A 57,671-nucleotide genomic window follows, 5' to 3' on the forward strand; every position below is an offset into this window, starting at 1 on the left:
TGCGTAGGTTCTTCTCTGAGAAATCCAATTCTCGCATGGGCATATCCTCCTTGGAAAGCTGTTAAGTGGATATGCCCTATTTCTTTGTCAAAAATCCACCAATTTACACAAGAAAATTTACGCTAACGGCAACTCATGTCATGCTGAGCGCAGTCGAAGCATGAGCGACTTCAGAAGAATTCACCCTTCGACTGCGCTCAGGGTGACAGGGCCAGAAACCCGAAGCTGACTTCCACTAACACCACCGCGCGAATCGCACGAGCCCAACCTGTTGGTTTATCGCCCCTCCGCGGCCATCACCTTCTGCACCCTCGCGATGTGGCGGCCACCGTCGAAGGGAGTCGAAAGAAAAGTCTTGATGATCTCTTCGAGTTGATCCTCTGAAATGTATTTCTGCGCCAAAGTGAGCATGTTGGCGTCGTTGTGCGAACGTGTCAGAAAAGCCATGTCGGGATTCAAGGCCATTCCGGCCCGGATGCCCTTGACCTTGTTGCAAGCCATGTTCATCCCGTTGCCGGTGAAGCAAACAGTGATGCCATAGTCAACCTCTCCGGCCGCCACAGCACGCGCTGCGGCCAGGCCAAAGTCCGGATAGTCAACAGAGTCTTTCGAATTAGTGCCGCAGTCAACAGCTTCGTGCCCCAGGGCTTGGAGAATATTCTTAACCTTTTCCTTGAACTCCAGCCCGGCGTGATCACAGGCCACGGCGATTCTCATCAGGCCGTTACCTTCTCATACTTGGGTACGTGAGTCAACCAGCCGTACTGATCCTCAACCTCACCTTTGACAATTCCAAAGAACGCTTTCTGGAGGGCACGCGTCATCGGACCGGCGACCCCATCGCCGATGGTGATATTATCTACTCTGGAAATCGGCGTGATCTCAGCCGCCGAGCCGGTGAAGAAGACTTCCTCGGCCAGATAGAGAGCTTCGCGGGGGACATTTTGCTCGATCACTTTGATGCCCATATCCTCGGCCAGTCTGATAACCGAACGTCGGGTGATTCCCGGCAGGATCGAGGCCGCGAAGGTCGGCGTTACCAAGGCCCCTTTGCGCACGAGAAACAAATTCTCCCCGGAGCCTTCCGAAACATGGCCATACACATCGAGAGCTATCCCCTCGGAGTAGCCATGCGACAATGCTTCCTGTTTAATGAGCTGGCTGTTCATGTAGTTGGCGCCCGCCTTGGCCATGGCCGGCATGGTGTTGGGGGCGATTCTGTTCCACGACGAAACGCAAACCGAGACACCTTTCTCAAGCGCTTCGGCGCCGAGATACTTACCCCACGGCCAGGTGGCAATAGTCAAATCAACCGGACAGGGTGTCGGATCGACACCCAGCGATTCGTAACCGCGATAGGCGACCGGACGGACATAGCACTCTTCGAGACTGTTAATACCGATAGTATCGAGAATGGCCTGATCGATTTCCTCGGCTGTCCAGGACATCGGCATGCGATAAATCTTGGCCGAGTTCAAAAGCCGTTCGCTGTGGTCGCGCAGCCGAAAACAAGCCGCTCCCTGGGGGGTTTTGTAGACGCGCATACCCTCGAACACCGATGAACCATAGTGGACGACATGCGACAGAACGTGGATCTTGGCCTCGTCCCATTTGATCATCTTTCCGTTCATCCAGATGTATTCAGTTTTGTCAAATGCCATGATTCCTCCGTTTATCTAAAGGTAGCGGTCTTTCTCTGACGAGAAAATACAGCCGCGCTGCGTGAGAATCAACGAAAATCGGCATCCCATAAATGGGTCACATCTGTGTCGCACGCGGTCGCATTCACGAGAGTTTCTCGTGGTGGGCGAGTCTTCAGACTCGGTCACTCGCTTTCGCAAACGGAATCCCGCCGCGTCTGAAGACTCTGCGGGCACCACACGATCAAGCCGTGGTTTTCGCGCTTCGCGGCTCGTGATGCCGGCAAGCAGTGCACTGGGCAGGGCGCGTAGGGCGAGAACCAGGCTTGCCTGCCGTCCCAACAACGTTTCATACGGCCGACCGCGGAACCCGTCACGGTTGGCAGCCTGCCGTAGCGGACTATCCAACAGAACAGCGCGCTCTATGGTAACTCGAAATTGTGTTGCCACCGGGATTGGTGTGGGTTAGGTTTTAACCATGACTTCATTTCAAAGAGCAATGCTGGTTTTTTGTGGTGCTGTTCTGGTACGACTGGCCTTTCATCTTTTCACAGGTTTCACGGGCGATGATGCATTCATAACCTTTCGGTATGCAGAGAATCTCGCCGCCGGAAGTGGGTTCGTGTACAATTCTGGGCAACAAGTGCTTGGGACTTCCTCGCCGATGTTCGCTCTCTTGTTAGCAGCGTTTTCCCTGGCGGGTCTCAAGCCACCGTTTGCAGCGTTGATGGTATCTCTGGCATCATCGGGCGTCACGGCGGTTGTTGTTTATCAGCTCGCGCTCCACATTGGCTTTAAGCAGTTCGCATGGACGCCGACTCTTCTCTACATTCTGTTCCCGCGCTCAGTCTCGGCAGAGAGCTGCGGAATGGAAACGGCGCTTTTTACTACATTGGTAATATCAGCAATCTACTTGTTCAGAACATCACGCTACACCTGGTCACTGGTGCTTGCTTCCCTGGCTATAGTAACACGTCCCGAAGGCTGCTTTGCACTTCTCATTATCATAGTAGCAATTACGTACAAAGAGCGCGGCGTATCGTGGCGAAGGCTCCTACCGCCGGTCCTGATAGTCTCCCCCTGGTTGATATTCTCCGAGCTTTATTTCGGTTCTGTAGTGCCCCATTCCATCCCGGCCAAACTTGCTCTGTACAACCGGATCGGCGTCGACTCGGGTTGGGAGCGGGTGGTCTTTCTCATGGCCTGGCACAATCCGTTTGGATGGGTACTTACCGGGCTGGTCGTGGCCGGTTGTATTTATCTCATGCGTAAACATCAAACCGGACTTTTGGAGATCGCCTGGAGCTTTGGCCTGATACTATTCTATGCGCTATCTCCCACGCACTTGTTCTTCTGGTATGTGGCTCCGATCTATCCCGTGTATCTTATCCTGGCGTCATGCCCACTTCTCAGTCCCAGGCTCCAAGGCTCCGGCACAGATTCGAGCACGGGAAAGGTCGTGATCTACGCCTGTACCTGCCTTGCTCTCTTGATGTTGTTTGCTTCCTGCCGAACTGCTGTTTCCTACAAGGCTCAACAAGAGGTGCTTGACAGTGTTCACAGGGCTATAGGTGGATACTTGCGCAAAAACGCCGACGCAGCCGACCTGGTGGCGGCTGAGGATATCGGTTACATCGGATACTATTCCCGGCTGCGGATACTTGATCGCGATGGGCTGGTGTCACCTGAGGCGGTGGCATATAATAGACGAGGTGAATACGGGGAGTTGATAAGTAGTGTCCGTCCAGAGTGGGTAGTTGCAGGCTTGGAAAGCCCCATATCTGCTTTCACAGCCGATTCCTCATTCCTGCGCAACTACGTTTTGAGCGCGTCATTCTCAGAACGAAGTATAGAGTACTCGGTTTTTCGCTTGGTGGAGTAGCAGGGTAAACCCATTGCTGGTTCTGCCGTTTTTCATCGACGGAACCACTAATCCGCCGCCGCGGACGCCCTACTCAATGTCGTTTGGCTAATCGCCTTTTCGGCACAATCTGTCAGTTACTTTTCTTCCCTGCCCACAAACCGGCAAATCGTCGGGAGCACAATGGCCGCCACGGTGACTTTAATCAAAGCACCGGGCAGGAACGGATAGAGACCCATCTCAAGCATGGCACCGTCCGGAACCATCACACCGAGCCAAGCCAGACCACAAATAAATATGGTGGCCGTACCCACCGTCATGGCGGCTACCGATTTCAAGTAGCCTGAATACCAACCCTTGTCGGAAAGATACCCAACGATATACGCCGCGCCCAGGAATCCGAACAAATACCCACCGGTTGGACCCATCAGTGCAGCCATACCGCTTCGTCCCCCGGCGAAGACCGGCAGACCAGCCATTCCCTCAAGCAAGTAGGCCAGAACAATGGCCGTGCCGCGCACGCGACCCAGCGCCATGGCGATCAACAAGACGCCTAACGTTTGGCCGGTGATCGGCACAGGTGAGAATGGTAAGTTAATCGAAAGATAGGCCGAGGCCACCAGGATCAAATTGAAACTCAATAGTATTGGGACTTCCAACCAGCGTTGGGCCGGTCTGAAAAGGTAGTCGTAACAGGCGATGGTGGCTTGGTTCATGTCGTTTTCTCCGGTTTCTACGGCAGTCTCTTATTATCGGCCTGCAATGTATGCGAGCACCGATCGATTGACAAGAGTTTTACACCCCCGGCGCCACTGAACCGGGGGTGGTATCTCGTATCGAAGGCAATCCGTCTAACATGAATCCCCTATGTCTCTTCCTCACCGATCATTTCACTGGATGTGGTGATCCACTTTCTCCCGCTGCCCGCCGTGCTCACAACATAGAAAATCGGTTTCTCGTTGCGCAATGTATCCGCCAGGTAGACTGCATCTTCCTTCGGCGGAAACCAATTCACGTTCTTCGTTGCCGTTCCGTCCTTGTAATGGAAAATCACCCAAGGCCGATTCTGGTCGAGATCGTACCGAAGCACGTAGTTTAGAATTCTGTAAACCGGCATTTTGACCTCCTGTTCGTGTTTGATTCCACTTACTTCGAGACTTCGCTGTCCGATCAATGATGTAATGAATACCTACGCCAAAGTAGTCCCCGCTTGAACAGCAGTCAACAACTTTGTCTTCGGGAAAGCGAGAGATACCAGATCGAGTCCGGTGCCTGCATATTTCCCTTGCAAGAATCAGATTCATCGTTTTCTTGAGAGTATCAAGGATTCGGGATACCGCCACGGAGGATATCAAAATGAGAATAAGAACAGTTTTCTCTTGTCTGTCAATGACCGCGCTTGTGGCGTTGTCATTATCGAGCGTTGTCGAAGGTCGCACGGACTACGACATAGCCGGGTCGGCAACTGCCCTGATCGCGGTCGACCTTGACGGTGACAGCGCGCTGGACATCGCCGCCGCCGATGGGTCTTCCGGTGCGGTTGCGATCCTGTTCAACAACGGCGATGGTAGTTTTCAGACGCCCGTCTACATCGCAACTGCGCCCGGCACCAATTCGATAGCCGCCGGGTATCTCAACCCGGATAGCTTTGTCGACCTGGCTGTCACCAACTCAAGTGATGGTTCAGTTTCGATCCTCTATGGAAACGGCGATGGCAGTTTTCAACCGGTCCAGACAATCGTCACGTTGGAAAGCCCACACTCGATCGTAATAGCCGATTTCTACCTGGATGGCCGTCCCGACCTCGCCTTTGCCGCGGGTAACGTAGCGACATCCTGTTTGTGTTTGCGCTTCAACGACAACCTGGGCAGTTTTGAGGCAAATGCGCAGTACGCACTTGATACCGATGCGTTGGAGGTCCTGGCCGGTGACTTCAATGGTGACGACACGGTCGATGTGGCCGTACTCCACCGCCATTACTGGGGTGGGATTCCATCGCACGACCCGGTATGGATCAGATTGGGCAATGGCAACGGCTCCTTCCAGGATGCAACCTACCCGCCCGGCTTGATGATGGCCAGCACTATGGCCGTGGCCGACATAGATTCGGACACCGATCAGGATCTGGTAGTCGGCGTCGATGACTGGGATGTCTGCATGGGAGCGATGTTGACGCTCGAAAACGACGGCAGCGCTAGTTTCTCAACCGGTGTGATTGGCGCCTTCTTCTGGGATCAAGCCAGATCATTGACACCGGTCGACTTCAACAACGACGGTGGCATGGATTACCTCGTTGCCCTGACCTGCGATACGATTGGACGCATTAATCTCTACATGAACTACTTTGACACAACGTTGTACGAGCCGATCAAACTGGTCGACGCCAACTACGCCTCCTACGATGTCATCGCCGCCGACCTGGACAACGACGGTGATTTCGACATAGCATCGGCCAACGGTGACATTGCCGTGTTTGAAACCCAGAAAACCGGCGACCCCTGCTGTCGCGGTATCCGTGGCAATATCGACTACGATGCGAACGATCAGATCAACATCGCCGATATCGTGGCTTTGGTCGACTACATGTTTACAGGTGGACCCAACCCGCCATGCACCGGGGAAGCCAATGTCAATGGCGACGGCGTCGGTGAGAGTGAGCCGTGGGACATCAACGACCTTATCTACCTAATAGACTATATGTTCGGCGGGGGTCCACCCCCACCGCATTGTGTGATCTTTGACGAATAGGTTGCGGCTGTTTAGATCGTCCGGAACGTCATCTTGAAGGGCGCCGCAGGGTTTCCGTTTTTGTCTTTGAAGTTCTTGAAGTTTGAAGAGTTGATCCAAACCACATATTCCCGACCACTCTCCAGGCTGACCGGCAGGATGTTCCTGGTGAGGTCTTCATTGTAGTAAGGCTGGCCGGTCATCGTGGGGAAACTGTTTTTGTCTTCATAGACCCACGACCAGTTTTGGTCCATCATTTCCTCGTTGAATACAACAGCGATTTCCGTCAGAGTGGGATCAACCTCCATACTGCCGTTCTGGGGAAAAGTACTGACCACGCGCGGTGGATCTGTGTCACTCTGGGCGCACATCATGCAAGAGAACAAAAGTAACACCGTAAGTATGAACAAAGTTGCTTTTTTCATCCGTATCTCCTCGACGTTTGGGGATAGCTTGAGTTCTGCATCTTCCCTCTTTGGTATATGTATCTGTATCGGCATGCTTCTGCTCGGAATGCAGTATGGCAGAACCGCCTCTGGTTCTGCCATACTTCGGTGGGTGGCACCCCTCAAGCCTCGCTTGGGAGTGGTGATGAATCAATTACTTGCGCTTCGCGGCTTGTGACGCCATCAAGCCGTGCACTGGGCAGGGTGCTTAGCGCGAGAAACAGGCTTGCCTGCCGCCCCAAACAAGCAGGCTGGGTCGCAATGGCACGTTCCTCCGGTTCCTGCGTTCGCCGAAGGCGAGCGTGTGAACCGGAGGTTTCAAAGGCTGCTCTTACACAACGCCTTGGTAAGAGTCGCAGGGTCACATTTCCGACTTCGTCGAGATCGGGACCCTGCGAAACCACATTATGACACAGCCTCAAGGTTTGAGACAGCCACCCATAATCGTCCTGGCGAAGACGGGCCCACCCTACCTCATTGGTAGTAAAGGCCGGGCAAGTATAAACTTGCCCGGCCTGGGTTGTTTAAGGATTGAGGTTCGGAACCTGAAGCCGGCCTACAACCCGAACATCGTTTCGACCAGTAGAATCAGATCCGCTATATCGACAACCTGATTCCTGTCCATGTCGATTACTTCCAAAACCAGCGGCGGCGGACCACCGGCGAAGAAGTACTCAACCACATAGACCAAGTCTGAAATGTCGAGCGTTCCGTCAAGATTCGCATCTCCCGGAATGTGGCCAATCATCACTACCGAACCATCGACACTGAAGGAATCGGCATCGTTAAATTGACCCGAAACCGTGTACGTCTGGACAGTAGTGTCGAACAACGGCCCGTAGCCTAGAATCAGCTCTTTCATCGGAACAGTCAGGTGTAATGGTGGACCAAAGAATTCAGGATGCACAGGTAGTATCGAGTTGGATACGGCAGCTATTGTGGTGTTCACCAGAACTGTCGCTGTATCGATCATATCTGTGGTGTGACCGTCGATAAAATCGCCCACGTACACCGAGGCTGCTAACGGATCAACAGCATAGGCCCAGTAAACGTAGATAGTATCCGGTTGTATCGTCGTTCTTGCCGCAAGATCGTCCGATATCCGGTTGCGTGTAGTGTTGGTTATGACCGGTGCGTTGAAATCGAAGTAGATAGCGGCCCGGTTCTCTATAACGGTGCCGTCGGGAACACCGTCTCGCGGCGCCGCATCGTAAGTCAGAAAACCGTGACTGCCTGGTTCGCTGGTGTTGCTGTCGGGCAGCAGAATGTTATCGAAAGTCCACACCAGTTCCGTTCCAACCAGGTTGAACGTATACGGGTGACTGCCGGCGCCGATTTTCAGCGACGCAGGATCGATATCACTATCCAGGCTGTCGCGGACGATGACGGTGAAGGCAGTATCGGTGCCCACATTCTGGAAGTTCACCTGGTAGCGAAGGGTATCGATCCGACGGATCAGGCTATCGGGCCCAAAACCCGCTGGCGTCACCAGTTTTTCATTGGGATCGTAGGAGCCACGAACCGTCTGTGCCTCGGAGTCGGTGTTGTCGTCCTGATTATCGTCGCCGATAAGCGGATGGACCTCGGCCGTTGATATCAGTATGGTTCCCAAATCGATATTGACCGGTATCTGGGCCTTGGTCCACATCCACCTGGTCTCACCCGGCGCCATTGTTCCCAAAGGCCAGCTTACGGTGTGTGTGCCCGCAGCATAAGCGCTGTCCGGGCTGCTTTCCAGATGAGTCAATTGCGATGGTAGCTTCAACTGTACCGTTGCGTTGGCGACGGGCACGGTGCCGTGGTTCTTGCAGGTGATTCCGTAGAACTTCTGAAAACCCGGCCTGGCCGGTCCGCCGGCGACATCAACGGTCAAATCCTGGATATTGGCCAAGGCACGACCGCCGAAGTCCTTATCCAGGAATGTTTGCCCCGCGGTCAGCGCGATCACATGGGTTCCCGGAGATAGTGGGCATGTCTGAACCCAGTTCGGTGGCGGGACAACACTAACGGTGTATGTGTTGGGCTGAAGGAAGCTGAAGAAGTATTCTCCGTTGGCATCTGAAGTGGTGGCCAAGCCGCCCGGTTCCAGGGTAACTGTCCAACCAGCCAAACTGTCCTCGGTGGCATCCCAGGTACAGTCATCGTCAACGTCGTCAAACACGCTCCCGGCTATGGTTCCCAGACCTTCGCAGACATTGAAGCGGCGCGCCGTATTGTCCAGGTAACTTATTCCGTCGGCGTTACCACCGGCGCCGTCATAGTCGATTCCTTCGTGGTCGAACCGCCCCACCAGAGCGTAGCTTATCCCGTCTCCTTTGTTGGCTCCCGCCGTGGCCGGTGCGCCGCCAAAACCATTGGAACCGCCCGACGCGTCGCCAGTTGTCCATTGCATGTCACCATAGCTGAAAGCCACGTTTTTGTCGAGGCCGACTATGGTATCGGTTCCATCTGTAATGATAACCTCGAAGGTGGACAGTTTCTCGGCATGGCTTCCAAAGTAACCCACACGATCCCAGATAACTGTGAGACGATGGGGTTCGGAGCGATAGTACACCACACCGCCGCTGTCGTTTCGGGTGTCGACATCACCCCAGAACGGTGCAATCATACCGAATCCCGAAATAGGGAAACCTGATGGACTGTACTCGAAATATGGGCCTTCAAAGGACAGGTTGCCATTGTTGTTTATGTAGAGTTCATTGAGCTCCGTCCCATAGAAACAGAAGGGAAATGACAACGGTATGAGAGGACTTGAGCCGTCGTCGTTACGATAGAGTGGCGGTGTGCCGTTGGTGAACGGCACAGCTGAGAACCTGGGCCACTGGAGCCAGGTAATGGCATAGTCTTGTGTGGTTCCACTTGCTCCCGCAACGGTGGGGGCGGATACCCGGATTTTCCATTTACCCGCGACAGGGTCCTTGACCACCACTTGTTCGACATTGTCGCGGTCGTTAACCCCCTGTGCGGCGTTGTTGGACGGATTGGCCGGATCGAGAGTCAACGGCAAATACTCGGTTCCGTTCGGATCGATCAACTTTAGATTGAGATTGTTGACAAGCGTCGGATTCGCATTGACGGCCGCTTCTTCATCGGAATAGGCCAACATAACCCGAAGGGTGTCGGTGTGGACCAATACATCGAGATTCCATTCATCGGTGGAGTCCTGAGCAATCTGGTATTCCCGCCAGGCCATTCCTTCCAGGGTTTTCACTGCCTGAAGCCCGTCAGCTTTGCCGTAACCATATTTATAGTCGGGGCCGGGATTGCCAAGTTCTTTGGCCGTGTTGAGTATGATGGACTTAATCAATTCCGGAGAGGGATTGGTACTGTCCTTCAGCTCACGGTAGCGATCGATCAGCAACGCGCTCAGGCCAGAGATGGCCGGTGCGGCCATTGACGTACCGTTTTTGCTGCCATATAAGTTGTTGGGTAAAGTCGAGACCACACTCTGACCGACGGCTGTGATTTCCGGTTTCAAGCGCCCGTCATCAGTGGGTCCCCAGTCGCTGAATTGGGTCATGCCGTCGGACTTATTAATGGCCCCGACGGTAATGATGTTTTTAGCGCCCGCCGGTGGGGAAATTGAGGAATACCCCCCGGGTATAGTGATACCACAGATTCCGTCGTTTCGGTAATTACCTGCTGCGAATACAATCAAAAGGTCTTGATCTCGGGCCAACTGGTCATAGTCATCTGATCCTGAATCATAGTCGCCGAAGTCTCCGCAGTTTGCAGCAGTTATCGTAATGGCCCATGAATTCTGGGAGATCAGAATGTTATCGTTAGTCACACCGGCGAGCATCTCGGCGGGTATATCTCCCTGGAAGTCCCAAGAGAATATGTTGGTAGAGTCGGCCATGCCTCTAAGCGAGTCGTTCGATGACAAGGCTCCGTCACCGGCCATGGTGCCAGCGACATGGGTGGCATGATCCAGGAGGTTTTGCGAGTAACCGCCGGCGTTGTCCCTTATCGTCAATCTCCCGGCAAATCCATTATGAGCCTGGACCGGACCGCCGTCCCAGATTCCGGTATTGAACCCGGTGCCGTGAAGGAGGTAGGGCGACGCCTGGATTGCCGTGACATTGATACTATCACGCGAAACATCATTCTCAATTGTGGGTGGAGGAGCGATCGGAGCGACCCACATGACCCACGGAAAAGCTGAAACCTCATTGACCCGGGCTTCATTGAGGCGAATGGTAACGCGATTGAAGTAACTCGAACCGCCGATGATCTCGGCGCCCCGGTCCCGCATGATTCGCTCGACTTCAGCTATCGGGACGTCCGGCATATAGCGCACGATGAGGTCGAATTTGCCTTCGACGGGTTTCGCCCACTCGCCCACTGTCTTGTTGCGAATGGAAGCTGCCTGTTTGTCGGCGATTTCCAGTTGAAACAGCGCCCGGACCTGAAAGTCCGTTAGTTGTTGTTCCGACAGGCGAGTGTCTACAGAGGCGAAGTAGGCGTTTTCCGGAAGGTACTTGTGCAGGGTTATACCGCCGTCGCTCAGGCGTTCCCGTTCGTCACCGGACGGAATACTTTCGAACTGTATCACGCAATGAAGTACGTCGGCCAGCACCTTATCCCCCGGCTGGCCGCTATCGTTTACCAGTCTGGTGAACGCGGTGATGTCCGCCTGTGGTACAAAGTTTCTGCTCTTCAGTTTGATTTCGAACGAGTTGCTTTTCTTGGATCCCGACATGGCACTCGTAACCGGTCGCATCTGGGGCGGCTCAAGCCTCGTAAACGAAGCATCCAAAGGAATGAGTAAGCCGGCCGTCCGCTCAAAGGCATCCGGATCGATTGTGTTGTTCTCGAGTTGCCGGGGTGTGAGCGGTTTAACCTGATCGGGCTGAGGGAGCTTACCCTGCGCCTTCAGTTTTTGATAGGTTTCCTCACTCATGGCGGAACGATCGATCTTGTCCGCGGACTTCTGTGGGTCCGGGCCTGCCGAAGTGACGACAGCAACGGCCAGCCCCAGTACCAGGACAGCCACGATCATGAAAGTGAACTTAGCGTTGAGCATGTTGAACATGCCTCCTTCGTGAATAGGTTTACGCGTCCATGTAATCTCTAACCACGCAGTCCCCACCGGATATAAGACATTGGGAGGTCCCACCCTTGGGCAAAACTCAGAACCTCTGTCGAACCGGAACAGACCTGCCGATATAACCCGGAGCACATCGATCTACGGCAACCGAATCCTTCGCGGACTGGTCCAACGGGACCAGTCTTCCCATAAGGCTTAGTCGCGGATGTTCGAGGGCATTGCCGTACATGACTGCGCTACTCGCCAAACACGGGAGCAGCGAATTGCTCTTGCTGCAATTCTCAGCACGTGATACGTGGAGAACATGGAGCGTGTTGGTGATTGTTTTGAGCTAATCGCAGGAAAGAGTAGATCGCATCGGGCGCCGACAGATTTCACATGCAAGACTCAACAGCGGCCCCAGCCTGGTGTCCCTCCACAACAACGATCGAAACCGAGTAGTCTCGTGCAAAAAGATATCAAAAAAAAGCGGAGAAGGTGTAACACCTTCTCCGCGTACAGAACTTCAAATAACGCCCGAGCGACGCTTGTTACAGACAGGTCGGCGGTGGCCCTCCGGTAAACATGTAGTCGACCAAGAACACCAGATCGGAAATATCTATCCCACCCGATCCGTCAAAGTCGGCCGCCGCGATTACCGGCGGCTCAGGTCCATCGTTGAACATGTAGTCAACCAGGTAGACGAGGTCGGCAATGTCAATGACCGGACTGCCGTTGCCGTCGACGTCACCACAAATCCAGCCCGCCGTGATCGCAAAAGTAAACGGTTGCTCATCGGAGCTACCGACGGCATCGACGACCGCCGCCGTAAAGTTGATCGTCTGGACCGATGCCACCGTGCCCGAAAGGAGTCCGCCGGACGACAGGCTCAAGCCGGTGCCGCTGAGCCCGGCATCACCCTCCGACCAGGTTCTGCTGCCGGTACCGTCGGACGCTTCAAGCTGGACGGAATAGGGCACACCTTCCATACCGTTGGGCAGTGAACCGGTGGTGATAGAGACGACATCGTTAATGGTGAAGGCAAAGGGCTGCAATGTTTCAGCGCCGGCTTCATCGGTTACGCTGAGAGTGAAACTGATGACTCCGGCTGCGGCCGGTGTTCCATCGATCAGTCCGGTCGGTGAGACGCTAAGCCCGGTGCCTAGCAGGTCGCCTGCGTTGTCGCTGAAGGACCTCTGCCCCGTTCCGCCGGTGGCCACGAACTGCTGCGAGTAAGCGATGCCGGCCGTCCAATCAGGCAGCGAGGCAGTGACGACATCGATAGCCGGATTGATAGTGAGGCTCAGTTGTTGTTCATCCTGCCCGCTGTCATCGATGACCAGAGCGGTGAACATTATCCCACCCGCCGAGAGTGGCGTACCACTGAGTAAACCGTCGCTACCTAAACTCAAACCAGTGCCGACGAGGTCTGAATTCTTGTCGCTCCATACGGCCGTGCCGCTACCACCGGCCAACTCCAACTGTTGACTGTAGGCAGAGTTTACCGTCCACTCAGGCAGGTCAGTGGTGGTGATAGTGACGCCCTGGGTGACCTCTATATTGAACAGACGTTCGAAACTGGCGCCAAGAGCATCAGTGGCCTTGGCCGTGAAGCTGATTGTGCCACCGGCATTCGGCGTGCCCTGTACGATACCGAGCGGTACCAAGAATAGTCCGGTGCCGGCCAGATCACCGTTCTTGTCGGACACCGTTCTTTGGCCGGTGCCGCCGGACGAAATAATGTCGGCCTGGTACATCTCACCCACTGCACCTCCGCCCAGAGTTTCGGTAATGATCGTCACAGCCGGGTTGAGAGTGAAGTCGAACTGCTGTTCAACGGTAAACAACGAGTCCACAACCTGAGCTACGAAACTGACCGCGCCGGACACCGCAGGCGTCCCACTGAGAACACCATCGGATGCCACCGAAAGCCCGGTGCCGACCAGGTCTGAGTTCTTGTCGCTCCAGGTTTGTTCGCCATAGCCGCCGTCGGTAGCGAAGGTCAGGCTGAAAGGATGATCCTGAGTCCAATCCGGGACTTCAGTAGTTGTAATCGACAGGGCGTGGATGACCTCAAAAGAGTACAGTTGCTCATCGGCACCGCCGCCGCCATCGATGACCCTGGCCGTGAAACTTACAACTCCCGACGCATTGGGCGTGCCGGTAAGATCACCATCGGAGCCCAGATTGAGCCCGGTGCCGGCAAGATCATTGTTCATGTCAATCCAGTACCTCGGCCCGGTCCCACCGGAAGCGGCCAGTTGTGCCGAATACGGTTCATCGAGATTTGCGTTGGGCAGTGACGCTGTGGTGATAACCAATTCCGGATTAATTGTGAAACTGAAGGCGGAGTTATCGGACGATCCAACAATGTCCGCGGCCACCGCCGTGAAACTGATCGTTTGAGCCGCCGGTGTTCCGGATACCAGTCCGGTAGGCGACAAGGTCAGGCCGGAGCCATTGAGGTCATCGTTCAAGTCGGCCCAGACCACCGATCCGGTACCACCACTCGCTTCCAATTGTTGCGAGTAAGCAGTGCCCGCTGTTCTGTCCGGCAATGAAGTTGTGGTAATATCAACGGTGCCGTTGATTCGCAGTGACAGCAGGACGGCATCGGCGTAGGCAGAATCGTCTACTACTTGAACGGTAAAACTGAACACACCCGGACTGACAGGTGTACCGGAAAGCAGGCCGCCTGCCGACAGGTTAAGGCCGGTTCCCACCAAGTCGGAGTTCATGTCGGTCCAAACATACGGCTCGGTACCACCGCTGGCTTCCAGGACGTGCGAAAACGGGATACCTTCGGTCCATTCCGGCAGGATAACTGTTGTGATACTGGGACCATTCGGATTGCACTCGTAACCGGTGACCACGACATCGTCGATATTCCAGCCGCACCATTGCCAGCCAACATCCGTAGAGCCCATTGTGAAACGGACATAAACGGTAGATTCACCATCGGCCACGGACGAGATATCGAACGTCTGCTCGACCCAACTGCCGGCGTTCATAGTTGCTGTGTTCTCCCAAACGGTCGTCCACGTGCTGCCATTGTTGCTGACCCGCACATAGGCATGATCGTATTGCGGCTGCTCCACGCCGAGCCAGCGCCAGAAGTTCAGTTGCACCTTGGCCAACTCCGAGCAGTCCATGGGTGGCGAGGTCAGGTGACGTTCGGGCATGTTGTTTTCGTAATCGCCGTTCAAGTTGTATCCAAAAACGGTGCTGCCGGAGTGCCCACTTGAGGGATCGGGCTGGCCGTACTGCCCTCCGTTGCCGGTCGGTGTGCCGCGCGCCCACAAGCCGCCCGACGACGTCCAACCCTGATCGGTGTCGAAGTTGTCCTCGAACAAAACGACTTCATCGGTGGCCGCAAACGCCTTCCTGGGGGTGGACGGGTTGGGATCGTAGATGACCCCGATGCCTTCCGCTTCGGCGCTGACGTAGTATTGGACTTCCTCCAGACAGTCGACCGGCGGCAGAGTGGCTATATAATTGTTGTCGCTAATCTCGGTCATGTAGACACTGTTCAGGCTGCCGCCCTCGATACGGTAATGCAACTGGCCGGTGCCGGGTACCGGAGCCTCGCCTTCAATACCCGAGATAACCACTGTAAATGTGGTCGGAGCACCTGGCGTCAACAGATCGGGGGTACCGAGCGGATAAGAGAACGACAGCGGCGCCAGTTCGGGAGCATCCATGTTATGCAGTCCGAATCCGGCGGCGATCTCCCAGTAATGCGGGGTGCCGTTGTTGATATTGCCGTCATTGTCATCCAGGGTCAGCCAGTCGATTGTGATCTGCGGAGTGATCTGGTCGCCGGTATGCAGGAGAATGCTGTTGATAGTCAGATTTTGAAGAATAGGTAAATACTCTCCCGGTCCCTGCGTGGTCTGAGCCAGGGCGTTGCGAGTATCCCAGACACATCCGGAGAGCAACTGTCCACAGTCGTGGATAGCCCCGGAACAGGGATATTGATGGCTGTTGTCGGCGTTGCGTAAAGGTGTGGTGCAGGGTCCGAAGAACCCGAGGCCCATCAGGTGTGAATCTTCGATAACGACATAGATACAATCGCCCATGCCTTCACCGTATTGACCCTGGCCACTGCCGGCCATGTTGACCAGATGGTGGCCGTATTCGTGATGAACTACTGCGCTCCACGCTGTGTTCGGATAGGACCCACCGGCCTGACAGAAGTTGATCGATTGTTCGGAGGGGCTGTACCAGGCGTTGCCGGGACAGTATCCATCGGTGCGGTTGACCGTGACCGGAAACTCGTTGACCATCAGATTGGGATAACTCGGGTTCTGAGCCACGGCCATCGAGCGCACGACGTTGGATTCGATATATGCATTCACCTGAGCTCGTACCAGAACATTGGAGTTGGCCGCGTTATGAATAAAATCGGCCGGGCCGGGCGGGGTTACTACCTGGCTCAGGTTCTCTACTGCTCCCACGTAGTTGTATACGCGAAACCACTCACCGCGCATCTCCGAGCCAACCGTCACATCGGCCGTTCCGCCGTTGGGAATGACAAAATCACCCAGCGAATCGGCATAGGACACGGTGCCACCGATATTGACTCGTGCAAATGGCATCTCCTCAAGAGCCTCGGCCTCACAGTTTTCCGAGGCCAGACCCTGCGAGGCCATGCCTGAGACATTGCCGACCACATCTTCAAATATGATGCGGTCCTCTTTGTACAGGATTTCGCCGGTTTGCGGGTCGACGACAAAGCGGAACTCCTGAGGAAAATCGGATGTGCCTTCAAAAACAACAGCCATGCGTGGATTCTCACGCTGTGAGTTGACGCCGGCCCAGATCACTAATTCCTGTTCAGTGAAATCGGTCAGGTCTGGTTCCGAGCTTCGCGCGGCCTGTTCGGCCACTGTTGAGTAGCCGCCGAGATAGCTCTTGTCGGGCGCAAAATCGCCCAGGTCGCAAAGGCTGGAAACAGCCAGCACCAACGGATTGTCATAATCGTTGCGCATCAAAAGACGCAACTCTGCTTGATAAACCGGTATCCCCTCCACCTCCTGATGATAATAGACGAGGGTGAACTTGTACTGACCGGTTTCGCTGTTGTACATCACCGGCTGAGTGAGTTGTCGATTCGGCATCAGATTGCCCGGGACCAGATGTCCACTCTCGACGCCGAACAGTCTGGCATGGTTTAACCGGAATTGATCGGCCGTCTCCTCTGCCGAATAGCCAAAGCCGAACTGTACGCCATAGAGTCGGGTTACCATGGGGCCTGTATGATATGTTCTGATACCATCGTAATCAGATTTGAGATTGTCAAGGGCCTGCTCAGCCTGTTGCATTCGCTGGGGCGTCAGCCCGGCGTAGCCGTCGTCATCAGAAGCGGCCATTGCCGAGCATGCGAACAGCGCGAGAATCGCCATGGATAGCAGAATCCGTCTCATGAGTCCTCCTGAAGGGTATATCAAGCTTCTCTTTTATTCGTAGTAATCGTGAACCTGCACAACGTTGGATTACCTCTCGTAGACAAGATAGGGAAATGTTGAATTAAGTCAACCAGTTGATTGGTCTGAAAACTAAAAGTCAAACCCGTTGTTATTTCAATCTGACAATTTACACAACTTAGTTTACACTACCATTGCCCAATTGCTCGAATGCTGCCACGGTTTGGCGCCAAAAGCAGATAACTCCGGTGTGGGATAGGTGGGCTTCCACTACGGGCTTGTTGACAAACCCAAGATTGGTTGTGTCGGGTCTTGATCGCGCCGTAGGCGTGGTTGTGACCCGACACATAGTAAAATGCGGGACTGGAGCGGCAGGTCACACGAATCACGCGGGACGCGTGATCCGCACGACCCACCGCAACGAGCAGGCACACTTCTTCAACACTCCCCCCTCGGCTTGTTTTTGTCCCATCTGAGTCCGGCTACATTACCACACAAGAAAAGCCCGACGGGGCGAACCCGCCGGGCTGGTGTGTTCGGTTCAGACGCTGTCTAACGAGCGGCGCCCGTTCTACAGCTTGACGGCACTGCCAGTGATCCGGCATGGGCAGACCAGCGACGCATAGTCTCCACACCGGGTTTGCTCGGCGTTCCTCCTCTCAAGCAGTCCAGACAGTCGCAACGGCAGGGTGGCGGACCACCGACGAACATGTAGTCAACCACCCAGACGAGATCGCTAATATCGATCACGCCGTCGCAATTGACATCAGCATCCTCAAAGCAACATGGCGGCGGGCCACCGGTGAACATGTAGTCAACCAGGAAGACCAGGTCGGAAATATCCATACCCGGTGTCCCGTCGCAGTTGATGTCACCACGCGGCCTGTCGGGAGGACTACAGCACGGCCTGGGGATATGCCGCTTGCGCGTATGTCCGATTACTTGGCCGTTGTTATCCAGGATAGGTACAATGCGCGGATCGTTGTACGGCCGATCAAACGGCGGCGTGAAGGCATCACCATCCATCGGGTCCCAGCCCTCAGCACACGACAGATGCATCTGCGCCGGAGCACCGTGCAGAACATCCATCGGGAAAGGAAGTCCCGTGGTGATAACAAAGTACACGTCGAAGAAGCTCTCGGCCTGGTGATCGTCGCACCAGTTGCACATCTGGATATAACCACCGGATGGCTGAGTGGGATCGAGCTGAATCTCGAACGGACCCAGCAATACCGGGTCATCGCCTGAGCCGCCGAACTCCAGGATAGTGGTGTTCATGCGGTAGGTGCCCGGCGCAACTTCAAACGGCGCCGAACGCTGGACGATCATGTCCTGACCGGTAGCGTACAGGGTTGTCAAGAGAACGATTCCCGAAGGATCGTACAACTCGATTTCGAAGTCATGGACCGGGATAGTATCGATACCGCCGTTCCAACCAGTCGAACAAGGCTCGCACGGGTTCGGATCGCACGGTATACCGTCGCCCTGATACTCATCGTTGGGACCGATGCATCGGGCCTCGGTGGTCATGTGGCAAGTATGCTCGATGGTGTCACAACATGCACCCAGCGAATCGACATCGATACTGTGACGCTTCATTGTATAACCAAGCGTGTCACCGGTGGCTTCATCGATGATCGGCACCTTCCTCGGGTCAATATAGCGATGACCATAAGGAGGCGCGAACTCTCCACCTGGGAACGGATTCCACTGATCGTCGCAGTCTAAGCCCATCTGAGCGTTTCCGGTGTACATCGCCGAGGGTCCGGTGACTCGATAATCGAAATCGAAGAAGCTCTCGGCCCAATTGTCGTTGCAGGAATCGCACATCCGGATGAAACCGGTATCGGGCGAGTTCGGATCAAGGTCGATCGTAAAGGCTCCACCCACCAGTGCGCTGGTACCGGCACCGGTCAGACTGAGCACCTTGGTATCGAGCTTCCAGATACCCGATCCGGGAACTTCCTCGTGCAGGTTGTAGCGCATGACAACCATGTTGGCGCCAAAGGCCGTTACCGTACCCAGTGAAACCGACGGGTCGACAAGATCGAAGAGTTCCACCTCGAAGGCCGAGAACAGAATGGTATCCATGCCCGGTATCCAGTCGGTGCAGATGCACGGATTGGGCGAGCACGGGACACCATCGCCCATGTATGCCTCATTGGGACCGAAGCAACGTACCGCTGAAGTCATGCGGCAAGCACCGGTAGCATAGTCGCAACAGGCACCCAGAGGTTCATCGTCCACATTGTGCTGTTTCCAAACATAACCGATGACTTCACCGTTCTCGTCGATGATCGGAACCTTGCGTGGATCGTTGTAGGAGTTGCCGTTGGGCGGATTGAACTCTCCACCCTCGAACGGGTCCCACTGATCTTCACACGGCAGGATCATCTGGGCGTTGCCGCGCCAACGGTTGCTCGGCCACGGTAGCGACGTCAGTATCTCATAGTTGAGATCGAAGAAACTCTCCGCCCAGTTGTCGTTGCAGGAATCGCACATCTGGATATAGCCGCCCGACTGCAACGTCGGGTCGAGACCGACCGTGAAGGGACCACCGGTCAGCGCACTGGTACCGTTTCCACCGAACTGCAGAATGTCGGTATCCATCCGCCAGATGCCCGGCGCCACCTCGTAGGGTGTACCCCGTTGGACGACCATCTGCACGCCGAAGGCGTAGAGGGCGCTGACCGGATTGAGCGTATCCGATCCATCGTAGTACAAGACCTCAAACGATGAGAACAAAATAGTGTCAATCCCCGGTGTCCATTGTGTGCACACGCAGGGGTTGGGATGACAAGGCACGTTGTCACCCTGGTACTCATCGGCGGGACCGACGCATTGGATGGACGAAGTAATGCGACAGGTATGTTCCACTGTGTCGCAGCATGCGCCCAAAGGCTCGCGGGCAATCTTGTGCCGTTTCCAAGTATAGCCGACCAGATTGCCGTCAGCGTCATAGACCGGCACCTTGCGCGGGTCAACATAGCGGTGACCATACGGCGGAGTGAATTCGCCACCCGGAGGGAATGGATTCCACTGAGCTTCGCACGGCAATTTCATCTCGGCCAGTCCGTGATACCTATGTTGCGGAGGCGGCAACGAGGTGTTAAGGCGGTAGTGAATACTGAACTCACTCCGCGCCCAGTAATTATCGCAGGAGTCGCACATCTCGATCAGACCACCGGAGTACTGGCCGGGGTCCAAGTCGATGGAGAACGGTCCGCCGATTGCCGGATTGGCCGATGTACCTGCTCCGGAGAACTGAAGCACCTTGGTGTTCATTCGCCAGATACCGGGCGCCGTTTCAAAGGGCGCAAACCGCTGGACTATCATCTGGGCGCCGAACGCGGTCAGCGTATCGGGTGGCGCCGCCGAGTCGATAGGATCGTACAACTCAACCTCGAAAGCTGAAAACAATATAGTATCGATACCCGGTGTCCATGTCACGCACTGCGGACACGGGTTCGGCACACAACTGGTAAGTTCAGGATTAGGCTCTTCGTTGGGACCGTCGCAATCAGCCAAAGATGTCAAACGACAAGCACCGGTAACCATGTCGCAGCAGGCGTAACGCATGCTGTCGCACGGATGCGGGACAGTCGGTTGGTGCTGGGCGTGGCAGAGCCAACCCCGATGAACGGTTGAGACAGCCTCCACCAGCTTGAGCGGTGGCTGAGTCGGCACCGGGAAGTAGGCGTTGGTCGGGGGCAGACTGGTGATGCTGGCCTGCAAATGTAAAGCCGAATCGCCGGTGTTGAGCAAAAGACCGTAATCCGGCACTTCGACTTCGAGGTAGACATCGAAGAAGCTCTCGCCCGACACAAACCCACCATAGCCGTCGGTCACGACACTGGCGATATACCCTGTCGAAGCCTTGTCGGCGCGCTCACGAACTATGACCGTGCCCCAGACAGGATCGACAGCCGACAATTCGAACGCCACGATTTCGGTCTGGATAGTATCGCCGTTTTGATACGGACGCGGCTCGACCCAAACCTCGGACGTCGGAGTAAGCAACGAGGTCAGGTTCAACGGTACGCCGTAGAAACAAGTAGTGTCATCGGGATCGAGCGTGATAGTACCGCCACCTTCGGAGTCGAAGCAGTCTTTCTTCGGAATGACCGGACACGGGTTGGGCACACAACTGGTACCGTCGCCCTGCCATTCATCGTCGGGACCGATGCAGCGTTCTTCGATGGTTATCCAACAAGCGCCGGTCACGGTGTCACAGCATGCACCCAGACTGTCGGGCGGCTGCACCCAGTGTACCGGCCGTACCCATCCGATGATAACTGCCGAGTCCAGTACATTGACAACGGGATGCCAGTTGGGATCGGCATATTCCGTGTTGAATGGCGGAATAGCCTCGATACCGTTTTGTGCCTCCATGTGAGGAGGTGTAGCCGGCCCCGGTTCAATCGCAACACCAATCTCCGGGAAATTCACTTGGTAGTAAACATCGAAAAAACTCTCGGCCGGGAAGAACTCATCCGGTGAATTGGGATACACCCAGCCATAGGAAGCTTGTGGGGACAGCGTGAGAATAGCCTCACCAAACAACTGGCTGCGACCGGTTAGGTCCATCTCAAGCAGTTGCGTGAATAACTCTCCCTCGCCAAAGCTCTCCCATGAGAGAGTGCTGGTGCCGCCCAGATGAATCGTTTCATCGGGCTCCTGACCTGGAATGGGCGGTGTGGGTCCAACCACGATTCCCATCCAGCCGCCGGTCGGAATGGTACCCTGCCCGGTCTCCGGGTCCCGAACACGGTGTTTATGCCAGACCCAATAGAGAGTATCGCCGGTGTTCGGATCGACAACCGGCCTCTTTCGCGGGTCCTGATAGACGCGACCGTGCGGCGGGATTTGCCATATCTCATCCTCCATGCGCGCATTCCCTCTGGGCGGCTCCTGCGCTCCGCAACAGAGTTCCACACCGATATTGAACTCGAAGCCGGTGCCGAACAGGGTTAAAATAGTGTAATAGAAACCCTGATAGTGCGCCCAGGATCGATTCGAGCCCGCCGTGCCATCGTCGGAAATGATAGCGAGCGTGTCGAGAGCCGGGTCGCCCGTATTCTGGACACCTATATGGAAGTCCTGGCCACAGAATATCAGGTTGAAGGCTGAGAAATCAACGACCGCATATCCGAAGGTTGCCGGTAAACTTGCTGACGGCACAGTGACTGAGGCCAGCGCCGCACCGGGCAAGCCTGCTCCGTCATCGGCATACACGGTAACCGTCATGTCGGGCGAGCCGACGGTCACATCGCCGTAGACCAGAACCTTCGCAGTTTTCAGCGTACAGCAGGCGCCGGCCAAGGGCGTGATTCGTTCACCCCACTCCGGGATTTCCCACGAGTTGGGTAAACCCCAGAAATATGAGGCAGCCTGAGCTGTCTCATAGTACGGGCAGGTGTCCGGCGGCGGGATGATATCCCAGCAGTAGGGTCCGTTCCAAGCCGGGGAACCGACGCCAGACCATAACCAGGCTCCTGACGGCGGGAAGAAAGCGGAGTCGATACACAAGGTCTTTCCGATCTCTGACGGATCGACCTGTGTGGCGATGGTGGCTGCGATGTCATCCCATCCCGGTGGGAGGCCGGTACTGGTCATCGCGGCTGCCCCGATTCCTATGGTGTCAGCGTCGCTGCCGTTGACGCTGAACTCGTTGTAACTACAGACAAGGTTAAACAACGCACAAAAGTCCGGATTGAGCGTTGTGGTCGGTGTAGTCCAGAGAGCGCCGTCCGGTGAGTGCATCCGAAAACCGTTGCTTACGCCGGCGACATTACCTCCGCTGGTGTTATTCATCCAGATTTCGATATCAACCGGTTGACCGGCATATATACCGCCCCCCCCGGCGCCGGCGCCGGATAACTGCACATAGACGCCACTTTGACGACCCTTGACGGCACCCTGCGGCTCGACGGCATTGTCCGGAAGAGGCTCCAGTCGGACATCCGGTACCGGCTGCATCGATTGCAATTCGGCTTGCCGGTTCTGAAGATCGTAGCCCAACTGCCCCTTATAGGAGCCGCCGGTCGCGCTGGACTTTAACGGGTCCGGTTGCGAACCATGGGTGATTATATAATACACGTCGAAGAAGCTCTCGGCCGGGAAATCTATCCCGGGCGTGAGCTGAGTAATCTGCCCCGTGGACACGATGCTGCGGTCCAGCGTGACAAACACCGAGTCGCCGCTGACTGCACTCCAGCCGCGCATCAGCAGAGTATCCATGCGAGTGTTTATGGTCATAACACCGTCATCATCAAAGGGGTCCCCGCGCCATATCACGGCGTATCCAACCATAGGGATTGTCTCAGTCGGTCCTCCGATAGTGTCCGGGTAAACTTCGATCTGAGCCGAAGTTGTGATGACGTCATATCCCGATGGCGGGTAGGCTTGCGCAAGTTGCAGGCCGCCGCCAAGTATAAGGATTGACAGTATGATTAATAGTTTTGCACGTAACATCTATTCCTCCCGTTTTCAGGGATTCAGAGTTAGATAGTTTTGTGTTGATTATGCCCATTGCGGGCCAAACGCGCGGTAGTGATGTCCGGCCGAGTTGCCGGATCGCCGACCCGCTCGTTTGCTTTTCTGATGTTACGATACGGGAGGTCCGCGAAGATGCGGAACCACATACCATAAGGAGATGCAGTGAGCCGACTCAAACCGTATGCAAAGTCGTCGGGAACAGCGCGAGTGGATACTGCTATGACGCAGTAATCGGCGCTTGACATAACGAGCCAAAAGCAGAATCAACCAGTTGCCCAGTACGATTACCGACGACCAAACGACCAACCCGCCCAGGGAACCTAATCCGGCTATAATATCCGGCCCCACAAACTCGCCTGGCAATTGACTGACCCCACTGTGCCGAGCCAAAACAGAACCGGACGCAACCCACAAAGCCGCAACGCACAACGGGTGACATTTTAAGTGTGACTTGAAGTGATTGAGGGCGAAAGCGAAGCCGGCGAAGGCCACATTGAGGGCAACCAGCCGAATGAAAAACTGGACGGGAGATGCCGGCAAATTGCCCAAGTAGCCCGCAACTACGTAAGTTGAAGCCAGGATCAGACCCAGAACCGGCGCCTGCATGCGCGAAACATGACAGAGACGCCACAGAAGAGGAACCAAAGCGAAGAGAGAGAAGAACCATAGTTCGGGGTGAACGTGTGCAAAACACAGCATCACACCGGAACTTCCTGCCGACAGCAGATTCAGTCGCAGTTGACTACCGAGCGCCCGGTTCATCACAACCCTGCCCGTTTTGTAGCCGATTGGTGCAGCTACATCGTTCAGACTTTTTCGGTTCTCCAAGCGGATGATGAGGACTTAGTAATCTGCACTGTTGTGAATTCGACGATGGTCTGTTGATCTGAGCCCAAGACGGGGCATCACTCCTCACCCTATGCCGGAAGAAAGAGATGATGGTCGACGTTGTCAAGCTTTTAATTGGAGATAAATCCGATGTCCGGCCATGTCCGGAGAGTTGTGAGAGCTAAGGTCCCATTTCATTCCCGGCATCGCACGGTCTGGCGCGCTGACAAGCCCGGGAAACAGGACCACTCACACATAGAATAATGGAGCGATTCATCCAAAAAAGAGCTTGACAAGCCCTGCCCCAGGTGGTTCTTTGCTCATGAGGTTGGGGGCGACCTTCAACATTGAGTATTACCACCACAGCCCAACCCCGGGACGATAGGCTTACTTCTCAGTTACCTCGTCGGGAAACTGTAGGAACAATTTGTCTGTCTGCAAAATGGCGGACCATCAGGCTACTTGACGGCATCGGCGGGATTGGCCGTCTGCCTCAGAGTACCTCTGGGCGCCGGGAAGAGATACACGCCATGAGGCCGGTTGCCACCAAAACCAACCTTCGCGGTAACTGTCTTTGCGCCGCCAGTTCGGCGTTGATGTTGTATATCGCTCACAATCATCCCGAATTCTGGTATCTCTCGCTAATTGCATTTGTGCCGTTTCTGTGGCGGCTTCTTCAGGTTGGCCTCTGGGACGCCGTATGCCTGGCTTCCACACTCGCGTCACTTTTTGTACTGGCCACCAATGCCTTCGCACTGTTAGACGCTTTCGGTTCCGTTTGTTTTGAGTTGGTCACGTACAACATCGCTTTTGTAGCCTTTGCGCTTGGAATAAACCGCGCCAAGACAAAACTGGGCTTCGATCCATTGATGATCGCTCTGCTCTGGTTCCCCATTGAGTATGTCCTGATTATCTATGCCGATGTCGGTAGCGTGTTTTCGGTACCGGATGCTGGCTTGGGAGCAGCCGTCAGCTTTTGCACATTGTTCGGCTTTGCTTTGGGGTCATTTGTTGTGGTCCTGGTCAATGCCCTGATCCTCTGGCTGGCCGAGTGTATCGCACGGAAGGCGAGCGCGGATTGCAGAGCTTCATCAAGAGAGACTCAGACTTTTTACGTTCAAACCAATTTCGTCACGCTGCATTGCAATCTCTATTATCTTCTGGGTCCCCGCGCCCCTCCTGTTGTCATCACGTGGCTTGAGAGATCACTGGGAAGGCTGGCGCCAACGGTCGGGCTTCAGTCTTCACACCTGTAAATCTGACTAGCTAAAGGACAATGAAATGAAGAGATTAGGAATCTGCTTTATAGCACTAGCGCTAATGGTGGGTGCCTTTGGCCAACTGGCTCAGGCCGCCTATCAGGAGCAAGATTGGCGCCATAATGGTACCGGGAGAACCGCGAACAACTTAGAGAAATTCCTTGATGGTGATTATCTGGTTTCGAGGTGGTACCAGGGCGGTGGACAGCGCTTTTCAAACTTCGACTATATCTATGACGCCACCACGGGTGTCACGACTCTCAAATGGTCGGGCGGAACGGTTCCCGACTCCACCTCCACCTGGGCATGTTTCTCAACCAACCAGAATAGTATCAAACATAAGTACATTCCTAGGTGGACCTTTGAGGACACAACGATTGGACACGCGGGCCCGGGCCTCTCAGGTGAATTCGCCGAAGTTTCCCCCGGTACTTTTAGGTGGGCTCTTACCAACGACGCTGTGGACGGTTACGATGTCACTCTGGCCGAGTTTTCCGTGGCAATCGTGCCAGACCCTCTTAGTTTTGCTGACTTGCGATACGATGAGATGGCTGGCTTGGAATGGCTCCCCGGTTACCCCACGCACCTCGGTCTTTCCATGGGCGATTCCCTGGTTTTTGATGTGCCCGGTGTCCCAGAGGGAGGCGCCGTTGTTTGTCGTGCGGAGGTATATTACGACTTCGACCCAAGCGAAGTAGTCTACTACTCGGCTCAGATCCACATCAGCCCCGTCCCCACCCTCACCGAATGGGGAATGATCATCTTCTGCGTTCTGTTGTTCGGCTGGATGGCCTGGATGGTGGTGCGTCGGAAAAGGAGTGTGACAGTAGGTATCTAACGAGATAAAGATGTCGAAACCACAGAGGTCTCGACCTACTAGAGAAAAGGACTGACTCAGGCGGTGGGAGTTAAGCTCCTACCGCCGTCACCGATTCAATGATTGACAAGGCGGAAGAAATGTTATGAGAACTTTCAAGACGTGTTTAGGGAGTTGGGTGTGGCCCTTCGTTCTGGCGGCGGTGATCCTCCAGCCGGCCCACGCCATAGCGTCGATAGATGACTGCCGATGCGCCGGTTGGGGGCCGGTACATGATATGATTGAGCCGATAACCGGTGAGATCACAATACAGATGAGCGTTCTGGAGACAATCGGTTCACACCTTGGACGGGTCGGCAACGTACAATCCCAGGTACTCTATGGTGTGTCGGCTGACTACGGAAGTATGAGTATTATGTACGACGATGCAAACCCGGCCCCATCTTGCACCCTGCTCTCGTTAAACCCCGTAGGTCAAATGGGAAGCCTCTACCCGGCCATCCACACCGTGCACCTCAACTGGGTGATGACGCTCGGGTCGCTGCGGGGACTAACGTTGCGCAGCGCCTCGACGGTCACCATGGTCAGTGAAGTACTTGACCAATGGCCAGCTGACAATATGACGTACACGGCCGTCACCGACGTCTATTTCGTTAATGTCGACGACCCCACGGACACCGTTCTGATGTTTCCGATGGCCGGCACCGTGGGCACTATCTCGCATACTCAGACTACCATCCCCACCCTCAACGAATGGGGAATGATAATCTTCTGCGTTCTGTTGTTCGGCTGGATGGCCTGGATGGTAGTGCGTCGGAAAAGGAGTGTGACGGTAGGTATCTAACGAGATATAGATGTCGAAACCACAGAGGTTTCGACCTACAAGAGAAAAGGACTGACTCAGGCGGTGGGAGTTAAGCTCCTACCGCCGTTTATTTGAGGTGCGGTCCGGTGCCGGTTTAGCTTTCTTGAAGTAGCGGTCGTACCAAACAAAGTAGAAGTAAAGACCCGCCCAAATCAGCACCGGGACCGCCTGAGCACTGAGCCGCAGCATCGTCAGGTTGGTGTAGAAAAGCGCCTTCCGCCAAAACACCGGATAGAGCGACTGTCCAGCGACTGTATTCATGTGCTGACCGTAGTAGTTGAACACGTACACTACCAAATGAACAACCTGCACCCCAAAGATGACAGCGTAGCCAATCCCGAGGATCTTCAGGCGCAGCCGGGGCTTCACGTTCGGTACGGCCATAATCAGCGCCAGTAGGAAAACCGTACCGAAGGAAATAATCCGGTAGCTCATAACATGCGGTTTGCCGTCGGGCGTCGGCTGATAGCGCAGTCTGATGTTCTTTCCGCTACTGTCCATCCCCGTGGTCAAGTCGTGACTGTCCAGCAGCAGCACCACCTTTTCGGCAACGAATGTCAGGACGGTGGTCACGGCCGGAGTTGTCACCACCCACAGGCCAAAGGCAAGGACGAAGAAAATCAGAAACCGAAGTAAGAACAGCAGTCTAATGTTAAGCGGTTTCTTTTTCCGCCGCCCAGCGCGACCAGAAGTGCCAGACGAAGATCGCCCAGAGGATGATGATCGGCTGCCAGACATACACATGGACCTCATTGAAAATGTTGGGATAGGAGCGACCCAGGTAAAACAAGCTGATCACCCTGCCCAGATTGAGCACGAAAACGGCCGCCACCCCCACCGGGATACCCCAGGCCTTGGCTTTGAGACGGGAAGGATAGGCGATGATGCCTGAGACCAATATCGCGGTGGCGTAGATGCCATTGCAGCCATCGACTACATTGATGCTATAGTCGGAGGTCATCAGACTGTTGCCCATCACTCTGGCCCCTGCCCCGAAGATATTCATCACCAGGCTTGAGGCTGCAGTGACCAATCCGGTGAACGGCACGACAACGGCCATCTGGACCGCTTCGAAGTTGAAGGCAACGACAAACAAAAGCAGCACGCCTCCGAAGGCCAGGTAAAGACGTAACAATGTTTTGATCAGCGCTCTCTTATCGCCGGTCTGCTTCTTGGTCCGCCCCTCACTCTTTGATTTCCGACGTCCCAATATCTTCTTTCCTTTGATTTAGACAGCCCCATAATACACTCAAATCCTGCCGCCGTCAAGGGGGTGCCTGTTCCTTGAGCGGAATGCTTCATGCCGACCGGGCCGCTACTTTCGTGAGGCGATATGACGAGCTAACGCTTTATCCAACTGACGAAAGACTCTCATCTTGTGCACTAACGAGGCAAGCCCCCGCGGGCTTTGAACCATTCTTCCCTTCAGGAAATCTCCTTTATACAAAACGGCAGGCCGCGGAGAGTATCCTCTGGCCTGCCGTGTGAAATCGGTCGAACCAACAAATCTGAGACGATGACCTATTTCTTTTTAGCCTCGAGGATTTTGTTCCACTCGGCAATGCGATCCGAGACCTTCTCAAACAGCGGACCGGTGTCACCCGTCACAACCATCTTCTCGATCTTGTCACCCTTGGCGATAGCGTTCACGACTTTCTGGTCATCGGCCGAAACTACTGCGCCAAAAACAGTGTGCTTACCATTCAAGTGAGGCGTCGGCACATGAGTGATGAAGAACTGGCTGCCGTTGGTGCCCGGACCGGCATTGGCCATCGAGAGAATGCCCGGACGGTCGTGCTTCAACTCAGGCTTGCACTCATCTTCGAATTTGTAGCCAGGTCCACCGGTACCCGTACCCAGCGGACAGCCGCCCTGGATCATGAAACTGGCAATCACCCGATGGAAATTCAGTCCATCGTAGTAGCCGTGCTGAACGAGGTTTACAAAACTGGCCACTGTGACCGGAGTTTCGTCGGCAAACAAATTCAGATGAATGTCGCCCTTGTTTGTGGTTATGGTTAGCTGCAACTTGTCAGGTGCCTCCTTTTTGGGTTTTTCCTTCTCGGCCGTACATCCAGTCGCCGTCATCCCGACCACCAAGGCGCAGCACATCATGATGCTGACGACAATGTTGAGGGTCGTTTTTGATCTTTCTTTCAAGTCCACTTCGTTTTCTCCTATCACTACTCGTTTATGATGTAATTTGCGTTCTTTGGTCGTCTTGGGGTCTCTGCCGGTTGGCTCAGGCGACCAAAACAGTTGTCCAACACGTCTCTCAAGCGGACTAAAGAACAGAACTGACGCCGGTTTGTCAAGGCGAAAGGGCGGCGGCTGCCCGCCACGCAAGAAGTGCTGAATAGGACCCTATTGAGCCATTGGTTTCGACGGCGAGGCATGGTTAGTCCCTTCTAAAATAAATGAAGTTGTACTTTCTTCGTGTCCTACTGCCATCCCTTGGCAGCCCAGCAACATTGATTGCCCCAGTTTCTTACAACTCGTGATCCCAGCAACCTGTTAGATTTAGACATTGGGTGTGGCGCGCACTAATGATCGCCGGCTTAGAATGATGGCCGCATTCGTTTCTATTGTTGGCCGCCGGAGCTATTGTTGTCGGCCATAGTTCGGCAATTCCCGGACTGAGATGAACAGCGGAACTCAGCCAAGCTTCACCTTAGTGGTGATATGCAACGCTACTATCGGAGAGTGATGGACTTCCAGACAATTATAATACTAAACTTTACTGAAGGAGTGCAAGAAATGAAAACAGTATTGTTGGCTGTGGTGCTCTGTGGCCTGGTTGTCGCCTCATGCTGCGGTCCCTGGTGCAAGCCCCCCACTCGATGCAACTTCGAAGACTGCCTCGGGCTTGACCCCATGGAAGCTCGCGCAGAACAAGCTAACGGAAGTTGGAGAATCGTCGCCGGGGGAAGCATCATGCTGGACTTCGGCGACAAGCAGGACGAAGCCGAACGAGCGATAGAGATCATCCGCCACTATAAACTCGACGAACAGTGCTTTGTGGGTAGGCCCAATCCGCCGATGAGATACTGGAAAGTGAAAGGCGAGGCGCCGTCGGGGGCAATGCCGGGCGAGGATTGCATAAGTTTCAACCCGGATAACATTGCTGTTGAGAATGGGAGCGGTGACTGGAAAATCGTCGCGGACGGTCACATCATCCTCAATTTCGGCGATCAGGAGCACGAGGCTCGCACATCGCTTAAGATCATCAAGTGTTACGGCTTCACCAGTACCTGCTATGTCGGCAGGCCGGATGCTTCGATGGTCTATTTCCGCAAGTAACGGACCGAACCGGTCGAGAGGTTTCAAGGAGCGGCCGGTTCCCCAAGAACGCTGTCAATGCCTGCCCCAGCCGTCCGACTTGGCCGCTAAGCGATACGACAAGCGCGTATTAAGGACTTTACTTTTCACAGTTTACGACATACATTCGCCACGCACTCAGCACCGGCGGGTGCTTGATTTGTTTGCGTGCCGGAGTGGTGAGATTGGTAGACGCACGGGACTCAAAATCAAAAAACGTAAGAAACGCAAGTGATTGGCAATCAGCGTATTCCCCGCCGTACCACTTGCTTAGCGCATCGCATTGCAAGTATCACTTTGTATTGAATTGGACCGTTTTGGACTGACTATGGTCACAATATGGTCACAAACGATAATGAAAGTGCGGATACTCTAACACATGAGCGGCCCCGACTACTTTGCTCGACTAGAGTGGGATCACAAGCCAAAATCAATCAGCCAGCACACGCATGCAACTGATCAAATCGCTTACTCCAACAGTTGCTATGCCTGACATGACATCAGACATGGCATAGGGAATAACCAACTCTTCATTGTGGATGATAGCGCCGCAAGTATAAACGACATTGGGGACATATCCCTCGCGCTCTTCCTCACGCGGTGCAAGTAAAGGCTCTTCCAGGCGCGCGATGATTTTTGCAGGGTTGTCCAGATCAAGCAGCATGGCGCCAATAGAATACTCACGCATGGGACCGACACCGTGGGTGAGCACGATCCACCCTTCATCGGTCTCCAGGGGCGAGCCGCAGTTGCCGATCTGAATGAACTCCCAGGGGAGAGTTGGTTCCTGTATGATTTTGGATTCCTGCCAGAAGTGGATATTGTCGGAAAACATGATGTGATTATTTTCTCCGTCCTGACGCGAGAGCATGACATAGCGATCACCAATCTTACGTGGGAAAAGAGCCATGCCCTTGTTCCGTACCGCCCTGCCGTTGAGGGTCAAGACGTTAAATCTGACAAAGTCCTTTGTTTCAATCAACTGCGGGAGAATATCAAAGCCGTTATAGGCCGTATAAGTCGCATAATAGGTAACTTCACTGTTGTCATCGATGAACTGCACGAATCGGGCATCTTCAATGCCTCTGCTTTCGTTCCTCGAAACCGGAAAGATAACCCGTTCGGAAACCCGGTGATCGGGCTGGAAACTCATCTCATAATTGGAATCTGCCAGCCAGTGCATGAGCTCAAAGGCCTCGTTTTGGCGTACTTCAGAGAAGACTGGTTGCGAGGATAGCGCTCCAATTCTCTCCTTCAATTCATCGTAGGCGAATTGTTCCGGCAAGCGATCAAGTAGATATGCCGTTATCTCATTGCAGGCATCCATCTCTCTGAGCTTTAATTGGAAAAGATGCCGGTCGTAAACAGAGTCTACATGTAGATCCGGCGTTTCGACGTACTCGCTGATAGGGTCAAAGAGAATCGTATTATGCTGGTCTAAACAACCGCTGCGAAATACAATAGAAGAAACATGACCTTCGCCGGTTGCCCGTAGACTCATGATGAAGCGCATACTGCCATCGTCAAGTTGGCTCTGATCAGGATGGGGAACGATTGAGGGGTTAAACAGGGCAGCCGACTCTATAGAGTACTCCATAGTAAAATAGGCTCCGATAAGAGCCTTCTTGGTCTCGCTGAGTACGGTATTTTTGGGCGCATAGTCGGATACCGCATTCGAGTGAAGCTCGAAGACCCGCCTGATGTCTCTGTGTCTTTCAGAAAAACCCAACATTACTTGTTCAAGCAGAGTTTTGGCCATTGCCTCAGACAGGTTCAATATACGTTTTATGATCTTCGATACACGGTGTGGATTGTCGGGCATATGAAGCCGGGCAATGACGCGAGAGTGGTCGCCCTGGATCTTCTTCTTTTTGCGTTTGATCTTTAGCATAGTACTTTATCGGTCGTCGCGAGCGGTTCTATGACAAGTTTACCGGTGTAGGAGTGTCCGTCTGCCAGTATTACAGTGCTGACCTGGAACTTGAAAGACATAACCGTACTAGTTCATCGATTACTGCCGTACCAACACACATCACGGAATCAGCCCCTCCCCAATATATCTTCACGGTGCCATCCTCTTCGGGAACAGCGCCACACGTAAATACAACATTGGGTACGTAGCCGGTCACCTCCCATGGTTCTTCGGGCTGCAATATCCAATTGTCGGAAACGCCGATGATCTTCGCTGGATCGTTAAGGTCGTGCAGGGCGACGCCAAGACGGTACACCGCACCAGCCATAGTCTGAAATACTCCGTGGTATATATGCAGCCAACCCTTATCGGTCTTGAATGGGGGTGCACCTGGCCCGATTTTCATTTCATCCCAGTGATAAGGAACCGGCTTCATGATCACCCGTGAATCGCCCCAGTGAATCAGGTCGGGGGAATAGGAAATCCAGATAGACCACGGTGAAATCTCAGAATGCGGCCGATCAAGACGCACATAGCGGCCACCGAACTTTTCGGGGAAAATGACGACGTTGCGAAGGTCGGCCTGAGTTATGAGAGCAACTCGTTCAACTTGTTCAAAATCCCTGGTGCACGCAAGAGCAATCCGGACGCCATGACGTGAATACGCGCTGTAGGTAAGAAGGTAGTCGTCCTGGACGGGGCAAATCCTAAGGTCCTCGACTCCGAACTCTTCATATTCCGTAAATGTGTCGTCCGTTGCAGGTGTGAGAAAAGGTTTGGGATGAACCGTGAAGGAGAACCCATCCTCGCTGTCAGCTCTTCCGATGATGGAGCGTCCGTTGTACCTGTGCGATCTGAAAAGCATAATGTAGCGGTCGTTATGTTTGACGATGCCAGCGTTGTGCACCGTGGCTACCGGGTAAGGAACATCGTCTTTTGTGAGAATCGGGTTCCTATCGTAACGCTTTACAATGGAATCTTGATTAGTCATGGTCAGTGCCGGTGTTCCTCTCTTATCCTCTTTTCGAGAATTGTCTCATAGACCTGAATGTACTTTTCAACCATGTGGTTGGTTGTAAAATACTGTTCAACATGGCGACGGCAGTATCCCCGATCGACATCTCTTATATGTGCAACAGCGTCTATTGCTTCAGTCACTGTATTCACGAGAAAACCGTTCTTGCCGTTTTCTATAAGTTCGGGCATGCTTCCTTTGTTAAAAGCGATCACCGGAGTACCGCAAGCCATGGCTTCTATAACAGACAGGCCAAAAGGCTCATTGAAATTGATGGGATGCAGAAGCGCAGTCGCCTTACCAAGAAGTTGATTGCGGTCGATCGGCCCGACGCTACCGGCAAAAACAACATTGTTATCGTTCAGGCGCGGTTCGATGTACTGATGATAATAGGTGTCATCCTGGATTATTCCCGCCAATACTAGCTTTTTGTTGCAGGCTCCGGCAATTTCAAGGGCTTCCCTCGCGCCCTTGTCATGATGAATGCGCCCGAAAAAAAGCAGATAGTCGTCCGGCTCAGGCTGAAAATCAAACTGATTCACATCTATACCGTGGTGTATAGTTTTGATATAACCAAGCTCTGGCGACCGATCGGCGTCGCTGATGGAAACATAGAACACTTTGCCATCATATTTCTTGTAGACTGGTAAAATATCGATTGATGAAAAACCGTGAATGGTGCTAACGACCGGAGTGCTGACAAGGCCACTATAGGTCAAGGGTAGAAAGTCGAAATTGTTATGGATGATGTCGAATTCATCGGCGCGCTCGAAGAGTTCGGAAATATGAAGGCATTCCCATACTTTTGGCACAATGGTCTGATCCTCTTCATAGCCTCGCTCGCAAACGGCGTGCAGCTTGCCAGATGTTACAGAATCACCAGTTGCGAAAAGAGTAACATCGTGACCGCGCGATACCAACCCTTCGGTCAAAAGGGAGACGACACTCTCCCACGGACCGTAGTGCCTTGGTGGTGTTCGCCATGCAATCGGAGAGAGCATAGCAATTTGCATAGTCATTCCCTTGTGCTAACTGGTTGATTACGTATCGATGGTTGTCTTAAAATCTGATCGGCATAGAGCTTCTGCATAGTCATAAGAGAAAGCAACCAAGCCAAAGTCGACTCAGCACCTTCATTTTGATTGATTCCGTCAGCCATCAATCCATCCCGACAGCCGCCAGTTTTTGGGTCATAGAGAGGCGTGTTTAGGTCGTTGTGTCCAAGAAACCAATTAAAACACAAGACTGCATTGTCAAACCATGTTTTGTCCCCCGTGATATTGTATGCTTCGATACAAGCTCCTATCATGGCATTGGCCTCGATTGGCTGCTGATCGAATCTGGCTTTGGTGCCACCTTTCTCATACCACCCACTATTGCCGATGGGTACAAAATGGTCGTCCTCAGTCTGAATTGTGAGTAGCCACTTGAGCGATCTCAGCCCCATATCGGCCATGTCACTACGTTGCAGCCATTGACCGGACAGGAGCAAGGCATGTGACAGTTTTCCGTTGGCATAGTTTAGAGCATTCTCTAACCACGGCCAGTTTTCCGTGGCGTTGCTATTGAATTGATCAAATAGTCTGTTGGCAATGACCTCTCGTACTTTTCGCACTTCACTGTCGCCTGAGAATTTCTGCAGGTAGGCGTGGATGCCCACCAAAGCGAATGCGATAGCTCGGGGCGATTTAAAGTGTTCTACTTCCTTAATGGCTTTGCTGAAGAGCGTCATACTCATAGTCTTCTGTCCCGGATTGCCAAGAAAAGCAACGGACTCCCCCAGACCCCAGAGCGCTCGGCCGTGAGCATCCTCGGAACCCACGTCCTCAACCCATTGCCTTTCATAAGTCATGAAATTGCGAAACCTCCCGTTTTCATCATTGAAGGAATGCAGTAGAAAGCTGAGATACTGGCTGCAGAGCAAGTCGAAGCACTTACTGTTTGTATTCATATATTCCCGGCCCATCGCAGCTACCATGAGCGCCCTGGCATTATCATCAGTACAGTAGCCATGATCACGATCAGGAACGGTATGATTGGCATGTTGCAGAATGCCAGTATTATCGGTCAGGCTCTCCAGATGATCAAGTTTCATCTCAGGAAGTTGGAAATCTGTAATGGATTTGATGTTCTCAATATACAAATGGCGCGGGCGGGGATGTTGAGAGCGGTTGACCTGAGCTTCGCCGAACACTTCAAGATATCTTCGTGAAACCTCTTTCCACGTAGCTTCGCGACTGAAGACATAGGCCTTCTTGCGCATGTTATGCAAGTTCGTGTCGTTGTCAAGCAAATCGTTGATATTATCAGCTATGGCGTCAGGGTCTTTGAATGGAACGATTATTCCGCGCCCATCGGCCAGCATCTCGATCGCATACCAGTACGGAGTTGATATGACTGCTTTGCCGGTTCCCATAGCGTAAGCGAGTGTGCCTGATGTAATCTGGCATTCATCAAGATACGGAGTGACATATATGTCAGTCGCCCCAAGAAATTCACACAATTCCTTCAGTTCAACAAATCGATTGTGAAAGATGACATGATCGCCGAGACGAAGTTTGCGGACGAGCTGCTGAAGACTGATACGGTACTCTTCTCCATGCTCCCTAATGATATCCGGATGTGTCGCCCCGACAAGAATGTAGGTAGCATCCGGATGCTTTTTGATAACCGAAGGGAGTGCCTGCAGTACATTTTCAATTCCCTTATTAGGTGATAGAAGGCCAAATGTTAGAAGCACCTTCTTCCCATCCACGCCGAACTTATCTTTATAGAAATTAGGATCAATGAATGGCATGTCCGGAATGCCATGATGGATGAAGGCAATCTTCTCTTCCGGAACGCCATATATATCCTTTAGAAAATCGCAAGCCTTCTGACTCATCACGACCAGCCTGTCGGATAGGTCAGTCAGCTTGTCCATGACTTTACGATATTCCGGTGAGGGATATTTTAACACCGTATGTAACGTGGTCACGATTGGCATCCGAAGCTCTCCGAGAAGTTTCAAGAGATGGCTGCCGGCTGGTCCGCCGAAAATACCGTACTCATGCTGCACACAGACAATATCGGCTTGAGCAATATTGAGAAACTCCGAAGCCACACCATAATCGGCGAGTTTGTGTTGATTCACGACGAATTTCACTTTGTCCGGATAGGCATATCCCTCCTGCTTGTCATTCATGGCAACCGCCCAGCAATTAATATCGGGCGCTTCTGCTGATATGGCCTCAACCAGATCAGTAGTGAATGTCGCGATACCGCACAGGCGGGGCAAATAGTTGCCAATTACGGCAACGGAGCCGATTCCCTCATAATACCGAATAATAGATTCCATTATAGCTTCTCCATATTGCGATATTGCAGCTTGCGTCAGACAGTTACTTAATCATCATAACATATCTCGATCCGCTTAGTAAGGAGTTTTTCCGTTGAATGCTCCGTGAGGTCGATCGTAGGTATGGAATGTCCCCCACTTCGCTCCAGAGACCATGTGCAGTACGATCTTGTTAAGCAGCACTTGCTGGCGATTGGAAGACTCCGGCGCACACAAGGGCGTGTCTGCGACAGAGACGATGGAGTTCGTGCAGAAGATTCAGAGACTGCAAAGGCGAGAGTGACCGAGGCTCAAATACTCACTCCGCTTTCCTTGACGGTCAACGAAGCCCCGCCCATCATCTTACCGTGTAGTTGCTTGATTGCCCGTGACGCCTGGTTTTCAAAGGGCATTTCTACAAAACAGAAGCCATACGCATCATCATTGCGTGGCTTACTATCTAAACTGACTTTGTCAACTTTGCCGTACATTTCGAATGCCTTGCGAAGTTGCTGGTCTGAGGTTTTGGGTGACAAATTACCGACGTAAATATTCACATCATTCTCCTATCAGTTTTGTTGTATCAATCATCGCAATATAAGCCGGGTCGTATTCCTGCACCGAGATCAGCACCAGGTCAATCCACCGCCAGACAATAGCTGTTAGTGCCGCATTTGACCGAACTCAATCGTTGCTATTCCGAGTTTTTGATTCCCACGCGAACTGCTGTTTTCCGAAGCGCAGCTAAAGCACCGCCGAAGAAGCCGGGGATTACCGCAAGAATCATCCATGCTACTATTGACATGCTTGTTTCCTCTCCAAAAGGTGATAGGAAATTCGAGTACCGTCGTCGAATGGTGAAGGTAACCCGGTGTCGGTCTGGAACCTTCTATAACCAGGGTCCCCGAGGTTACCATTGGCCGGCAGCTTTGTTCCTTTATCCCCCTTGTATCTGCAACAGGTTTCCACTAAGCTCTCTGCCATGTAAGCCGGCGATAGCTTCCAAACCCTGTTTTTTGGACGACATTTCGACGAATCCCGGGGCTCGGGATTGGCCCTCAACCGTGTATGTGCTGATCGAGACATCTTCCACCTTGCCGAATGCCTCAAAGCATCCCAGGAGTTCTGAGCACAGGGTCTTAGGCGACAAGTTCCGGATATAAATGTTCATACCACACGTCTCCTTTCATTGGCATTGGCAGTTTACTCTTGAGTGGCACTATTCGGGGCTTGTCAAAAACACTGCAACTCTATCGACAAAACAGGTTTCGTCAAAGTCGGTTGACTCGAAACTGTCATACTTCGCACAAGTTATCGATAGGAGTCCGGTATAAACCGGACTCCTTCGATTCGGAACGACAGTTCTGTCTAGTTTCTCGAGGTCGAGTTGTCCCTGGCCGCATTCACCTTCAACAGGTTCCCGGCTAAATCCTTGCCATGCAGACCAGTGATCGCCTTCTGAGCATGGTCGTCTGAGGACATCTCAACGAAAGCGAATCCCCTCGATTTGCCGCTATCCTTGTCCATTACGATGTTCGTCGAATCCACTGTTCCGAATGTTTCGAATGACTCACGAAGCTGCGGCTCCGTGGTCTCATGTGCGAGGTTTCCTACGTAGATTTTCATTACAAACTCCTTTTGTGTCTGACTGTTCGCATTTGCAAATGCGCTTCAGACAAAATTCGTTTGGCGCGTAATAGCGCCATAGTTATCTTTTCAAAAGTTCGTCAAGGATTGAGGTGCCAGAACAAGGCTTGAAAAACGGTCAATTGGATAACACCAATTCTATTACGGTATACGCTGATAAACGCAAAACGCCTAAACAATTATGGCCTATGGCGATGTAGGTCACTTAGCGAAGCGTCAACCAGGGGGGAAGTGTCTCCGGTGGAGACACTTGGGGCAATGACAGCCAAGACAAGAACAAAACACAAAGGAGACTGGCTGATAGCCAGTTTCCCTCAAGAGTCAATCCCGTGAAATAGTTGCCACGGATCTCATTGGATTTAGTACACCTTGCGATAGTGGTTGCCGCCATCGCGATTGCCGGCCTGGTCGTTGCTACTTTCGGTGCGTGGTTTCGCTTCGTCGACAGTCAACGTGCGTCCGTTAAGCTCATGGCCTTTGAGACCGACCACGGCAGCCTTGGCCTCGTCTCTACCAGTCATCTCGACAAAAGCAAACCCTTTCGGTTTACCGCTGTCACGATCAGTAATCATCCTGACAGATGAGACTTCTCCATAACCCTCGAAAGCCTGGCGTAATTGAGTTTCTGTCGTATCAAACGACATGTTTCCGATGTAGATGTTCATTCTACACTCCATTTTTGCTCATTCCGAAGATCCAAGTTCCAAAAAAGACAGACACTTCAGAACAAGTGACATATTGCGCAGGATTGCGCAATCAACTCGAGATAATCTCTAGCGGGGTGTTGTAGTTTAATACAAGACTACGAAAAAGGTCGAACTCAAATCAATATTAACTGCTAAGTATATCGGTTCATTTGGCAATAACCTACTCTTATTTCGCCCAAACAGGATTTATTTTTCGGTCGCCTCCGTGCAACTGTCGCTTTGAATCACAGCTTCAGCCTCTTCTTCTTAGCGATCTCTGTCAGGCTTTGCCGCTTCGGCTTTGGCCTCACACTTTTGCCTGCAAAGAACTCAATGAGCGAAAGTGACACCACGTCACTCCGCGACAGTGACTCCTGAAAAGAATAATCTTCGACAAGATCAATGAGTTTGGCTGGCAGACTGTAGGTTCCCCTCCCTATCTCATACTCGGCCTTGGGGCGACCGGGTTTTCTGTTCTTCTTCTGGCTGGAAGGTTTCACGACTGGCCTCTCCCCCGTTCGAGGTGTCCGAAAACCGACCGTTTGTCGGACAGCCAACCCTTACAACTACGCTGCATACTTGGCATTACGGCTCTTTCGGTGGTCGTTTATCACCGCGTGGACGGTTGATTCTTTACCGAGTCCCGGGGTTCAAGTCGGTGCAGGGACTTGAAACGTTATGGAAGTCGGGGTGGAGTTCGGATTCACTGTCATTTCGCCCAATCAAAGACGCAGGAGGACCGGGTGACCTATCAGTCAGAATGCTCTCCTGTTTCGTTGAATGCCCTCAAAAAACAGGCTAACCACATACAGATTAGCCACTTGTATATACACACCCCTGGGATACTCCGAGCGAATGCAGTCGGCAGCTACGACGAACTATGAAACTGAGCAAACAGAACTACAGAAAAACAATTGCCGGAAAACAACCGATGCCTTAGATTTCAATTACAGATGTCCGAATTGTCTGAAGACGTACAGTCACAGCCAATCGGTTTGGCGTGGTGTGGCCGTCAAAACGGGGTTGCCAAGCGGACCGAAATTGCCTTGACGAACAAAAGCCGTAGATTCTATTCGTGATGTGATCGGAAACTTCAGTGAGAGTTACTACTTTGATGACGGTCAACGCATGAATATCTTCAGCATATTCGCCGTGTTCATCACAATCGCGGCTCTGGCCAGTTACGTCAACTATCGCTATCTAAAACTGCCGATGCCAATCGGACTGATGGCCATAGCACTCCTGTCATCATTGGTTCTGGTCGGAGCAGGGGCATTAGGGTTTGGTATTCAGCAGTCAGCCGAGGAGTTTCTGGGAGCGGTCGACTTCGGCGAGACTCTCATGAAAGGCATGCTGAGTTTCCTGTTGTTTGCCGGGGCTCTCAACATCAACATCAATGATCTAGGTGAACAGAGGGCCATCATCGGCCTGCTGGCCACGGCCGGAGTCATCGTATCCACGATGATCATTGGCACTTGCCTGTACTTCTTGTTGGGCGTTATAGATATGGCCTTGCCCTACATCTACTGCCTGGTGTTCGGCGCCCTGATCTCACCGACCGACCCGATAGCGGTGCTGTCAATTCTCAAAGCCACCAAAACACCGAAATCACTGGCGACCAAGATCGCCGGTGAGTCGTTGTTCAATGACGGTGTCGGCGTGGTTGTGTTCACCATCCTTTTGGGTATCGCCACCGGTGGTGGATCGTTCGCTGTTGGTGATGTAGCATTGCTGTTTCTCGAAGAAGCGGTCGGGGGAGTTGTCTTCGGACTTATCGTGGGTTGGGTGGCCTACCGCCTGCTCCGAAGTGTTGACAACTACACCGTCGAGATCCTGATCACCCTGGCCCTGGTCAGTGGAGGCTATGCCCTCGCCTCGGCTGTCCATACATCCGGTCCCATCGCCATAGTCGTGGCGGGATTGCTGATCGGCAACCACGGGCGACGTCTGGCGATGTCCAAGGCCACCTGCGAACGGCTCGACTCGTTTTGGGAATTGATTGATGAGATCCTCAATGCCTTGTTATTCGTGTGGATTGGCATGGAAATCCTGGTACTGTCCTTCACATGGGGTTATCTGTTGGTTGGCTTGCTAACTATCCCAGTGGCTTTGGCCGCACGGTTTCTCAATGTTTGGTCGGCCGTAAACGCCATGAAGTTCCGGCGGCAGTTCAGCCACAATGCCACCTTGATAATGACTTGGGGAGGACTGCGCGGTGGGATCTCAATTGCCCTGGCTCTTTCGCTGGCGGCAAGCCCGGCGCGAGATCTGATCCTTGCAGTAACATATGTAGTGGTGGTGTTCTCGATTCTGGTGCAAGGGCTGACAATAGGGAGACTGGTGAAATCCTGACACACACAACTTCGGTTCAACTCGGGGGCCAGTATTCCAGTTATTGCAGGATATAAGCGTACCGTTATGAGTCGCTGCTGAAGGTGGCTTGATCTGGAACTGTCCCCGGCGAATGCGTTGAGGATCCAGGCAGCCGAAAACCGGTACTTGGATATCAAGAGGAAAACCAGATTTACGTTTGACCAACTCGCCGGACAGTACATGGAATGGTCCAAGACGAATAAGAAGTCCTGGTCTCGCGACGAGCGAAGCATACTGATGCTCAGGCGCTGGTTCGCAGGATTGCCCTTGGCCGCCATCAATCCGCTCGGCATTGAACGATTCAAGACGCAACGATCCGAAGAGGTCTCCCCCGCTTCGGTCAATCGTGAGTTGGCCTGTCTGAAACACATGTTCTCGAAGGCCGTCGAGTGGGAAATGGCCGACAGCAATCCGGTCAAGAGGGTGAAACTGTTTCGGGAACCGAAAGGGCGAGTCAAGTTTCTCTCGTTAGAACAGGCCGCTACCCTCGTTCACGAATGCTCCGACGAGCTGAGACCGATTGTAGTAGCTGCGCTGCACACCGGTATGCGCCGGGGTGAGATTCTCGGTCTCAAGTGGGAAGACGTTGATCTTGACCGGCGGCTGATCTATGTCCGGGACAGCAAAAACAGTGAAGGTCGCGAATTGCCTATTGCCACTCCCCTCTTTTTCATACTGCTTGCGATGGAGAAGAAAAGTGAGTTGGTCTTCGTCCGTGCCGATGGCAAACCACCGTTAGACATTCGTGGTGCCTACGCAGGTGCTTTGAAACGGGCGGGCATTTCGGACTTTACTTTTCACGATCTTCGGCATACATTCGCCTCGCACTTGGTTATGAGCGGCGTTGACCTTTTGACTGTAAAAGAGTTGATGGGTCACAAGACGATGGAGATGACATTGCGGTACGCACACCTCAGTCCGGAGCATAAACACGATGCTGTGGAGGCTCTGAGGTTTCTTGATGGTCACAATATGGTCACAAGGCCCATTTCAGCCCCATCGCCAAAAGACGCAAGTGCATGTCCTACAACGCCGTGCCGGAGTGGTGAAATTGGTAGACGCACGGGACTCAAAATCCCGCGGTAGCAATACCGTGCCGGTTCGATTCCGGCCTCCGGCACTGATAAATCAGCTTTTGTTGAGTGGTGAAATTCAGCTCGTACCGATACCCAACTTTGACACATAAAGTGGCTTGCCACTCCGGCCTCCGGCACTGATAAATCAGCTTTTGTTGAGTGGTGAAATTCAGCTCGTACCGATACCCAACTTTGACACATAAAGTGGCTTGCCACTCCGGCCTCCGGCACCAGCAAGGTGATAAATCACTTATTGCGCCTTCGGCGCCATTAACCCTTGTTTTACAGAGTTCTCGGTTAGGTACTGAATGTGGTTGGGATTGCAGGCATCGAAATTCCGGTGTAGGCGGGAATCCAATCGTCATTGTGAGGAGTTCCGCGCTGCACGGATCAACGTGGCAATCTCATCTTCTAGGTCGAAACCGATGTGGGTTCGACAACGTGACTTCTTGTAGGGCAGGACCCCATGCGGTCCTGACACCATGTCACCCTGAGCGCAGTCGAAGGGTGAACGGACTATGATGATCTCCGTCCCAAACAAGGTTTGAGACGGCCACTCTCGGACCGGGCATCCCCTTGCCCACTTTATCAGTCCTGCAGTCCTGACACCATGTCACCCTGAGCGCAGTCAAAGGGTGAACCTTGCCAAGGGTTCATGGTTCGACTCCGCTCACCACGTGGTTGCGCGCGAAGCGCGAGAAACCCATATATTGGTGTCATTTCTGCGAGCGAGGGAATCCATTAGGGTTATCGTCGTAATGAGAGGGAAGATGGACCCCCGCCTTCGTGGGGAGACAAAAAGAACCTGTGTCGCATAACCGAATACTACCCCTACTCCCCCAACTCCAACTCGATAATAGGACTCTCGGTGTCGACCTGGTCGCCGACAGCGAAGTTGACAGCTTTTACTTTACCGACAGCGCGCGAGTTGACTTGGTTTTCCATTTTCATCGCCTCGACAATCACCATCGGCTGTTTCTCAGTCACGTCATCGCCGACCTCAACCATGATCTTGACAATCTTGCCCGGCATGGGTGCAAAAATCTTGTCCTTCTCCCCCGCCTGACTACCGGCGCCACCGGCAAAACCGTCTTCGGACGGTTCCTGCAACTCGATCAGCATCGAGTCTATATCGACAAAGTAGGTTCCGTTGCGCGCAGCCACAGCAACAAGACAGCGCCGACCATCGACCGTGGTGGCATATAGATTGTCACCCACAGGCGTGAACTCGTACACCGTTTCGCCGACCGTTGCGGTAAGAACATGGCCGTTTTTCTCGCAGGCCGCCTCGACCATTTCGCCGTCGTATACAAACTCTGTCTTGTTCATTTCGTTATCGAATCTCCGATTTGCCAACCACCCAACATCTGAGCCGGTTCCGGGATCGCCGTTCCTTCGTTCACTACAGCATCACTTGAGCGACCGCCGTGATTACTTGCAACAGCGGCCGCAGCCACCGCCAGATCACGAAATGCTTGCGTATCCGGTTCGCGCTCGGTCATGTGCTTCTCAATAAAATCAGTAAAAGTACGACCGGAAGCAAACTCCGGATGTCGCATGACATCGATCATGAACTTCTTGGACGTCTTCACGCCGAGAAGCTTGTAGTTGTTCAAAGCATCGATCATTTTGACGACCGCCTGGGCACGAGTCGGAGCATGCACGATCAGTTTGGCCAGGATCGGGTCATAGTCAATCGTAATCTCAGCACCACCAACCACGCCGGAATCGACCCGCACGCCGGGACCACTCGGTTCCGAGTAGTGAACGATGTGACCGGTCGACGGCATGAAGTTGTTCTCACCATCCTCGGCATAGATGCGACATTCAATAGCATGACCGCGCTGCGACAACTGGCCAAAATGTTCGGACAAAGGCTGCCCGGCGGCGATCCGAATCTGTTCCACCACCAGATCGACCCCGGTGACCATCTCGGTAATGGGGTGTTCCACCTGGATACGGGTGTTCATTTCGAGGAAGTAGTAATGTCCGCTCTCGTCCAACAGAAACTCGACTGTCCCGGCGTTGGTATAGTCGGCTGCTTGCGCGACTTTGATCGCATCGGCCCCCATGCGAGCGCGCGTGGTATCATCAAGCGCAGTCGATGGAGATTCCTCGATTATCTTTTGGTGCCGGCGTTGGATTGAACACTCGCGCTCGAATACGTGTACAGTATTGCCGTGCGTGTCGGCTACAATCTGAAATTCAATGTGGCGCGGGTTGACAATATACTTTTCGAGATAGACCGTGTCATCATCGAAAGCGTTCTTGGCCTCACGCTGTGCCGCCTCGATGGCTGCGACCAAATCGTCGGGCGAATGAACCACCCGCATCCCTTTACCGCCGCCACCTGCCGCTGCTTTGATCATCACCGGGTAGCCTGCTTCGTCGGCCACTTTGCGATAGACTTCGATATCGGTCTCGGTCCCTTTCATGCCGGGTATCAACGGCACGTTTGCTTCGGCCATTTTTATCCGAGACTGAACTTTGTTTCCCAGCAGCGTGATCGCCGATGGCGATGGGCCTATAAACGTTATCTTTTCATCAATACATCGCTGCGCAAAAAGTGGATTCTCTGCCAGGAAACCGTAGCCCGGGTGGATGGCATCGCAACCTGTGATCTTGGCCGCGTCGATGATCTTATCTATGTCCAGGTAAGATTCGCGCGGTGGCGGGGGTCCGATAGCGACAGCTTCATCAGCATACAAACGATGTTTACTGTTGCTGTCGGCCTCAGAGTAAACAGCCACCGACGGAATACCGAGCGTCCTACATGCATTCATCACGCGCACGGCTATCTCCGAACGGTTGGCTACGAGGATCTTGTTAAAGAGCTTGTTCACAATCCGGTCTCAGTCCTCCTCCACCCAATTCGGTTTACGTTTGTTCAGAAATGCATCCATCCCTTCCTGACCCTCGTCCGATACGCGCAGTTTTGCAATCATCTCAGCCGTGTACGGTTTGAACTCAGCGGCCGACATGTCGGGTACTTCACTTACCAGTTTCTTAGCCATCGCAACCGCTTCGGGGCCTGAAGACAGAACGCTCTTCAGTAGGGTATCGACATCGTCATCGAGCTGTCCATCGTCGACTACTCTGTTGACCAGCCCGACTTCACAGGCCCGGTCGGCGTTCATTCGTTCGCCGGTGATAAACAGTTCCCGCGCCTTGCCTTCACCCATTTTTTTGATCACATAAGGTCCGATGCAGGCGGGGACGACGCCTATTTTGACCTCTGAAAATGAGAACCTGGCCGACCGAGCCGCGATGGCAATATCGCACACGGCCACAAATCCGGTGCCGCCTCCGATAGCTGCGCCGTTGATGCGTCCAATGACCGGACGGCGGCTTGAGTAGATGCGATAAAAACACTCGGCCAGTGCATTTGATTCGTCCAGGTTTTCGCCGAACGTCTGTTTGACCACGCCGCGCATCCAAGTGAGATCAGCCCCGGCGCAGAACGACTTTCCTTCACCGGTCAGCAGTACGGCTCTGATAGTGTCGTCCTGTTCGATCTCGGCGAAGACATCTGTCATTTCGGCGATCATGGTTGAATTGAAAGCGTTATGAATCTCCGGACGACTGAACGTCACCCGCGCTATGCGGTCGGTCTTCTGATATGTTATGGTTTCGTGATTCATCATAAACGCCACTTATGGATCGCAGCCATTCATGGCTGGGTTACATCCTGAAGACACCGAACTTCTGATCGGGAATGTCAGCGTTCAATGACATCGAGATACCCAAAGCCAGCGCCTGCCGGGTGTCGGTGAATCCGATCATGCCGTCATCCCAGAGACGCGCCCCAGAGTAGTACGGTGTCGACTCCGACTCGTATTTTTCCAGCACCGGTCTGCGGATGGCCTCGATCTCTTCCTCGGACAGTTTGCGTCCTTCGTTTTCGAGCTGTTTGATTTTGACCGATGTCAGTACACCGGCCGCCTGGTCGCCACCCATAACGCATATCTTGGCATTCGGCCACATCCACAACAAGCGCGGCAGGTATCCCCGTCCGCACATAGCGTAGTTACCGGCGCCGTAGGAGCCGCCAACGATCAGGGTGAACTTCGGCACGTCGGCATTGGCCACGGCGTGTACCATCTTGGCTCCATCGCGCGCGATGCCGCCCGCTTCATACTGTCGCCCGACAATGAAGCCGGAGATGTTCTGCAGAAAGATTAGCGGTATCTTCCGCTCGGCGCAAAGCTCCACAAAGTGCGCGCCTTTCTGCGCCGATTCGCCGAACAGTACGCCGTTGTTGCCGAGGATACCTACCATGTACCCCATAATGCGTGCGAATCCGGTCACCAGCGTGGTTGCATACAGCTCCTTGAATTCATGAAAACGCGAGCCGTCGGCGATCCGTGCGATCACTTCTTTGATGTCGAACGGCTTTTTGATATTGTTCGATACTACACCATAGAGTTCTTCAGGATCGTAGTATGGGTCCTCCGGCGTAGAGCGATCCAGCGGGAACTTGCTTTTCGTGTTGAGGTTTTCGACAACGTTGCGGGCCAGTTGCAGGGCGTGTTCATCGTTCTGAGCATAATGATCGGTGACACCCGATGTACGACAATGCACGTCGGCGCCACCCAATTCCTCGGCCGTGACAACCTCACCTGTCGCCGCCTTGACCAAAGGCGGTCCGCCGATGAAGATAGTACCCTGCTTGCGAACGATGATCGATTCGTCCGACATAGCCGGCAAGTAGGCGCCACCGGCCGTGCATGAACCCATGACCACCGCAACCTGCGGCAAGCCCTTGGCCGACATGCGCGCCTGATTGTAGAATATCCGTCCAAAATGATCTTTATCGGGGAAGACGCCCGACTGTCTCGGCAGAAAGACACCGCCGGAATCGACCAGGTAAACCGAGGGCAGGTGGTTTTTCTCGGCGATCTCCTGTGCGCGAGCATGCTTGAGCACGGTCATCGGATAGTAGGTGCCCCCCTTTACGGTGGCATCGTTGACCACAACCATTACATCCTTGCCGTGCACGGTACCGATCCCGGTGATGATCCCGGCCGATGGTGCGTCGTTGTCATACATATCGTATGCGGCCAGCGAACTGAGTTCCAGAAAGGGCGTGTTTCGATCCAGAAGTTTGGCCAATCGTTCGCGCGGAAGCAGTTTGCCGCGATCGGTGTGACGCTTGCGTGCTTTCTCGGAGCCACCGAGCTTGACCTGTTCAAGTCGCTCCTTGAATTGTGCGTGCTGCGCCTTGTTAAGTTCTGAGTTCTGTTTGAAAGCTTCCGACGAACTGTCTATTTTTGTTTCAATGCGATACATACTTTGTCTCTCGCCGACGACCGAGTCTCCATGTCGCCAATTAAGCCGTTGCCGGTCAATACAGTATCAACACCCAAGGTATTGGTTAGGACGGTGAATATAATCTAATGCCCGACCATTGTAAAGCACGAAGCAGGGTCATCGGTTGCTGTATTGCCGAGCTCCAGAAACATCTTGTAAAGGTGGATAACTCAGCTTACATTTATAATAGCCTTGGCAGAGGGGACCCGCTGACAGGGCTGACGACCTCGCTTCGATGCCCGCATCACGCCTCACAAACCGGGAGGTCCGAAGGTGTTCGACCAACTCAGAACCGTAGTGACCTTTATTCTCCTGCTTATCGTCTTACCGGTAAACTATGTCACAGCCCGGAGTGTCGCCAGGGACGCTCGGTATGGTCAATCCAAAGCGCTTCTGGGAGACGATGATGGGCCGGCCAGTTGCGCCGCTTACCACGATGTCGGCAAACTGAAGCTGGCCATATCAAACACAGGTAATCCAGGTGGGTTCAACTGGGGACACAGTGGTTGCTTTGAGTTTATCAACCCGGATGCTCCACGTTGGACCTGCGAGTACCCGAAAAACACTGGCCTGGAACATCTCTGGAATACAGGCCTGTGGGTAGGCGCGATTGTGGGGAATGACACCCTGGTGTCGACCGGCGACGCCGAATGGTGGTTGCAGCGTGAGTTTGCCCCGGACTTTGCACCCGAAGGGGACATGGTGCGACGTTCGATTCTGGACCCGGAGTCGCCTGAGTATGAGGGGGCCCGCTCCGAGCAGGACTTTATCGCCGTGTACTATGATACTCTGAAATCACTTCACAATACACTAAACTGGGGATATGAGTACTCAAAACCGATTGGACTGAAGGTTACTCAGAAATCATATTCCTGGTCGTATAAGTACGCTGAGGATTTTGTGCTGTTCGACCTCACAATCAAAAACATGGACTACCGACCCTTAAGAGATGTATACATCGGTCTATTTGTGGCCCCTACGGTGGGGTACGCGGGGGGAGGAGTGTGGGGGTGGGCTGACGATATTTGTGGTTTCCTGCGCACCTATCCATCGCATCGGGGCTGCGACTTCGAAGATACACTCAATCTGGCCTGGGCAGCCGACGCCGATGGTGACTGGTACGACTATGTCGGACCGAGAAGGTGGTTGCATCGACTCGAACAGGTGTGGCTTCCATTGTATCCGACAGATGGCTATGGGCGGACGAGGTCCATCTTCAGTGTGGCAGCCGCTGAAATACTGCAGGCACCCGGGGCCGACTGGGACGTATCTTTTAACTGGTGGACCCGACGCTGGGGTACGGATCAACGGATAGACTTTGGTCCTCAAACACGCGATCACTATAGGGTTTTTGAAAGCGGCGCCATCGGCGCCCCTCACACCGACCCGGAAAAGTACTTCGTCATGTCGAACGAAGAAATCGATTATGATCAGGCACACATAGGCCGAATCTCACCGGCCAATCCAACGTGGTCGTACCCAGGTAAGGATGTTGCAGACACGGTGGCGCGAGGCGGTGGCACGACGTATTTGCTATCTTACGGACCGTTCCAACTAGGCCCTTATGCTTCGGTTCCGCTATCCTTCGCGCACGTACTTGGCGAGCATCTCCATTCCGAACTCTTCAATCTCGATAATCTGCCCGACCGCCCCCATGCCTACTACTCAAACCTCAACTTCTCCGATCTGGCCCGCAACGCCACCTGGGCGCGCTGGGTGTATGACAATCCTGGCTATGACACCGACGACGACGGTTACCGGGGTGTGTTTCGGGTATGCCCGGTGGAGTCTACTCTGACCGACAGTGGATGGCTACTGACCGAGGCCGACACCTTCTGGTATCGTGGCGACGGCGTCCCCGACTTCCGAGGTGCCTCCCCCCCACCGGCGCCGGACGTCTGGGTCACACCAACTGTGGGCGGACTGCATGTTCGAATCAACGGCCAGCGGTCCGAGACCGAGAAGGACGTTTTCTCAGGCATTTCGGATTTCGAAGGCTATCACATATATATAGGTCGAGACAATCGCAAAGCCAGCTTCTCTCTGGTCGCTTCGTATGATCGTGAAAACTTCGACCGGTATGTATGGGACAATGATCACGTGGACGCCGAGGGTTGGCCCGAGCCCGGCTTTGCCCTTTTGGATGTTCCGTTCACGCTACGAGAGTTGCGCTGCCTGTATGGCGGCGGCTCCGACCCCTGTGAGGACACCAGCTTCCACCCGCTTCATTACCCCCACAGCCGCCCCTTCTTCCACCCGCTGTTCGGTGACTCAGTATTCTACTTTGTGCCTCACGACTTCAACACTTACGAGGGCGGTGAAACCACGCCTATTCGAAAGCGCTTTCCCTTGGCGGCCGACCCCAGAGGGATACCTGTCGATGAACTGACCGAAGAATACTACACCGAAGACGGTTATCTGAAATACTTCGAGTATGAGTTCACTATCGAGAATCTCCTGCCGACGGTTCCCTACTGGGTGAGCGTAACAGCCTTCGACTTCGGTTCGCCCACCGGCGGCGTCGACGCTCTGGAAACATCTATAACCGACGTTACGGTCCAGGCCTATCCCATAAACTCCGAGGCTGAAGCGACCGGCGCCTATACCGATGTGTATGTATATCCCAATCCGTACATCAAGGATGCAGGCTATCGAAACGACGGCTACGAACTGAGAACGCGAACGGACCTTCCCAATTATCGAGTGCACACTATTCACTTTACCAACCTGCCGCCCAAATGCACGATTAGAATCCACACCCCCGACGGCGATCTGGTGCGGGAGATTCGTCATAACGTCGATCCTGCCGATCCGGTCGCGCGCGACCATGATTGGCATCTGGTAACACAGAATCATCAATTGGTGGTGAGCGGATGGTACTACTGGACCGTTGAGTCACCTGACGGCAGAGTCCAGATCGGCAAGCTGGTGATTCTGTTGTAAGAACCTAATCGTAGGTCAGGACCCGTGTGGTCCTGACCTATAGCTGTCCAGTCGTGGGTCAAGGACCCTGCGAGTAGATGACCTGCAGGGTCACACCATCACCTCCGGTGAAGCCAGGACCCTGCTGAACGATGCAGGACATGCCCCGCGCTAGTCGGGTGGCCGTCTCAGACCTTCGGGCTGTGTCATAATGTGGTTTCGCAGGGTCCTGATCTCGACAAAGTCGGGATTGTGACCCTGCGACTCTCACTAAGGCGTTCTGTGAAATAAGCCTTGGAAACCTCCGGTTCACACGCTCGCTTCCGGCGAACGCAGGAACCGGAGGAACATACAAGAGTGCCCGTGTTTCTGATTGTCATGCTTCCCACCCTCGCTTTGACTCGACTTGTAGTGTACAAGGTCTACGTGCGATGCTCGTAACGGATTCAGCAATGCATGATATTTACAATCAGCCCACACCGTAATGCGCGGAGCGCGAAAGAGTGATTTATCACCGCGTAGTGCGAAGAAGTGGCTTGCCACTATCGCCGGCCGTCCTGATGGTCAAAATCACGCCTTATCATCGATACTACTTGCATCGCGCCCGACGACTTAAGCCCGAACTTTTCATAAAACGGAATCAGGTCTTCATTGCAAACGAGATCGATCATGTAGAGACCATCCAACTGCGCCATCAGCCTCTTCACCAAATGGCCGCCAATTCCCCGCCCCTGAAACTCCGGCAGCACTTCCAAAAGCGGAATGTAAGCGCTGAGAACACGATCGGAAACGGCATTGATAAACCCGACTATGCGGCCGGTTTCCGTATCCTGAGCCATAACGACAAAACTACTCTGCTTTAGAATCTTCAAGTGGGTATCGGTCGACGGAGGTTTTGGCCAGCCCACAAAGAAGCCAGTCAATTGTTCCGGCCTGAGATCGTGTGGCGAATCTAGATACTCTATCATGGCTGGGTCCTCCTTGTTTGCCCTTATATAGCAATTAGTTACCGCATTGTAAAGCTGTCAAAACTCGCCTTTATTGGCTGACCAGACAAAAGATAGTTATTGTTTTCACGATATTTTGTTTTTCCTCTTGACAACGTAGGCCAATACGGTATAATCGGTCCCAAATAGTACATGCAAATGAATTTCATTTGCATTTAACGCCTAACGAAGCCGAGAGGTTTGACAATGCTCACAAAACTGCTCATCTGCTCCCTGGTTCTGACTATGGCGGCGCCATCGGTGATGGCCGACCGCCGCAAGTATGTCTGGACTTACGGGACGCAGACAACACCCGAAGGAAGTTCTGAGATCGAGTTTTACCAGACGACCAAACTGGACAAAAGCGACAGTTGGGAATATCGCATCGAAATCGAACACGGCCTCTCCCCCCGTTGGGATTTTTCTGTTTATCAGATTTTCGCCCAAAAGGAGGGTGAAGGGATCAAGTGGGATGCATTTCAGTTGCGATCTCGCTATCGGCTGGCCGAGCCGGGGACGGTTTTTGGCGACCCGGTTCTCTACCTGGAGTACCGACGCAAGACTGACCTGACGGCACAGAACAAGGCCGAAGCCAAGCTTCTTCTGGGGCGCAATTTCGACCGTGTCAACATTGCCGTCAATCCGGTTTACGAGTTCTTCTGGGCGCCCGGCGATCCGGTCCATGAGATCGGGCTTGATGTCGGTCTGTCGTATGAATTCTCGTACAAGTTCTCAGCAGGCGTAGAATCGACCTCGCGCCGCGAGTTTCTTAAGGACGCAGACGACGAAGTAGGTTCCTATTTCGGCCCAACCATCTCATTCGCCTCCGGCACCGTATTCTACACAGTCGGATATGCATGGGGTTTGACTGACGACTCCAACGACGCCCGCGCCCGTTTCCTCATGGGAGTTGGCTTTTGATATTTGAACGAAAAATCTTGGTGTGGGTGGTTGCGACGGTCGGCATATTGGCAATAATGTCGTCCTGTCGGAACCATTCTGCAGGTGAGGTCCGCTCCGCAGGTGAGCGGGCCTTTCGTTACAAGTGTGCGACCTGTCACAGTTTACCTGATCACTCGGCCAGGCCTGATGACGATTGGCCCGGCTTCTTAGCTGACCATGCCGATCGCGCCGGGCTGACCGATGAGCAGATCAAACTTATCTCGGGCCATCTGGGCAACGTCAACTGACTCGTCGGCTCCGATCAACTCCAAAGCCCTCTACGAATTCTTCATTGACAAATTCAGGTTTTGTATTATTCTTAAAATGAGGGACCGCGATAGCCATTATGTGGCATGATTGACGATTTGTAGCGCCAACGCCCTCCATATTGCTTAATGAGTATAGTCCGCTGTCCGGTGTATCGTTGTATGTACGCCACGCGGCGAAACGCTGTCCAAAAGCAGGGAGACCCAGTCGGTGACCAAATCTCTAATCCTGAGCGCCTTGCTCTGTTCCGGCCTTGCGGCAAACGCTGCAGATAGAGATGGGCTGAATGAGCCTTCTTCAACACCGGCGGTTGAAACCGTGCCTTTGTCTTCCGACAGTTTCAACGTCGCCGAAATCCTAACCCCGGTCGATCCAAACCTGGACAAGGTGGAACATGCCGACGATGAGTATTTCAGAGCACTGGGTACCCTTATAGACGATCCGATTTTCGCTATGACCAACTACGGCTCCGATCTGGTTGTGGCACAAACGACTTTTTTCAAATCTTCTCATGGGCCGAGCAGTGTAAAACGCTGGGCCGGCCAACGTTGGGAGATGATGGGCTCGTTTATGGACAATTTCGTGAGCGATCTGGTTGAGTTTGAGGGCGATCTGATCGCGGGCGGGATGTTCAAATATGTCGGCGGCACCGAGGCGCGACGAGTTGCGCGGTGGGATGGTGAGAATTGGCAGCCTTTGGGATCAGGACTAAACGGTCGGGTGTGCGCGCTTGTGGTCTACAAAGGCGAGCTTGTGGCCGGCGGCAACTTCACCGTCGAGGGTTGTATCAAGAAAGGAATGTTGGCCCGGTGGGATGGCTCCGACTGGCAAACCCTGGGCACCGGCTGGGATCACCCAATCTATGCCCTGGCCGTTTACAATTCCGAGTTGATTGCAGCCGGTACTTTTCATCATGAGAATCAGGTGCACGACAATTGTGTCGCCCGTTTGGACGGTGACAATTGGATACCGTTGGGCGACGGCAAAGACTGCTCGGTTGTGGCCATGACCGAGTTTGAGGATGATCTTTTGGCTTTGGGATCGTTTTGGCCAAAAACAGGATTCAGCCCCGGCAGCCTGGCCAGTTGGAATGACAGTCTGTGGCGGCCACTGGATTCCGATTGCTCACATGATGTATTCGCCCTGGCGATCCATCGCGGCCGTTTGCTGGCGGGCGGATGGTTCCAACAGGCCGGCGGTATCCAGCACAGTTCCCTGGCTAGTTGGGACGGACAGCGTTGGCGTCCGCTGGGACAATAGTCTGCCTCCTGACCCCTCCACTTCTTCGGGTAGCTCACTGGAACCACTCCTTCAGGGCCAGTGTTCTATTGACCAGAAAGTGCCGAGGAGCGATATTGCATACCATGAAAAAGCGGTTTATCAATCGATCTTCAAGTATCTGCCTTGCGGTGCTAACACTTGCAGGCCTGGCCACGCTGTCGGGTTGCGGCGCTAACTACCATGTCACCAGGGCGATCAGCAACAACCGCCCCGCCCGCGATCTGAAAGCACCCGTGGAAATCATTCATCGCGGGACCCATCCGGAGAGACCGTTTCAGGTCCTGGGCAAGATTTTTGTAGAAAAAAGCTATAGCCTCTGGAATGCCGGCGACCGCGATGTGGATATCATCGAGAGACTGAAAGTGGCCGCACGAAAACTGGGTGCCGAGGCTATTATCGATGCACATGTCTACGCGGCTCGAGGCAACTATAGTTCCGACACAAAACGCTGGGCCGGTGGCCTGGCCGTCACTTTTGCCGACACGGCGGTTCAACAAGCCGCCACCGACTTCGTGGTGATCATCCCCACTCTGGCCGGTGCCTCATTTGGACAACAAGAAGCTATTCGCGAGTATTTGCAATACGATCTCCAGAAAAAAGGGTTCTACGCCATGCTCTCGAAGGACTCGCTGACCGAGGCGAACATAAGTCAACTTTCCGAAATCGACCTGAAGACATCCGGCCAACAGCTTGCCTCTTATGTCATGATGGTAGAATACAGACTGCCGACACTCGGGATGCGTGACCACAACGTCAAGGCAGTCCTGGTGTCGGCCGACAAGCGATCTGCCGTGTGGCAGAATGCCGTCGATCTGTCCATTGGCGATGAGACGCCACCGGTGGAGGAAAACGTGATTCATGCCCCCAACATCGCAACGTTGAAACGCGCCATCAAAAACCTGATTCTACCGCTGCCGGACTACTCCGCATTTCGAAACTGAGAACCTAAGTAGACAAGATTCATGCTTGACGACGTCCTTGAATTTTCCTATGCAATCGGCGTACCTTTGATGATGGATAAAATTGCAGCATGAAGGATGAAGCCATGGAATACAGACTAAAAGTTGGCGAGTCGGCGCGGATCAACCATTCGATTTTTTCTTCGCATCTTGTGATCTATGCCGGAATGCCGAACCAGGACACCTACTCGCTGGCCATCACGCATTCGGAAGGAGCTCGGCATGGCGGTTACAATCTGTTCATGCCCAAAGATCGGCGCGAAGTGTTTCATAAGAAGGGTAAGATCGTCGTGCTCGATGTCAATGCGAACGAGATCCGTCTTAAGATCGAACATTGAGGGCGGTGGTCTTCCCTGGAGTAGAACCCACTTCTACTCCGCTTCAAGGTCTAGACCGTGGAGATGTATCGTTGCAGGTACTCGCTTGGTTGGCAGAGTACTCGAACTCGGCACAATGGGTATCCACTATTTCCGGAGAAAGACCGCTTGACATCCGAGGACGACCAGGGTAGGATGTGACGTTATAAGCTGGGTTTGTCTCCCACGCTGATCCGGTCGATCGTGGGGTCGTCAAGCCGAAGAGTTCCTTGAAGCAAGCCACAATCTAAACTCGGCTAGTAGCCAAAGGAGGAAACATGCTCCGAAAGCGCAGAATCCCACTAATATCGGTCCCTGGGCTGTCATTGCTGGGCCAAAACTGTATATGGCAATTGCACAAAGTTGTCCGCGGCAAGCGCTCTATCCGGCTGGGCCGGTCGTATAAATGCCCCAGAGGCATTACACAAAAAGGTAACTGTGAGTTCAAGGTTGGGCTGGTCTCGGCACCCAAAGGCTGTGATCAGGACCCCGGTCTCATTCCCGGGGGTAGCGTACTGACAGCAGAGGGCACTATTGTCCGGCGTAGCGACGGACTGGCGCAGTTCGTCGGACGCTTCAAGATACTTGATCCAGGCGGCAGAGCGATCTTTAGCGGACACATCGTGACGTTCGACAGAATCGGTAGCCATCAAAAACCGTTCGGAAGTGAATCCTGCAAACAGCCCAAGCATGTCGAGGGTTGGATCGATGGGAAAGGACTGTACAAGCTTCGAGACTGGACAATACGGGCCGACCTTGTGGCAGAGGGCTCCTTGAGTCTTAAGCGCCGGTCTACACTGTTATGGGGCTTTCTCAATGGCGTGTTAACCAGGTGATCGTGGCGGCATGGCCACTACGATAACTTTCGACGGCGTGCTAACCCGCCGTATACCCCAGGTTCCATCGAGATTAGCTTGTAATTCGCCGGTAGTGGCAGAAAGGTCAATCGTGTAAAGCAACCGGAGATCACCTATGCCGACCGACACCAAGATCACACTTCGCGAAATCACGGCCGAGACACTCAGCCCGATTCTGAAACTAAAAGTGGCCGAACATCAGAATCAGTTTGTAGCCCCCAATGCTGTGTCGATTGCACAGGCTCATTTTTCCGAGCACGCCTGGTTTCGAGGAATATACGCAGGCGACACGCCTGTTGGGTTTGTCATGCTACACATCGATCTTGAAAAACCGGAGTGTTTTCTCTGGCGGTATATGATCGATAACAACCATCAGGGTAACGGCTATGGTTACCGCGCCATGCAACTGGTTATCGAATATGTCCGCAACCTTCCGGGCATAAGTGAATTCGACCTGAGCTATGTGCGCAGCAAGGGTGATCCATCCGGATTCTATGCCAAACTCGGTTTCGTGGACACCGGCCGAATGATCGACGGTGAATACATTATGCTGCTGGAATTCTAACGTCGGAAATGAGCGAATAGACCCGACTTCGAGTAGCCTCTACTCCACGTGCAGCAGTATAACAACGAGCGTTGAGATTATCATGGCCGCATTCCAATACAAGGGCCGAAGGTATCTTGGGTCGACTTTTTTGCTTTGGCGCAATGTCTCCCACAGAAGCGCAGTCAATCCCGGGACGGCGTTGTAGAGGTACCGAATCTCAACGTGCAAAATGCGTTTGGCAGCGAAGGCCAAAAGTATGATGCAGAAGCCTAGTCCCAACGCAATCTTGATCTCGTCGGATTCTAGCAGTGCTTTTATCTTCGACATCGTTCAATTCCATGGTTCTGTGCGCGCTGCACGTTTCCGTGTCCGGCGAAGTCTCTTCCCTGCTTGGCGGTTTCAGAGTAGCAATGATCGAGCAGTCTGTCAAGGTGAGACTTGGGCGGTGGCGCCCAAATATCGATGCTGCATGCATAAATACTCAGTCTCCGAGACTTCTGCAACT

40 protein-coding genes and 1 tRNA gene are annotated in these 57,671 nt (G+C 53.6%); 15 read left to right on the forward strand and 26 right to left on the reverse strand.

Translation table 11 applies throughout. The features are described 5' to 3' along the window. Nucleotides 1-276: 276 nt before the first annotated feature. Nucleotides 277-717 (reverse strand): ribose 5-phosphate isomerase B, encoded by a 441-nt coding sequence (gene rpiB, locus OEV49_15085; GenBank protein ID MDH3892396.1) that lies wholly within the window; start codon nucleotides 715-717, stop codon nucleotides 277-279. Then, entirely contained in the window at nucleotides 717-1,661 is a 945-nt protein-coding gene (locus OEV49_15090; protein MDH3892397.1) for a branched-chain amino acid transaminase, read from the reverse strand. The genes rpiB and OEV49_15090 overlap by 1 nt, the downstream gene beginning before the upstream one ends. Nucleotides 1,662-2,118: 457 nt before the next feature. On the opposite strand from OEV49_15090, the gene OEV49_15095 reads away from it, so the two are divergent. Continuing rightward, on the forward strand, nucleotides 2,119-3,522 hold the full coding sequence (locus OEV49_15095; protein ID MDH3892398.1) for a hypothetical protein: 1,404 nt from the start codon (nucleotides 2,119-2,121) through the stop codon (nucleotides 3,520-3,522). A gap of 116 nt (nucleotides 3,523-3,638) precedes the next feature. Here OEV49_15095 and OEV49_15100 read toward each other — a convergent pair whose 3' ends face one another. Then, entirely contained in the window at nucleotides 3,639-4,217 is a 579-nt protein-coding gene (locus OEV49_15100) for a biotin transporter BioY (GenBank protein ID MDH3892399.1), read from the reverse strand. Nucleotides 4,218-4,366: 149 nt separating this feature from the next. Continuing rightward, nucleotides 4,367-4,618: a hypothetical protein gene (locus OEV49_15105; GenBank protein MDH3892400.1), complete on the reverse strand. Its 252-nt coding sequence runs from the start codon at nucleotides 4,616-4,618 to the stop codon at nucleotides 4,367-4,369. Nucleotides 4,619-4,857: 239 nt separating this feature from the next. Here OEV49_15105 and OEV49_15110 point away from each other — a divergent pair, with 239 nt between their 5' ends. Further along, on the forward strand, nucleotides 4,858-6,249 hold the full coding sequence (locus tag OEV49_15110; GenBank protein MDH3892401.1) for a VCBS repeat-containing protein: 1,392 nt from the start codon (nucleotides 4,858-4,860) through the stop codon (nucleotides 6,247-6,249). An 11-nt stretch (nucleotides 6,250-6,260) separates the two neighbouring features. Here the strand turns inward: OEV49_15110 and OEV49_15115 are convergent, their stop codons facing one another. The 5 genes from OEV49_15115 to OEV49_15135 all read right to left on the reverse strand — a co-directional run bounded on the left by OEV49_15115 (nucleotide 6,261) and on the right by OEV49_15135 (nucleotide 24,326). Beyond that, nucleotides 6,261-6,653, reverse strand: a complete 393-nt coding sequence (locus OEV49_15115) for an Ig-like domain-containing protein (protein ID MDH3892402.1) — start codon at nucleotides 6,651-6,653, stop codon at nucleotides 6,261-6,263. A gap of 577 nt (nucleotides 6,654-7,230) precedes the next feature. Continuing rightward, nucleotides 7,231-11,700 (reverse strand): S8 family serine peptidase, encoded by a 4,470-nt coding sequence (locus tag OEV49_15120; GenBank protein ID MDH3892403.1) that lies wholly within the window; start codon nucleotides 11,698-11,700, stop codon nucleotides 7,231-7,233. A gap of 554 nt (nucleotides 11,701-12,254) precedes the next feature. Beyond that, nucleotides 12,255-17,129 (reverse strand): choice-of-anchor J domain-containing protein, encoded by a 4,875-nt coding sequence (locus OEV49_15125; protein ID MDH3892404.1) that lies wholly within the window; start codon nucleotides 17,127-17,129, stop codon nucleotides 12,255-12,257. A gap of 552 nt (nucleotides 17,130-17,681) precedes the next feature. Continuing rightward, nucleotides 17,682-23,603 carry a dockerin type I repeat-containing protein gene (locus OEV49_15130; GenBank protein ID MDH3892405.1) on the reverse strand — a complete coding sequence of 1,974 codons (5,922 nt, stop codon included), beginning with the start codon at nucleotides 23,601-23,603 and terminating at the stop codon, nucleotides 17,682-17,684. 132 nt (nucleotides 23,604-23,735) lie between these two features. Then, complete coding sequence (locus OEV49_15135) at nucleotides 23,736-24,326, reverse strand: hypothetical protein (protein ID MDH3892406.1); 591 nt, start codon at nucleotides 24,324-24,326, stop codon at nucleotides 23,736-23,738. 659 nt (nucleotides 24,327-24,985) lie between these two features. Between OEV49_15135 and OEV49_15140 the strand changes: the two genes are divergently transcribed. The 3 genes from OEV49_15140 (at nucleotide 24,986) to OEV49_15150 (ending at nucleotide 27,375) form a co-directional block, all read left to right on the forward strand. Beyond that, on the forward strand, nucleotides 24,986-25,711 hold the full coding sequence (locus OEV49_15140) for a hypothetical protein (protein MDH3892407.1): 726 nt from the start codon (nucleotides 24,986-24,988) through the stop codon (nucleotides 25,709-25,711). A gap of 25 nt (nucleotides 25,712-25,736) precedes the next feature. Continuing rightward, nucleotides 25,737-26,552, forward strand: a complete 816-nt coding sequence (locus tag OEV49_15145) for an IPTL-CTERM sorting domain-containing protein (protein ID MDH3892408.1) — start codon at nucleotides 25,737-25,739, stop codon at nucleotides 26,550-26,552. A gap of 124 nt (nucleotides 26,553-26,676) precedes the next feature. Next, nucleotides 26,677-27,375 carry an IPTL-CTERM sorting domain-containing protein gene (locus OEV49_15150; protein MDH3892409.1) on the forward strand — a complete coding sequence of 233 codons (699 nt, stop codon included), beginning with the start codon at nucleotides 26,677-26,679 and terminating at the stop codon, nucleotides 27,373-27,375. 78 nt (nucleotides 27,376-27,453) lie between these two features. Here OEV49_15150 and OEV49_15155 read toward each other — a convergent pair whose 3' ends face one another. The 3 genes from OEV49_15155 to OEV49_15165 all read right to left on the reverse strand — a co-directional run bounded on the left by OEV49_15155 (nucleotide 27,454) and on the right by OEV49_15165 (nucleotide 29,484). Next, nucleotides 27,454-27,969 carry a hypothetical protein gene (locus tag OEV49_15155; GenBank protein MDH3892410.1) on the reverse strand — a complete coding sequence of 172 codons (516 nt, stop codon included), beginning with the start codon at nucleotides 27,967-27,969 and terminating at the stop codon, nucleotides 27,454-27,456. 79 nt (nucleotides 27,970-28,048) lie between these two features. Continuing rightward, nucleotides 28,049-28,606, reverse strand: a complete 558-nt coding sequence (gene xrtH / locus OEV49_15160; GenBank protein MDH3892411.1) for an exosortase H — start codon at nucleotides 28,604-28,606, stop codon at nucleotides 28,049-28,051. 311 nt (nucleotides 28,607-28,917) lie between these two features. Continuing rightward, nucleotides 28,918-29,484, reverse strand: a complete 567-nt coding sequence (locus OEV49_15165; protein MDH3892412.1) for a peptidylprolyl isomerase — start codon at nucleotides 29,482-29,484, stop codon at nucleotides 28,918-28,920. Nucleotides 29,485-30,153: 669 nt separating this feature from the next. Between OEV49_15165 and OEV49_15170 the strand changes: the two genes are divergently transcribed. Then, on the forward strand, nucleotides 30,154-30,696 hold the full coding sequence (locus tag OEV49_15170; protein MDH3892413.1) for a hypothetical protein: 543 nt from the start codon (nucleotides 30,154-30,156) through the stop codon (nucleotides 30,694-30,696). Between the two features lie 448 nt (nucleotides 30,697-31,144). Here OEV49_15170 and OEV49_15175 read toward each other — a convergent pair whose 3' ends face one another. The 8 genes from OEV49_15175 to OEV49_15210 all read right to left on the reverse strand — a co-directional run bounded on the left by OEV49_15175 (nucleotide 31,145) and on the right by OEV49_15210 (nucleotide 39,269). Next, on the reverse strand, nucleotides 31,145-32,605 hold the full coding sequence (locus tag OEV49_15175; GenBank protein MDH3892414.1) for a glycoside hydrolase family 130 protein: 1,461 nt from the start codon (nucleotides 32,603-32,605) through the stop codon (nucleotides 31,145-31,147). Between the two features lie 70 nt (nucleotides 32,606-32,675). Continuing rightward, a complete protein-coding gene (locus OEV49_15180; GenBank protein ID MDH3892415.1) occupies nucleotides 32,676-33,617 on the reverse strand; it encodes a glycoside hydrolase family 130 protein in 942 nt (313 codons plus the stop codon). A 2-nt stretch (nucleotides 33,618-33,619) separates the two neighbouring features. Continuing rightward, on the reverse strand, nucleotides 33,620-34,654 hold the full coding sequence (locus OEV49_15185; GenBank protein MDH3892416.1) for a glycosyltransferase family 4 protein: 1,035 nt from the start codon (nucleotides 34,652-34,654) through the stop codon (nucleotides 33,620-33,622). A 2-nt stretch (nucleotides 34,655-34,656) separates the two neighbouring features. Further along, nucleotides 34,657-36,978, reverse strand: coding sequence for a glycosyltransferase family 4 protein (locus tag OEV49_15190; GenBank protein ID MDH3892417.1), 2,322 nt, complete (start codon nucleotides 36,976-36,978; stop codon nucleotides 34,657-34,659). Nucleotides 36,979-37,268: 290 nt separating this feature from the next. After that, nucleotides 37,269-37,514, reverse strand: coding sequence for an RNA-binding protein (locus OEV49_15195; GenBank protein ID MDH3892418.1), 246 nt, complete (start codon nucleotides 37,512-37,514; stop codon nucleotides 37,269-37,271). 380 nt (nucleotides 37,515-37,894) lie between these two features. Next, on the reverse strand, nucleotides 37,895-38,128 hold the full coding sequence (locus OEV49_15200) for an RNA-binding protein (GenBank protein MDH3892419.1): 234 nt from the start codon (nucleotides 38,126-38,128) through the stop codon (nucleotides 37,895-37,897). 197 nt (nucleotides 38,129-38,325) lie between these two features. Next, a complete protein-coding gene (locus tag OEV49_15205) occupies nucleotides 38,326-38,583 on the reverse strand; it encodes an RNA-binding protein (protein ID MDH3892420.1) in 258 nt (85 codons plus the stop codon). A gap of 380 nt (nucleotides 38,584-38,963) precedes the next feature. Beyond that, complete coding sequence (locus OEV49_15210; protein ID MDH3892421.1) at nucleotides 38,964-39,269, reverse strand: RNA-binding protein; 306 nt, start codon at nucleotides 39,267-39,269, stop codon at nucleotides 38,964-38,966. A 1,149-nt stretch (nucleotides 39,270-40,418) separates the two neighbouring features. On the opposite strand from OEV49_15210, the gene OEV49_15215 reads away from it, so the two are divergent. Next, nucleotides 40,419-41,642, forward strand: a complete 1,224-nt coding sequence (locus tag OEV49_15215; protein ID MDH3892422.1) for a sodium:proton antiporter — start codon at nucleotides 40,419-40,421, stop codon at nucleotides 41,640-41,642. A gap of 1,057 nt (nucleotides 41,643-42,699) precedes the next feature. Then, a tRNA-Leu gene (locus OEV49_15220) sits at nucleotides 42,700-42,783 on the forward strand. Nucleotides 42,784-43,570: 787 nt separating this feature from the next. On the opposite strand, the gene OEV49_15225 is transcribed toward OEV49_15220, so the two are convergent. Genes OEV49_15225 through OEV49_15240 form a run of 4 tightly spaced genes read right to left on the reverse strand, consistent with a single transcriptional unit; the run spans nucleotide 43,571 to nucleotide 48,028 of the window. Continuing rightward, nucleotides 43,571-44,068, reverse strand: coding sequence for a hypothetical protein (locus OEV49_15225; protein ID MDH3892423.1), 498 nt, complete (start codon nucleotides 44,066-44,068; stop codon nucleotides 43,571-43,573). Further along, on the reverse strand, nucleotides 44,065-45,582 hold the full coding sequence (locus tag OEV49_15230) for an acetyl-CoA carboxylase biotin carboxylase subunit (GenBank protein ID MDH3892424.1): 1,518 nt from the start codon (nucleotides 45,580-45,582) through the stop codon (nucleotides 44,065-44,067). The genes OEV49_15225 and OEV49_15230 overlap by 4 nt, the downstream gene beginning before the upstream one ends. A gap of 9 nt (nucleotides 45,583-45,591) precedes the next feature. Beyond that, entirely contained in the window at nucleotides 45,592-46,383 is a 792-nt protein-coding gene (locus OEV49_15235; protein ID MDH3892425.1) for an enoyl-CoA hydratase-related protein, read from the reverse strand. A 37-nt stretch (nucleotides 46,384-46,420) separates the two neighbouring features. Next, a complete protein-coding gene (locus OEV49_15240) occupies nucleotides 46,421-48,028 on the reverse strand; it encodes a methylcrotonoyl-CoA carboxylase (GenBank protein ID MDH3892426.1) in 1,608 nt (535 codons plus the stop codon). Between the two features lie 294 nt (nucleotides 48,029-48,322). On the opposite strand from OEV49_15240, the gene OEV49_15245 reads away from it, so the two are divergent. After that, on the forward strand, nucleotides 48,323-50,992 hold the full coding sequence (locus tag OEV49_15245) for a hypothetical protein (GenBank protein MDH3892427.1): 2,670 nt from the start codon (nucleotides 48,323-48,325) through the stop codon (nucleotides 50,990-50,992). A gap of 521 nt (nucleotides 50,993-51,513) precedes the next feature. Here the strand turns inward: OEV49_15245 and OEV49_15250 are convergent. Continuing rightward, on the reverse strand, nucleotides 51,514-51,939 hold the full coding sequence (locus tag OEV49_15250) for a GNAT family N-acetyltransferase (protein MDH3892428.1): 426 nt from the start codon (nucleotides 51,937-51,939) through the stop codon (nucleotides 51,514-51,516). A 225-nt stretch (nucleotides 51,940-52,164) separates the two neighbouring features. Between OEV49_15250 and OEV49_15255 the strand changes: the two genes are divergently transcribed. From OEV49_15255 to OEV49_15280, 6 genes are all read left to right on the forward strand, one after another. Next, complete coding sequence (locus tag OEV49_15255) at nucleotides 52,165-52,878, forward strand: hypothetical protein (protein ID MDH3892429.1); 714 nt, start codon at nucleotides 52,165-52,167, stop codon at nucleotides 52,876-52,878. A 498-nt stretch (nucleotides 52,879-53,376) separates the two neighbouring features. Further along, a complete protein-coding gene (locus tag OEV49_15260) occupies nucleotides 53,377-54,426 on the forward strand; it encodes a hypothetical protein (protein ID MDH3892430.1) in 1,050 nt (349 codons plus the stop codon). A gap of 104 nt (nucleotides 54,427-54,530) precedes the next feature. Then, nucleotides 54,531-55,388, forward strand: a complete 858-nt coding sequence (locus OEV49_15265) for a hypothetical protein (GenBank protein MDH3892431.1) — start codon at nucleotides 54,531-54,533, stop codon at nucleotides 55,386-55,388. A 104-nt stretch (nucleotides 55,389-55,492) separates the two neighbouring features. Continuing rightward, a complete protein-coding gene (locus OEV49_15270; GenBank protein MDH3892432.1) occupies nucleotides 55,493-55,744 on the forward strand; it encodes a hypothetical protein in 252 nt (83 codons plus the stop codon). Nucleotides 55,745-56,040: 296 nt separating this feature from the next. Beyond that, nucleotides 56,041-56,598, forward strand: a complete 558-nt coding sequence (locus OEV49_15275) for a hypothetical protein (GenBank protein ID MDH3892433.1) — start codon at nucleotides 56,041-56,043, stop codon at nucleotides 56,596-56,598. A gap of 136 nt (nucleotides 56,599-56,734) precedes the next feature. Beyond that, entirely contained in the window at nucleotides 56,735-57,184 is a 450-nt protein-coding gene (locus OEV49_15280) for a GNAT family N-acetyltransferase (GenBank protein ID MDH3892434.1), read from the forward strand. Between the two features lie 39 nt (nucleotides 57,185-57,223). On the opposite strand, the gene OEV49_15285 is transcribed toward OEV49_15280, so the two are convergent. Beyond that, nucleotides 57,224-57,493: a Rab GDP-dissociation inhibitor gene (locus tag OEV49_15285; GenBank protein ID MDH3892435.1), complete on the reverse strand. Its 270-nt coding sequence runs from the start codon at nucleotides 57,491-57,493 to the stop codon at nucleotides 57,224-57,226. Nucleotides 57,494-57,671: the final 178 nt, after the last annotated feature.

Source organism: Candidatus Zixiibacteriota bacterium (assembly GCA_029860345.1).
GTDB lineage: Bacteria > Zixibacteria > MSB-5A5 > GN15 > FEB-12 > JAJRTA01.

Excerpts from the sequence above, each read along its gene's own strand:
- rpiB (MDH3892396.1), bottom strand. The coding sequence starts at position 717 with ATGAGAATCGCCGTGGCCTGTGATCACGCCGGGCTGGAGTTCAAGGAA.
- OEV49_15090 (MDH3892397.1), bottom strand. The coding sequence starts at position 1,661 with ATGGCATTTGACAAAACTGAATACATCTGGATGAACGGAAAGATGATC.
- OEV49_15095 (MDH3892398.1), top strand. The coding sequence starts at position 2,119 with ATGACTTCATTTCAAAGAGCAATGCTGGTTTTTTGTGGTGCTGTTCTG.
- OEV49_15100 (MDH3892399.1), bottom strand. The coding sequence starts at position 4,217 with ATGAACCAAGCCACCATCGCCTGTTACGACTACCTTTTCAGACCGGCC.
- OEV49_15105 (MDH3892400.1), bottom strand. The coding sequence starts at position 4,618 with ATGCCGGTTTACAGAATTCTAAACTACGTGCTTCGGTACGATCTCGAC.
- OEV49_15110 (MDH3892401.1), top strand. The coding sequence starts at position 4,858 with ATGAGAATAAGAACAGTTTTCTCTTGTCTGTCAATGACCGCGCTTGTG.
- OEV49_15115 (MDH3892402.1), bottom strand. The coding sequence starts at position 6,653 with ATGAAAAAAGCAACTTTGTTCATACTTACGGTGTTACTTTTGTTCTCT.
- OEV49_15120 (MDH3892403.1), bottom strand. The coding sequence starts at position 11,700 with ATGCTCAACGCTAAGTTCACTTTCATGATCGTGGCTGTCCTGGTACTG.
- OEV49_15125 (MDH3892404.1), bottom strand. The coding sequence starts at position 17,129 with ATGAGACGGATTCTGCTATCCATGGCGATTCTCGCGCTGTTCGCATGC.
- OEV49_15130 (MDH3892405.1), bottom strand. The coding sequence starts at position 23,603 with ATGTTACGTGCAAAACTATTAATCATACTGTCAATCCTTATACTTGGC.
- OEV49_15135 (MDH3892406.1), bottom strand. The coding sequence starts at position 24,326 with ATGCTGTGTTTTGCACACGTTCACCCCGAACTATGGTTCTTCTCTCTC.
- OEV49_15140 (MDH3892407.1), top strand. The coding sequence starts at position 24,986 with ATGAGGCCGGTTGCCACCAAAACCAACCTTCGCGGTAACTGTCTTTGC.
- OEV49_15145 (MDH3892408.1), top strand. The coding sequence starts at position 25,737 with ATGAAGAGATTAGGAATCTGCTTTATAGCACTAGCGCTAATGGTGGGT.
- OEV49_15150 (MDH3892409.1), top strand. The coding sequence starts at position 26,677 with ATGAGAACTTTCAAGACGTGTTTAGGGAGTTGGGTGTGGCCCTTCGTT.
- OEV49_15165 (MDH3892412.1), bottom strand. The coding sequence starts at position 29,484 with ATGACGGCGACTGGATGTACGGCCGAGAAGGAAAAACCCAAAAAGGAG.
- OEV49_15170 (MDH3892413.1), top strand. The coding sequence starts at position 30,154 with ATGAAAACAGTATTGTTGGCTGTGGTGCTCTGTGGCCTGGTTGTCGCC.
- OEV49_15175 (MDH3892414.1), bottom strand. The coding sequence starts at position 32,605 with ATGCTAAAGATCAAACGCAAAAAGAAGAAGATCCAGGGCGACCACTCT.
- OEV49_15180 (MDH3892415.1), bottom strand. The coding sequence starts at position 33,617 with ATGACTAATCAAGATTCCATTGTAAAGCGTTACGATAGGAACCCGATT.
- OEV49_15185 (MDH3892416.1), bottom strand. The coding sequence starts at position 34,654 with ATGCAAATTGCTATGCTCTCTCCGATTGCATGGCGAACACCACCAAGG.
- OEV49_15190 (MDH3892417.1), bottom strand. The coding sequence starts at position 36,978 with ATGGAATCTATTATTCGGTATTATGAGGGAATCGGCTCCGTTGCCGTA.
- OEV49_15200 (MDH3892419.1), bottom strand. The coding sequence starts at position 38,128 with ATGAACATTTATATCCGGAACTTGTCGCCTAAGACCCTGTGCTCAGAA.
- OEV49_15205 (MDH3892420.1), bottom strand. The coding sequence starts at position 38,583 with ATGAAAATCTACGTAGGAAACCTCGCACATGAGACCACGGAGCCGCAG.
- OEV49_15210 (MDH3892421.1), bottom strand. The coding sequence starts at position 39,269 with ATGAACATCTACATCGGAAACATGTCGTTTGATACGACAGAAACTCAA.
- OEV49_15215 (MDH3892422.1), top strand. The coding sequence starts at position 40,419 with ATGAATATCTTCAGCATATTCGCCGTGTTCATCACAATCGCGGCTCTG.
- OEV49_15225 (MDH3892423.1), bottom strand. The coding sequence starts at position 44,068 with ATGAACAAGACAGAGTTTGTATACGACGGCGAAATGGTCGAGGCGGCC.
- OEV49_15235 (MDH3892425.1), bottom strand. The coding sequence starts at position 46,383 with ATGATGAATCACGAAACCATAACATATCAGAAGACCGACCGCATAGCG.
- OEV49_15240 (MDH3892426.1), bottom strand. The coding sequence starts at position 48,028 with ATGTATCGCATTGAAACAAAAATAGACAGTTCGTCGGAAGCTTTCAAA.
- OEV49_15250 (MDH3892428.1), bottom strand. The coding sequence starts at position 51,939 with ATGATAGAGTATCTAGATTCGCCACACGATCTCAGGCCGGAACAATTG.
- OEV49_15255 (MDH3892429.1), top strand. The coding sequence starts at position 52,165 with ATGCTCACAAAACTGCTCATCTGCTCCCTGGTTCTGACTATGGCGGCG.
- OEV49_15265 (MDH3892431.1), top strand. The coding sequence starts at position 54,531 with ATGAAAAAGCGGTTTATCAATCGATCTTCAAGTATCTGCCTTGCGGTG.
- OEV49_15270 (MDH3892432.1), top strand. The coding sequence starts at position 55,493 with ATGGAATACAGACTAAAAGTTGGCGAGTCGGCGCGGATCAACCATTCG.
- OEV49_15275 (MDH3892433.1), top strand. The coding sequence starts at position 56,041 with ATGCTCCGAAAGCGCAGAATCCCACTAATATCGGTCCCTGGGCTGTCA.
- OEV49_15280 (MDH3892434.1), top strand. The coding sequence starts at position 56,735 with ATGCCGACCGACACCAAGATCACACTTCGCGAAATCACGGCCGAGACA.
- OEV49_15285 (MDH3892435.1), bottom strand. The coding sequence starts at position 57,493 with ATGTCGAAGATAAAAGCACTGCTAGAATCCGACGAGATCAAGATTGCG.